The 55,011-nt window shown below is 68.6% G+C and carries 59 protein-coding genes and 4 pseudogenes (1 of these 63 only partly in view); 32 read left to right on the top strand and 31 right to left on the bottom strand.

The window, feature by feature from the left end:
- The 3 genes from ABT294_RS48300 to ABT294_RS48310 form a co-directional block, all read left to right on the top strand.
- Positions 1–668: cytochrome P450 (locus ABT294_RS48300; protein ID WP_350813286.1), on the top strand; the 668-nt coding region annotated here is incomplete at its 5' end.
- 10 nt (positions 669–678) lie between these two features.
- On the top strand, positions 679–873 hold the full coding sequence (locus ABT294_RS48305; protein WP_350813351.1) for a ferredoxin: 195 nt from the start codon (positions 679–681) through the stop codon (positions 871–873).
- 90 nt (positions 874–963) lie between these two features.
- Positions 964–1,158 (top strand): hypothetical protein, encoded by a 195-nt coding sequence (locus tag ABT294_RS48310; RefSeq protein ID WP_350813287.1) that lies wholly within the window; start codon positions 964–966, stop codon positions 1,156–1,158.
- A 72-nt stretch (positions 1,159–1,230) separates the two neighbouring features.
- Here the strand turns inward: ABT294_RS48310 and ABT294_RS48315 are convergent, their stop codons facing one another.
- Positions 1,231–1,476: a Tn3 family transposase gene (locus tag ABT294_RS48315; protein WP_350813288.1), complete on the bottom strand. Its 246-nt coding sequence runs from the start codon at positions 1,474–1,476 to the stop codon at positions 1,231–1,233.
- Between the two features lie 467 nt (positions 1,477–1,943).
- Here ABT294_RS48315 and ABT294_RS48320 point away from each other — a divergent pair, with 467 nt between their 5' ends.
- On the top strand, positions 1,944–2,909 hold the full coding sequence (locus tag ABT294_RS48320) for an alpha/beta fold hydrolase (RefSeq protein ID WP_350813289.1): 966 nt from the start codon (positions 1,944–1,946) through the stop codon (positions 2,907–2,909).
- Between the two features lie 142 nt (positions 2,910–3,051).
- Here ABT294_RS48320 and ABT294_RS48325 read toward each other — a convergent pair whose 3' ends face one another.
- On the bottom strand, positions 3,052–4,443 hold the full coding sequence (locus ABT294_RS48325) for an MFS transporter (protein ID WP_350813290.1): 1,392 nt from the start codon (positions 4,441–4,443) through the stop codon (positions 3,052–3,054).
- Positions 4,444–4,787: 344 nt separating this feature from the next.
- Between ABT294_RS48325 and ABT294_RS48330 the strand changes: the two are divergent.
- The 3 genes and pseudogenes from ABT294_RS48330 to ABT294_RS48340 form a co-directional block, all read left to right on the top strand.
- Positions 4,788–5,132 (top strand): annotated as a pseudogene (locus ABT294_RS48330) (transposase); the annotation flags it as partial.
- A 136-nt stretch (positions 5,133–5,268) separates the two neighbouring features.
- Positions 5,269–5,733, top strand: a pseudogene (locus ABT294_RS48335) (zinc-binding dehydrogenase); the annotation flags it as partial.
- Positions 5,734–5,965: 232 nt separating this feature from the next.
- Positions 5,966–6,496 carry a DUF302 domain-containing protein gene (locus tag ABT294_RS48340; protein WP_350813291.1) on the top strand — a complete coding sequence of 177 codons (531 nt, stop codon included), beginning with the start codon at positions 5,966–5,968 and terminating at the stop codon, positions 6,494–6,496.
- A 178-nt stretch (positions 6,497–6,674) separates the two neighbouring features.
- Here ABT294_RS48340 and ABT294_RS48345 read toward each other — a convergent pair whose 3' ends face one another.
- From ABT294_RS48345 to ABT294_RS48355, 3 genes are all read right to left on the bottom strand, one after another.
- A complete protein-coding gene (locus tag ABT294_RS48345) occupies positions 6,675–8,147 on the bottom strand; it encodes an amidohydrolase family protein (protein ID WP_350813292.1) in 1,473 nt (490 codons plus the stop codon).
- Complete coding sequence (locus ABT294_RS48350) at positions 8,144–9,397, bottom strand: MFS transporter (RefSeq protein WP_350813293.1); 1,254 nt, start codon at positions 9,395–9,397, stop codon at positions 8,144–8,146. Before ABT294_RS48350 ends, ABT294_RS48345 begins: the two co-directional genes overlap by 4 nt.
- A gap of 601 nt (positions 9,398–9,998) precedes the next feature.
- Complete coding sequence (locus ABT294_RS48355) at positions 9,999–10,496, bottom strand: winged helix-turn-helix transcriptional regulator (protein ID WP_350813294.1); 498 nt, start codon at positions 10,494–10,496, stop codon at positions 9,999–10,001.
- A 92-nt stretch (positions 10,497–10,588) separates the two neighbouring features.
- Here ABT294_RS48355 and ABT294_RS48360 point away from each other — a divergent pair, with 92 nt between their 5' ends.
- A complete protein-coding gene (locus ABT294_RS48360; protein WP_350813295.1) occupies positions 10,589–11,086 on the top strand; it encodes a hypothetical protein in 498 nt (165 codons plus the stop codon).
- A 128-nt stretch (positions 11,087–11,214) separates the two neighbouring features.
- Here the strand turns inward: ABT294_RS48360 and ABT294_RS48365 are convergent, their stop codons facing one another.
- The 3 genes from ABT294_RS48365 to ABT294_RS48375 all read right to left on the bottom strand — a co-directional run bounded on the left by ABT294_RS48365 (position 11,215) and on the right by ABT294_RS48375 (position 12,987).
- Positions 11,215–11,985, bottom strand: a complete 771-nt coding sequence (locus tag ABT294_RS48365) for a LysR substrate-binding domain-containing protein (protein WP_350813296.1) — start codon at positions 11,983–11,985, stop codon at positions 11,215–11,217.
- Between the two features lie 111 nt (positions 11,986–12,096).
- Complete coding sequence (locus ABT294_RS48370; protein ID WP_350813297.1) at positions 12,097–12,420, bottom strand: M15 family metallopeptidase; 324 nt, start codon at positions 12,418–12,420, stop codon at positions 12,097–12,099.
- 6 nt (positions 12,421–12,426) lie between these two features.
- Positions 12,427–12,987 (bottom strand): acyltransferase family protein, encoded by a 561-nt coding sequence (locus ABT294_RS48375; protein ID WP_350813298.1) that lies wholly within the window; start codon positions 12,985–12,987, stop codon positions 12,427–12,429.
- On the opposite strand from ABT294_RS48375, the gene ABT294_RS48380 reads away from it, so the two are divergent.
- Positions 12,986–13,828: a HAMP domain-containing sensor histidine kinase gene (locus ABT294_RS48380; protein WP_350813299.1), complete on the top strand. Its 843-nt coding sequence runs from the start codon at positions 12,986–12,988 to the stop codon at positions 13,826–13,828. The two genes, ABT294_RS48375 and ABT294_RS48380, sit on opposite strands and share 2 nt — an antisense overlap.
- 248 nt (positions 13,829–14,076) lie before the next feature.
- Here ABT294_RS48380 and ABT294_RS48385 read toward each other — a convergent pair whose 3' ends face one another.
- Positions 14,077–15,012, bottom strand: coding sequence for an NADP-dependent oxidoreductase (locus ABT294_RS48385; RefSeq protein ID WP_350813300.1), 936 nt, complete (start codon positions 15,010–15,012; stop codon positions 14,077–14,079).
- 216 nt (positions 15,013–15,228) lie between these two features.
- On the opposite strand from ABT294_RS48385, the gene ABT294_RS48390 reads away from it, so the two are divergent.
- The 4 genes from ABT294_RS48390 (at position 15,229) to ABT294_RS48405 (ending at position 18,574) form a co-directional block, all read left to right on the top strand.
- On the top strand, positions 15,229–15,702 hold the full coding sequence (locus tag ABT294_RS48390; RefSeq protein WP_350813301.1) for a MarR family winged helix-turn-helix transcriptional regulator: 474 nt from the start codon (positions 15,229–15,231) through the stop codon (positions 15,700–15,702).
- 506 nt (positions 15,703–16,208) lie between these two features.
- Entirely contained in the window at positions 16,209–16,571 is a 363-nt protein-coding gene (locus ABT294_RS48395; protein WP_350813302.1) for a nuclear transport factor 2 family protein, read from the top strand.
- 373 nt (positions 16,572–16,944) lie between these two features.
- Entirely contained in the window at positions 16,945–17,226 is a 282-nt protein-coding gene (locus ABT294_RS48400) for a hypothetical protein (protein WP_350813303.1), read from the top strand.
- A gap of 289 nt (positions 17,227–17,515) precedes the next feature.
- Positions 17,516–18,574, top strand: coding sequence for a serine hydrolase domain-containing protein (locus ABT294_RS48405; RefSeq protein WP_350813304.1), 1,059 nt, complete (start codon positions 17,516–17,518; stop codon positions 18,572–18,574).
- A gap of 115 nt (positions 18,575–18,689) precedes the next feature.
- Here the strand turns inward: ABT294_RS48405 and ABT294_RS48410 are convergent, their stop codons facing one another.
- Positions 18,690–19,235: a hypothetical protein gene (locus ABT294_RS48410; RefSeq protein WP_350813305.1), complete on the bottom strand. Its 546-nt coding sequence runs from the start codon at positions 19,233–19,235 to the stop codon at positions 18,690–18,692.
- 158 nt (positions 19,236–19,393) lie between these two features.
- Positions 19,394–19,621 carry a hypothetical protein gene (locus ABT294_RS48415; protein ID WP_350813306.1) on the bottom strand — a complete coding sequence of 76 codons (228 nt, stop codon included), beginning with the start codon at positions 19,619–19,621 and terminating at the stop codon, positions 19,394–19,396.
- A 239-nt stretch (positions 19,622–19,860) separates the two neighbouring features.
- On the opposite strand from ABT294_RS48415, the gene ABT294_RS48420 reads away from it, so the two are divergent.
- The gene (locus ABT294_RS48420; RefSeq protein ID WP_350813307.1) at positions 19,861–20,049 is read left to right on the top strand and encodes a hypothetical protein; all 189 of its coding nucleotides are present in this window, start codon (positions 19,861–19,863) and stop codon (positions 20,047–20,049) included.
- Between the two features lie 406 nt (positions 20,050–20,455).
- Here the strand turns inward: ABT294_RS48420 and ABT294_RS48425 are convergent, their stop codons facing one another.
- Complete coding sequence (locus ABT294_RS48425) at positions 20,456–21,304, bottom strand: NAD(P)H-binding protein (RefSeq protein WP_350813308.1); 849 nt, start codon at positions 21,302–21,304, stop codon at positions 20,456–20,458.
- 313 nt (positions 21,305–21,617) lie between these two features.
- Positions 21,618–22,499: an SDR family oxidoreductase gene (locus ABT294_RS48430; RefSeq protein ID WP_350813309.1), complete on the bottom strand. Its 882-nt coding sequence runs from the start codon at positions 22,497–22,499 to the stop codon at positions 21,618–21,620.
- An 88-nt stretch (positions 22,500–22,587) separates the two neighbouring features.
- Between ABT294_RS48430 and ABT294_RS48435 the strand changes: the two genes are divergently transcribed.
- Positions 22,588–23,166 (top strand): TetR/AcrR family transcriptional regulator, encoded by a 579-nt coding sequence (locus ABT294_RS48435; protein ID WP_350813310.1) that lies wholly within the window; start codon positions 22,588–22,590, stop codon positions 23,164–23,166.
- 145 nt (positions 23,167–23,311) lie between these two features.
- Here the strand turns inward: ABT294_RS48435 and ABT294_RS48440 are convergent, their stop codons facing one another.
- Complete coding sequence (locus ABT294_RS48440) at positions 23,312–23,461, bottom strand: hypothetical protein (RefSeq protein ID WP_350813311.1); 150 nt, start codon at positions 23,459–23,461, stop codon at positions 23,312–23,314.
- A 99-nt stretch (positions 23,462–23,560) separates the two neighbouring features.
- Positions 23,561–24,520 (bottom strand): ketopantoate reductase family protein, encoded by a 960-nt coding sequence (locus ABT294_RS48445; RefSeq protein ID WP_350813312.1) that lies wholly within the window; start codon positions 24,518–24,520, stop codon positions 23,561–23,563.
- Between the two features lie 90 nt (positions 24,521–24,610).
- Here ABT294_RS48445 and ABT294_RS48450 point away from each other — a divergent pair, with 90 nt between their 5' ends.
- The 4 genes and pseudogenes from ABT294_RS48450 to ABT294_RS48465 all read left to right on the top strand — a co-directional run bounded on the left by ABT294_RS48450 (position 24,611) and on the right by ABT294_RS48465 (position 26,916).
- Entirely contained in the window at positions 24,611–25,231 is a 621-nt protein-coding gene (locus ABT294_RS48450; RefSeq protein WP_350813313.1) for a TetR/AcrR family transcriptional regulator, read from the top strand.
- 73 nt (positions 25,232–25,304) lie between these two features.
- Positions 25,305–25,469: pseudogene (locus tag ABT294_RS48455) on the top strand (IS1380 family transposase); the annotation flags it as partial.
- Positions 25,470–25,485: 16 nt separating this feature from the next.
- Positions 25,486–25,878 (top strand): phosphotransferase, encoded by a 393-nt coding sequence (locus tag ABT294_RS48460; RefSeq protein WP_350813314.1) that lies wholly within the window; start codon positions 25,486–25,488, stop codon positions 25,876–25,878.
- A gap of 786 nt (positions 25,879–26,664) precedes the next feature.
- Positions 26,665–26,916 (top strand): hypothetical protein, encoded by a 252-nt coding sequence (locus tag ABT294_RS48465; RefSeq protein WP_350813315.1) that lies wholly within the window; start codon positions 26,665–26,667, stop codon positions 26,914–26,916.
- 154 nt (positions 26,917–27,070) lie between these two features.
- Here ABT294_RS48465 and ABT294_RS48470 read toward each other — a convergent pair whose 3' ends face one another.
- On the bottom strand, positions 27,071–27,547 hold the full coding sequence (locus tag ABT294_RS48470; RefSeq protein WP_350813316.1) for a DUF6194 family protein: 477 nt from the start codon (positions 27,545–27,547) through the stop codon (positions 27,071–27,073).
- Positions 27,548–27,574: 27 nt separating this feature from the next.
- Between ABT294_RS48470 and ABT294_RS48475 the strand changes: the two genes are divergently transcribed.
- The gene (locus ABT294_RS48475) at positions 27,575–28,354 is read left to right on the top strand and encodes a MerR family transcriptional regulator (protein ID WP_350813317.1); all 780 of its coding nucleotides are present in this window, start codon (positions 27,575–27,577) and stop codon (positions 28,352–28,354) included.
- A 17-nt stretch (positions 28,355–28,371) separates the two neighbouring features.
- Here the strand turns inward: ABT294_RS48475 and ABT294_RS50975 are convergent, their stop codons facing one another.
- Positions 28,372–28,566, bottom strand: a complete 195-nt coding sequence (locus ABT294_RS50975; RefSeq protein WP_502912239.1) for a hypothetical protein — start codon at positions 28,564–28,566, stop codon at positions 28,372–28,374.
- A gap of 85 nt (positions 28,567–28,651) precedes the next feature.
- Positions 28,652–29,581 carry an NADP-dependent oxidoreductase gene (locus tag ABT294_RS48485; protein ID WP_350813318.1) on the bottom strand — a complete coding sequence of 310 codons (930 nt, stop codon included), beginning with the start codon at positions 29,579–29,581 and terminating at the stop codon, positions 28,652–28,654.
- A gap of 457 nt (positions 29,582–30,038) precedes the next feature.
- On the opposite strand from ABT294_RS48485, the gene ABT294_RS48490 reads away from it, so the two are divergent.
- The 7 genes from ABT294_RS48490 (at position 30,039) to ABT294_RS48520 (ending at position 35,862) form a co-directional block, all read left to right on the top strand.
- A complete protein-coding gene (locus ABT294_RS48490; RefSeq protein ID WP_350813319.1) occupies positions 30,039–30,815 on the top strand; it encodes a helix-turn-helix domain-containing protein in 777 nt (258 codons plus the stop codon).
- A 79-nt stretch (positions 30,816–30,894) separates the two neighbouring features.
- Entirely contained in the window at positions 30,895–31,899 is a 1,005-nt protein-coding gene (locus ABT294_RS48495) for an AMP-binding protein (RefSeq protein WP_350813320.1), read from the top strand.
- Entirely contained in the window at positions 31,821–32,207 is a 387-nt protein-coding gene (locus tag ABT294_RS48500; protein ID WP_350813352.1) for an SDR family NAD(P)-dependent oxidoreductase, read from the top strand. The genes ABT294_RS48495 and ABT294_RS48500 overlap by 79 nt, the downstream gene beginning before the upstream one ends.
- Before the next feature lie 116 nt (positions 32,208–32,323).
- The gene (locus ABT294_RS48505; RefSeq protein ID WP_350813321.1) at positions 32,324–32,557 is read left to right on the top strand and encodes a Tn3 family transposase; all 234 of its coding nucleotides are present in this window, start codon (positions 32,324–32,326) and stop codon (positions 32,555–32,557) included.
- Positions 32,558–32,970: 413 nt separating this feature from the next.
- On the top strand, positions 32,971–34,329 hold the full coding sequence (locus ABT294_RS48510; RefSeq protein ID WP_350813322.1) for a serine hydrolase domain-containing protein: 1,359 nt from the start codon (positions 32,971–32,973) through the stop codon (positions 34,327–34,329).
- A gap of 74 nt (positions 34,330–34,403) precedes the next feature.
- Complete coding sequence (locus tag ABT294_RS48515) at positions 34,404–34,961, top strand: ABC transporter permease (RefSeq protein WP_350813323.1); 558 nt, start codon at positions 34,404–34,406, stop codon at positions 34,959–34,961.
- 136 nt (positions 34,962–35,097) lie between these two features.
- Positions 35,098–35,862: a MerR family transcriptional regulator gene (locus tag ABT294_RS48520; RefSeq protein WP_350813324.1), complete on the top strand. Its 765-nt coding sequence runs from the start codon at positions 35,098–35,100 to the stop codon at positions 35,860–35,862.
- Here the strand turns inward: ABT294_RS48520 and ABT294_RS48525 are convergent.
- Positions 35,859–36,197 (bottom strand): hypothetical protein, encoded by a 339-nt coding sequence (locus ABT294_RS48525; RefSeq protein WP_350813325.1) that lies wholly within the window; start codon positions 36,195–36,197, stop codon positions 35,859–35,861. The genes ABT294_RS48520 and ABT294_RS48525 overlap by 4 nt on opposite strands.
- A gap of 40 nt (positions 36,198–36,237) precedes the next feature.
- The gene (locus ABT294_RS48530; RefSeq protein WP_350813326.1) at positions 36,238–36,552 is read right to left on the bottom strand and encodes a tyrosine-type recombinase/integrase; all 315 of its coding nucleotides are present in this window, start codon (positions 36,550–36,552) and stop codon (positions 36,238–36,240) included.
- Between the two features lie 294 nt (positions 36,553–36,846).
- Here ABT294_RS48530 and ABT294_RS48535 point away from each other — a divergent pair, with 294 nt between their 5' ends.
- Complete coding sequence (locus tag ABT294_RS48535) at positions 36,847–38,823, top strand: PLL family lectin (RefSeq protein ID WP_350813327.1); 1,977 nt, start codon at positions 36,847–36,849, stop codon at positions 38,821–38,823.
- A gap of 207 nt (positions 38,824–39,030) precedes the next feature.
- Positions 39,031–39,972 carry a tyrosine-type recombinase/integrase gene (locus tag ABT294_RS48540; RefSeq protein ID WP_350813328.1) on the top strand — a complete coding sequence of 314 codons (942 nt, stop codon included), beginning with the start codon at positions 39,031–39,033 and terminating at the stop codon, positions 39,970–39,972.
- 5 nt (positions 39,973–39,977) lie between these two features.
- On the opposite strand, the gene ABT294_RS48545 is transcribed toward ABT294_RS48540, so the two are convergent.
- Together ABT294_RS48545 and ABT294_RS48550 are read right to left on the bottom strand one after the other, a co-directional pair.
- Positions 39,978–40,493, bottom strand: a complete 516-nt coding sequence (locus tag ABT294_RS48545; RefSeq protein ID WP_350813329.1) for a 3'-5' exonuclease family protein — start codon at positions 40,491–40,493, stop codon at positions 39,978–39,980.
- Between the two features lie 76 nt (positions 40,494–40,569).
- Positions 40,570–40,704 carry a hypothetical protein gene (locus ABT294_RS48550; protein WP_350813330.1) on the bottom strand — a complete coding sequence of 45 codons (135 nt, stop codon included), beginning with the start codon at positions 40,702–40,704 and terminating at the stop codon, positions 40,570–40,572.
- A 304-nt stretch (positions 40,705–41,008) separates the two neighbouring features.
- Here ABT294_RS48550 and ABT294_RS48555 point away from each other — a divergent pair, with 304 nt between their 5' ends.
- Entirely contained in the window at positions 41,009–42,487 is a 1,479-nt protein-coding gene (locus ABT294_RS48555; RefSeq protein ID WP_350813331.1) for an MFS transporter, read from the top strand.
- 287 nt (positions 42,488–42,774) lie between these two features.
- On the opposite strand, the gene ABT294_RS48560 is transcribed toward ABT294_RS48555, so the two are convergent.
- From ABT294_RS48560 to rfbB, 9 genes and pseudogenes are all read right to left on the bottom strand, one after another.
- Positions 42,775–44,211: an FAD-binding oxidoreductase gene (locus tag ABT294_RS48560; protein WP_350813332.1), complete on the bottom strand. Its 1,437-nt coding sequence runs from the start codon at positions 44,209–44,211 to the stop codon at positions 42,775–42,777.
- Between the two features lie 384 nt (positions 44,212–44,595).
- Positions 44,596–45,426: pseudogene (locus ABT294_RS48565) on the bottom strand (MFS transporter).
- A 65-nt stretch (positions 45,427–45,491) separates the two neighbouring features.
- Positions 45,492–45,818 carry a Tn3 family transposase gene (locus tag ABT294_RS48570; RefSeq protein ID WP_350813333.1) on the bottom strand — a complete coding sequence of 109 codons (327 nt, stop codon included), beginning with the start codon at positions 45,816–45,818 and terminating at the stop codon, positions 45,492–45,494.
- Between the two features lie 39 nt (positions 45,819–45,857).
- A complete protein-coding gene (locus ABT294_RS48575) occupies positions 45,858–46,544 on the bottom strand; it encodes a 4'-phosphopantetheinyl transferase family protein (RefSeq protein WP_350813334.1) in 687 nt (228 codons plus the stop codon).
- On the bottom strand, positions 46,541–47,368 hold the full coding sequence (locus ABT294_RS48580) for a metallophosphoesterase family protein (RefSeq protein WP_350813335.1): 828 nt from the start codon (positions 47,366–47,368) through the stop codon (positions 46,541–46,543). Before ABT294_RS48580 ends, ABT294_RS48575 begins: the two co-directional genes overlap by 4 nt.
- Positions 47,365–48,105: a thioesterase II family protein gene (locus ABT294_RS48585; RefSeq protein WP_350813336.1), complete on the bottom strand. Its 741-nt coding sequence runs from the start codon at positions 48,103–48,105 to the stop codon at positions 47,365–47,367. The genes ABT294_RS48580 and ABT294_RS48585 overlap by 4 nt, the downstream gene beginning before the upstream one ends.
- Before the next feature lie 57 nt (positions 48,106–48,162).
- On the bottom strand, positions 48,163–49,050 hold the full coding sequence (rfbA, locus tag ABT294_RS48590) for a glucose-1-phosphate thymidylyltransferase RfbA (protein WP_350813337.1): 888 nt from the start codon (positions 49,048–49,050) through the stop codon (positions 48,163–48,165).
- A gap of 206 nt (positions 49,051–49,256) precedes the next feature.
- Positions 49,257–51,599, bottom strand: coding sequence for a penicillin acylase family protein (locus ABT294_RS48595; protein WP_350813338.1), 2,343 nt, complete (start codon positions 51,597–51,599; stop codon positions 49,257–49,259).
- 56 nt (positions 51,600–51,655) lie between these two features.
- On the bottom strand, positions 51,656–52,639 hold the full coding sequence (gene rfbB / locus ABT294_RS48600; protein WP_350813339.1) for a dTDP-glucose 4,6-dehydratase: 984 nt from the start codon (positions 52,637–52,639) through the stop codon (positions 51,656–51,658).
- A gap of 433 nt (positions 52,640–53,072) precedes the next feature.
- Here rfbB and ABT294_RS48605 point away from each other — a divergent pair, with 433 nt between their 5' ends.
- Positions 53,073–54,494, top strand: a complete 1,422-nt coding sequence (locus ABT294_RS48605) for an acyl-CoA carboxylase subunit beta (RefSeq protein ID WP_350813353.1) — start codon at positions 53,073–53,075, stop codon at positions 54,492–54,494.
- A gap of 125 nt (positions 54,495–54,619) precedes the next feature.
- Positions 54,620–55,011, top strand: partial view of a 3-oxoacyl-ACP synthase III family protein gene (locus tag ABT294_RS48610; protein WP_350813340.1) — the 5' end (the start) only. Its footprint extends 628 nt past the window's final position; the window shows 392 of its 1,020 coding nt (coding positions 1–392); the start codon lies at positions 54,620–54,622; its stop codon lies beyond the right edge, outside the window.

A 55,011-nucleotide genomic window follows, 5' to 3' on the forward strand; every position in this document is an offset into this window, starting at 1 on the left:
CGCTGGAAGACCGCCAGCGAGCCTTCGCCGAACTGCGCGCCTACATCGACGACCTGGTCACCCGCAAGGAGTCCGAACCCGGCGACGACCTGTTCAGCCGGCAGATCGCCCGGCAACGTCAGGAGGGCGCCCTCGACCACGCGGGCCTGGTGAGCCTGGCCTTCCTGCTGCTGACGGCCGGACACGAGACCACGGCGAACATGATCTCGCTCGGCGTGGTCGGCCTGCTCAACCACCCGGAACAACTGGCCCTGATCACGGCCGACCCGGGCAGGACGCCCATGGCCGTGGAGGAACTGCTGCGCTACTTCACCATCGCCGACGGGGTCACCTCCCGGGTGGCCACCGAAGACGCTCAGATCGGCGGGGCGAGCATCAAGGCAGGCGAGGGCGTCATCGTCTCCGGCCTGTCGGTCAACTGGGACCCGGCGGCGTTCAAGAATCCGGCCGAACTGGATGTCGAGCGCGGGGCTCGCCACCACCTCGCCTTCGGATTCGGCCCGCACCAGTGCCTCGGCCAGAACCTGGCGCGCCTTGAACTACAGATCGTCTTCGACACGCTGTTCCGCCGCATCCCCACCCTGCGGCTCGCCGCACCCGTCGAAGACCTGCCGTTCAAGACCGACGCCGTCATCTACGGCGTTCACGAACTCCCGGTCACCTGGTGAGCAGGACATGATGCGGATCAAAGCCGACACCGACCTCTGCATCGGCTCCGGCCAATGCGTCCTGACCGAGCCGGCCGTATTCGACCAAGACGACGACGGCATCGTGGCCCTGCTGACCGACCACCCCGACAACAAAAGCGCCGTACAGGTACGCCACGCCGTCACCCTGTGCCCATCCCGAGCCCTCTCCATCCTGCAGGAGTAGGCACATCCCCGGCGGTGACGCGTCCGCGCCAGTGGAGGGCGACAAGTCCGGTGGGGTAGCTCAGACCTTGCCTCCAGCACATCCACGCTGGTGGCAAGGCGAGCAAGTCGGGATCTGGGCACAGCGACCACCCCGTCGCCCTTCCGCTTCAACGGAGGCGACGGAGTTGATCCGGTCCTCACCGCCTACCAGCGGGCGGCGCCCGACTCCCTGGGGGGACGCTTCACGATGAACTACACCACCCTGGCCGCGGCCGCCGTATGCGCCAGAGACCTGAACGCGTGACCGCCCCTTCATCCTCCCGCATGCCACCTCCGACGCTCTCGTGCCAGCTGGGCCATAAATCACTCAAACGTCCTACGCCGTGGAGGTGGCTGTCTGCTGCTCGGCCATGCCGAGGTCGAGATGGTTGGTCATGTCCAGTTCCAGACGTCCGTACAGGTTGAGGTGGGTCCAGAACAGGGCCGACAGGCCTCGGACGTCTTCCTCGGTGAGGCGTGCGCGCCACTTGGGGTCGTCGCGGAGCACGATTTGGATCAGGTGGGTATTCAGGTAGGCGATCGTGGCCTGGACCAGGTGGAGGGCGAGCGCGAACACCTCCACGACCCGGCCGCCCCGCGGGCTACTCGACGAACGGTGTTGGCGGCTGCCGGCCGACGCCTGCGCCGCTGGCGAGCACGGTCGGGCACCTTCCCGCTCACCGACCCCACTGACTGGACGGTGCTGGCCGACATTGCGGCGGGAGTCCAAGCCGCGCCGTGCCGCGCGTCCCCAAGAAGCCTGCCGTCGACGGCGAGGGCGCGACACCGACCCCATCCGTCGGCGCCGCCGGTACACCGACGACGAGCGCGACGCCATCCAGGTCGTCAAGGCCGACAGCTTGCGAGTCCCGCCGCGGGTTGGCGTCAGGCAGGGATGTGCTTGATCGTCACAGGCTCGCCCGTGCAGCACGCCCTCCGTTACACGGCCGTTCGTGGTTGACCTGCGCCATGAGCCATGTCACACACGGAAGCTGTCACGCCGGCCATGGCCCGCCCGTCTTGAAGGCAATCGGAACCACAGATGGAGGGATGATCATGGTTCACGCTGAGGGGCGACGCCGGGCAAGGCTGCGTTACTGGGTGCTGGGTGCCGTTGCTGTGCTGGTGGGCGCGTTGTTGTTCGGCGCGTACGGCTGGCAGCCCGCTAAGGCTGATTTCCGCTCGCCGTACCTGGCCGCGATGGTTTCCCGGTACGCCGACACACCGATGGCCCGCTTTCACTACATCGAGGCCGGTTCCGGCACCCCGTTGATCTTGATTTCGCCCGGCGGCAGCACCGTGATCGGCTGGAAGGACCAGGTCGGTGTGCTGGCCCGCGAGCACACTGTCTATGTGGTCGACCTGCCCGGCCAGGGCTACACCCAGGTCAAGGACCCGGACTTCGGCTATAACCTGAACGCGATGACCGCCGCCATCGGCTCCTTCATGGACGCCGTCGGCGTCCGACAGGCGGGATTGGCCGGCAACTCCTGGAGCGGCGGCTGGGCGCTGGCTTTTGCCCAACGTCACCCCGAGCGAGTCAGCAAGCTGGCCCTGCTCGATGCCACTGGGCTGGATCTGCCCGGCACGTTCATGTGGGAGGCGTTGAAGATTCCGATCCTCGGCGAGCTGGCCGTCAAGCTGTCCACCAGCCGATCGGCCGCCCGGGGCCTGGCCGAGGGCATGCTCGTCCATAAGGAACGCATCACCGACGAACTGCTGGGGGAGTGGTGGGCTCCGATGACCTTCCCTGCCAACATTCGAGCCACCTATCTGCTGGAACGCCGTCTGGACTGGAGCGCGACCGAGCGTGCCCTGCCCTCCACCAAGACGCCGACCCTGGTGCTGTGGGGCAAGCAGGACACCATCCAGCCGGTTGAGCGGGCGCAGCGCTTCGCCGACCTGCTGCCCCACGATCAGATCTACATCCTGGACGGCTGCGGCCACGCACCCCAACTCGATTGCCCTGACTCCGTCAACTACCACCTGCAGGCATTCTTTGCCCCTGCACCGTGACGACCTGTTCGGCGAGGCTCTGATCAGACGGGATCCCGTCAACACCCGCTCACGCACAGGAAGGAGGGCGGCGAGCTGGTGCCGGTGATGGTGGAGTCGATCCCGACACGGCTCCGGCGCCTACCGCACGCCTTACCCCTGATCACGCTGATCCCGAGGAGGTACAGCGAGTCACCCCGACGGCACACGCGGCCCCACCCACGAGCAGGACAGCGACCACGACGACGACCCGCACGAGCCCGTCGGCCGAAGAGGGCGCAGCGAAGTAGACGCTTCCGAGCCCGGCGACGGCGGTCACCCCGGCGAGCATGGGCCCGGTGGAGTTCAACGCCGAGATCGCTGACGCCAGCCGTGGCTCGACCAGCGCTGTGATCTGCGCGATCAGCGGGCTGTACCCGGCAGCGTGCCCGGCCCCCGCCAGGAGCAGCAGCGGTATCGCCACGACCGGCTGCCACTGATCGCGGCAGAAGAGCACCAGCAGGCTCGCCCCGCCCGCGAAGGCGATCGGACCCGCGATCGGCAGGGCGCGGTGCAACCGCTGCGGGAATCGGGTCCAGCTCAAGCCGAGCGCGCCGAACCCCAGGGCGTACGGGACGAACGCCAGCCCCGCTTGAAGCGGCGAAAAACCCAGTGCGGTCTGGAGGTGCAGGGTGAGGGTGAGCAGGAAGACGGTGTAGCACCCCATGGCGGTCCAGCAAGCCACCAGCCCCGGCTTCACCCCGCGCGGCCGTACCGATGCCAGGTCCAGCAGCGGATACCGCGCCTTGGTCTCATAGCGGACAAATCCCACCGTCAGCGCGGCACCGCACGCCAGCGCGATCCAGACCCAGCCGGGCCAGCCGAGCTCGCGGCCGAAGATCAGCGGGACCGTGATCGCGGCCATGGCGGCGGTCAGGACCGCCACTCCACCCGGATCGAGGCGTGCCTGCCCATCCACGCGGGAGACCGGCAGCAGGCGCGGGCCCACGGCCAGCGCGATCGCGCCGATCGGGATGTTGACCAGGAAGACGGGTCGCCAGGACAGGCCGAAGAGATCGGCGTTGACGACCAGCCCTCCGACGACCTGCCCCAGCGCGACTCCCAGGGCGAGCACCATGCTGTAAAGGCCGATCGCCCTGCGGCGAGCCGTACCCTCCCAATGCATCTGGATAAGCGAAAAGATCTGCGGAGTGAGCAGCGCCGCCCCCATGGCCTGCGCGATGCGCGCGAGCACCAGCACGCTCACGTCAGGAGCCAGCCCGCACAGCAGCGAAGCGCCGGTGAACCAGCCCAGCCCGAGCAGGAACGCACGCCGCTGCCCGACAACGTCACCGATCCGCGCGCAGGTGACGAGGAGCACGCCGACAGTCAGCAGGTAGCCCGACACGATCAGCTGGATCGCCGCACCACCGGTGTGAAGATCATCGCGAATGGTCTCCGCAGCCACTGACACGATCGAGCCGTCCATGGAGGCCATGACCTGACCGGTGAGCAGTACGGCGAGCATCCGGCCACGGCGCGCGCCCGCCACCGGCGAAGGAGCGAGAGGGATCACTCATCCAGCATCGGCTGCCTGCGCCTGCCCGGTCTTGAAGAAATTTGCACACCGGGCCTGTCGCCGTCTCGATCCTCGTAACCTCCGGCGGGTAACCCCGTCATCCCATGCCACTCTCCTTCAACGAGTGGCACAAGAATCCAGTAATCCACCTGCACATGACCCGGGGCACACCACGGTCTCCATCAAACCCGGCGCGGTTCACGATGACGAGTTGTGGGCAGTGATCGATCCGCTGTTGCCCATGGTCGAACGCCGGGCCCGTCACCCCGGGCGCAAGCGGCATCCGGACCGGCTGGTTCCAGGGCATCCTGTTCGTGCTGCACACCGGGATCGCCTGGGACACCCAGCTCATCCCACTGCTGCAGGCCGTGCCGCCGGTGCGGGGCAAGCGCGGCCGGCCACGGCGCCGCCCGGACGTGGTGCTGGGCGACCGCGGCTACGACCACGACAAGTACCGCCGCCTGGTCTGGGACCTCGGCGTGAAACCACTGATCGCCCGCCGCGGCACCGAGCACGGCTCCGGCCTGAGTGCCCAGCGCTGGGTGGTAGAGCGCGCCTTCGCCCACCTGCACTGGTTCCGTCGCCTGCGCATCCGCTGGGAGATACGCGACGACATCCACGAAGCCTTCCTCACTCTCGGATGCGCACTCATCTGCCGGCGACGTCTGAAGTCGTTGCGGCAGTAATCTTCACCGCACGTGAGAGCAGTCGGATTCAGGGTCCCGCGCGATGGCGATCACGTCGTCGAGCCGGTCGCGCACAGCGAGCAGGTCGGTGATCCGCTGGTCGATGCGGACACGCTCGGCCGTCAGCTGGTCCAGGAGTGCCGGAGGCGTGGGCAGTGCCGCGGTCGAGATCGCGGTGGCTCAGGGCGCCACCGTGATCGGGACGGCCAGCGAGCGCAACCACGAGTTCCTCACCTCCCTCGGAGCCGTTCCCACCACCTACGGCACCGGCCTCGCGGAGCGCCTTGCCACCCTGGCTCCGGACGGTGTCGACATCGCGCTCGACACCGCAGCGTCCGGCTCCCTGAGCGACCTCATCGCGATCGTGGGCGACCCTGCTCGTGTGTCGACGATCGCCGACTACACCAACGCGCAGCGCCTGGGTGTGCATCTGGCCAACGCGGAGAACGACTCCATGCTCCTCGCCGAAGCGGGCGAACTCGGCCGGCAAGGCCGCTACACACCGCGCATCGAGCGGACGTACCCCATCGAACGGATCGCCGAAGCGCACGCATACGCCGAGCGCGGACACACCCGGGGAAAGATCGTGGTCTGCATCTGAGCTTGTCCCACCGTTCAGGGCTTCCCGCGGCTTCGGCCGCGGGAAGCCCGCACCTGCGGATCACCGGCCCCGGAGTGCTCCGATGGCGGCCGCGGCTCGGATGCCGCTCGCTGGAGGCCGGGGATAGGGTTCAAGCCCGCAACGCTCATCGATCAGGCAAGGATCCGGTCAGCTTAAGCAGAGCGGACCCGGTTGACGAGCCGATCCGGAGAAGATCGTTGGGGAGGCAGTCATGACACACGCCAATCAGAGCACGATGCATACCGTCCGGAGGCTGGTCGTCCCGCTCGGGCAGCCATACGGCGACGCGGTCCGCCGCTTCGAGCAGCTCGTCCCGAACGTCGACACCGCGCGCTTCAGCGAGCTGGACAACTGGGACGCCGTGGTCGAACTCGCGGACAAGGAGGCCCCGTTCGGGTTCATGCGCTACGGGACGCTCCACGTGCGGGAGCTGATGACGGGGTCCCAGGCCGGTTGGGACTGCGTCCAGTACCTGATGGGCAACCACGTCATCGCCGAGCGGATGTTCCGCCACGATCCGGCGGTGATGCTGCACGCCCCACTCCGTGTCCTGATCCAAGCCGACCAGTCGGGTCAGGCGGTGTTCGTGATTGATCAGCCCAGCACCCTGTTCAGCAGCTATGGCAACGCAGATATCGCGGCGGTCGGCCGCGATCTGGACGACAAAGTGGCTGGTGTGCTCGTCGCCTTGGGCGCCGAGGCACCCAGGGTGCTCACCGAGCACGCTCCTGCGTCGGGCTAACAGGGCTCCGCCTCGGGATGGACGCCTGGAGGTACTCCGGGGTTGAGGAACTTGCGGACAGCCGTTGATGGTACCGGCGAGTGACTTAGAGGACGCTTCTGTGGGCACGTCCTGCGGTTGGCCGCGACGACGGCATGACGGCAGTCGGTTCCGTCAACCAGGCGGCCCTGAGCAGGCATCAGGCTCTGACGGCGCGCCCGGGCAGGGCGGTCGGCAGCAGAAACTCGTCGCGGACCACGAACTGGCCATCAACGAGGACGTGAACAAAACCGGAGGAATGCCTGACTGTCTCGGTGTAGGTGGCACGGTCGCTGACAGTCTCGGGGTCGAAAACGGTCAGGTCGGCGTCGCAGCCCACCTGAACGCGACCCTTGCGCCGCATCGCCGGGACGCCTGAGCCCACGATGTCGGCGGGGATGAGCGTGCACCGGCGCACAGCCTCAGGCAGCGACAGGACACCGTTCTCCCGGACGAGCCTACGTAGCGTCCGGCCGTAGGTGCCTGCAGTACGAGGGTGGGTGACGGCGTCGGGACCGAGCGGCCAAGACAGCGGGTCAGGCGCTCCCGAGCGCCAAAGGAGGGGGACGGCGTCGGTGGCGACGGCGGCGTCGGTGAAGGTGAGGGCTCGCTGGATGTAGTCGAACTGGGCGGGGTCATCCTCGTTGAGCAGGTGGACGAAAGCGGCCGAGCCGGGTTCGCTCTCGCGGACCCGGCGCAGGGTGTCGGCGTCGGGGATACGCCCATGGGCGCCGAGCAGGCCGATGGAGTGCGGGGTCAGCCCGCGCCGGTGGAGGAGTTCCGGGGCGAGGAAGGCCGCGCCGATGCCGGTCATGCCCGCGCCGTAGGGATAGGCCTCGGTGGTGACGCGCGAGCCTTCGGCGCGGACCTTCTCCACCAGTCCGAGCACGCGGTCGACATGGCGAATGGAGGTGCTGTTGACGTGGCAGTAGTGCATGTGCGCGCCGGTCTCGGCGGCGGCGCGGACGATCTCTTCAGCGCCGTCGACGGGAGTGGTGGGGTCCATCTCGACAAGTTCGCGGGCATGGGTGTAGGTGGGCAGCCCGGCGCGGCCGGCGAGGGCGGCCACGGCGAGGTACTCGGAGGGGTCGATGCGAGGCGCGTAGCCGACGAGGATGCCGATGCCGAGCGCGCCATCGCCGAGGTCACGCTCCAGCATGCCGACGATACGGTCGACGGTATGCCGCGGGGCGGCACGCTGCCATTCCTTGCGACCGATGTTGGCGAGGAAGTCGGTCTCCAGGTCGCCGTCGGTGTCAAGGCCGAGGAGGACGGCCATACGGGCCACGGCCCACGAGGTGGCGAAGCCGTAGTTGAGCGGCCTGCCCTCGGTCTCGGCTCTGCGGTAGGCGGCGGCGACCGGGTAGGCACCGGCTTCGAGTTCCAGGACGGTGGTGACGCCGTCGAGCGACTGCAGGCGGTGGCCGGCGACGTCCATGCTGTGGCTGTGCAGGTCGATGAAGCCTGGGCTGACGACCAGGCCGGTCGCGTCGACAGTGGTGACGCCGTCGAGCGACTGGTCGGAGACGGCCTGGATGACCCCGCCGTTGACGCCGACGTCGCGCACGGCATCCAGACCGGTCTCGGGGTCGATGACCCGGCCGCGGGCGAGGACCAGATCGTATGTCGTCACGCGAACTCCTTCGTTCCGAGGCTGAACTGCTCAGGGCGCTGGGGCACGATCAACGCGATCAGCGCGCCGAGGACAGTGGTGGCGATGAGCAGGCCGAAAGCGGCGTTGTAGGAGAACTTGTCGACCAGGAAGCCCATGAGGACGGGGGCGAGGACGCCGGCGATCTGACCGCCGACGTTGACGACGCTCATGCCGGATCCGATGACGGCGGGCGGCAGGGCGCGCACGGGCATGCCGAGGATGCCCATCGAGGAAAGGCCCGCCACACCCATGGCGAGGGTCTGGTAGATGGTGAACCCGACAGCGGAGTCGGCCATCAGCATGAGCACCAGGAGCACGGCGGTGACCAGGAGCAGGGGGATGACGTAGAGCCGGGCCCTGTCGTGGAAGAAGCGGTCGAACAGCCAGCCGCCGAGGAAGACGGTCGCGCACGTGACCAGGCCGGGGATGGCGGACATGACGCCGGTGTTGATGAGGGAGATGCCGCGCTCCTCCAGCAGGTAGCTGGGCACCCAAGTGATCAAGCCGTAGCCGAGCATGTTGGTGGCGCAGAAGAGGGCGGCGAACTTCCAGACCGACAGCGAGCGCATGACGGCGCCGAGGCCGAACCCCTTGTCCTGAACGATGTCGGAGCCGTTGAGGTGGGCGGGTAGCGCCTTGGGTAGCAGCTTCCAGAGGAGAACGCCGATTGCGACGCCGGCGGCGGCGGTGACCCAGAAGGTGTGGCGCCAGCCGAGGGCGAGGATGAGCGGCGCGACGATGAGCGGGGCGACGCCGGAACCGAGTTGGTTGGAGGCGAGCATGGCACCGGCGGCGGTGGCGCGGACGGCGGGGGTGGTGCGTTCCGCGATGGCCTTGAAGGACGCGCCGGGGAAGAGGCCCTGGCCGACGCCGAAGAAGGCACGGATGACGAGGAGGGATGCCAGGCCCCAGGCGATACCGGTGAGGGCGGTGAAGACCGACCAGAGCAGCAGGGAGACCATGAGTTGCCGTCGGGCGCCGAACCTGTCGGCGAGGATGCCGCCCGGTATCTGGCACAGCAGATAGACCAGGGAAAAGGCGGTGATCAGCCAGCCTTGCTCGGTCTTGGTGAGCGCGAAGTCCTCGCCGATGAACGGCAAGGCGACGGCCATCATCACCCGATCGACGTAGTCGATCGTCCAGACACCCATGAGTAGACCGACGGTGACGGTTGCCGTCCTGCGTATCTGCGCGGGCGCCAGGGCGGGGGTGTCTTCGGCGAGTCCCATTCACAGACCTCCGGGGCTTTCACAGCAATGTTCCAGCAACCCTCCATCACGTCACCCGGGAGTGCTTCGTGCAGGGACATGAAGTCGGGGCCGCCGACCGTGCAATTGCACCAAGCTCTGTCCGCCGCCGTTGAAACGCCTCGATGGCGCTCCACTTGGGTCAATGCGAGGAGCCCCGAAGACGCCCCGGGTTGGCGAGTTCAACCCGGGTGCGCCCGGCGCTGGCGAACGAGACGTTCGACCTGCATCCGCGACCAGAGGGCCTCGCCGCCCATCGAGGACGGCGGGCCGGAGTCTTTTGGCGCGCGGGGGATGCGCCCAGGAGGTGAACTGCACGCCTTGGATGCTCTCCTGTGTGCCACCCCTTCTGGGGTGTCGGCAAGACTCGTGCCACCAGGTTTAGGCGTTCAGGTTTTGCCTGGTCAGCGGGCGGCCGGAATACGCTGAATCTGCTCTTCGTCGGCGAGACACGCCGCCGCTGTCCCTTCATCTGTCCCGGTGAGTCACCTCGACAGGCTCCTCACGATTTCTCACCCACGATCGGCAGCCTCCGCGTGCGGTTGGCTGTGCGTGACCGGCCGCGAAGCCGCCATCGTGGTGCTCAAGCTCTAGTGGGGTCCAGGAAGCGGGCGCCTGGCCCGGGGGCGCGGTAGACGGCGTCCGGTGGTAGACGGGTGTGCCCCGCAGCGCATTCGAGAACGACCCTCACCGGCTCCTCGCAAGTGGTGTCATCGTCGGCGGGGCGGTGCCGGACGATGACCGACGGCCCCTGCGGGTCGGCGAGATACTTGTCGCCCCACTCCAGTAGGGCGACCAGCGTGGGCCGCAGGTCCTGGCCCTGTTCGGTGAGGTGGTATTCGAAGCGCTGCCGGTCGCCGGGTTCCTGGTAGGGGACGCGTCGCATCACTCCGGCCGCCACGAGGGTGTCGAGCCGGGTGGTCAGAAGGTTGCTCGCTATGCCGAGGCGGGCCCGGAACTCCCCGAACCGGCGTGCGCCGTCCAGTGCCTCGCGCACGATCAGCAGCGACCAGCGTTCACCCACCATCGCGAGGGCGCGGGCCACCGAACAGTTCACAGGGTCGATCCGCTGTATCTCCACGGACGGATCCTACCGATCTGAGTTGACAATCTCCACTCAGCCTCCTTAGGCTCCGGGCGCTGAGTTGAAGAAATAAACCGAGGAGGCGGGCCATGCCCATGCTCGACGTGTACATCCCCGACGGTGCGCTCCAGCCCGATGCCGAGGCAGCACTGCTGAACCACATCACCGAGATCCTGATCCGCTACGAGGGATTCGACCCCGCCGACCCGGTGACCCGGTCCGTCTCCTGGGTCTTCCTGCACCGGCCGGTCGCCGTCTACGTTGGCGGATCGCCCGCGAACGCGCCGCACTACAAGGTCGTCCCGTCTGTCCCTGAGGGGCAGCTCGACGAGAAGACGCGGGCGGGCGTCATCGCCGACGTCACCGAGGCGATCCTGGACGCCGAGAACGGTGCCTGGCCGCGCGATCCCGGCCGGATCTGGGTGTTCCCCACCGAGATCCCTGAGGGCCACTGGGGTGGGTACGGGAAGGTCAGGCCGCTCGCGACGATCCTCGCCCGGCTCACCAAGCACGACACCGAGCGGGCCCGCGGGCTCGCCGCCCAGCGCATCGCCGCCAGCCGAGCCGAACACACCCGCCTGCCGTAGTCAGTGCCTTCAGGGGCACTCAGAGATTGGCGCCGTTCTCGCACCTGCCGGCCCGCAGGCGGCTTCGTCAGCGATTCAGCGGACGTCGGGGCCAGTGGCTCATTTCGTGGGATCGGCCCAAGCCGACGTCAGTCCAGGCCGACTCGGCGGTCGCCCATTGCAGCAGGGCTTGTGAGGGCGTGCTCCATCGCCACCGCTCGCAAGCCGCTGACAATCTTGGAGATGCGTGCCTGTCGGGCCTCGCCGATCCGTGCCACGGCGGATACCGTCCGGATGATCGGGGAAGCCAGCGGGTGCAGGCTCAGGCCGGCTGTGCTGTCGGGCAGCGCCATCCGCGGTACTGCGGCGATTCCGGCTCCGGCGGCGGCGAGGGCTGTCAGTACGGTGAAGTCGGTGGCGACCGCGAGTGGCTCGGGGACGAGTCCGGCTGCCCCGCACGCCTGGCGGATCAATTCGTGGCAGGTGGCCGGCGGACTGGGCAGCAGCCACTGGGCGTCGTGCAGGTCGCGCAGGTCGACAGGCCGGTCCTGAGCCAGGCCACGGCGGGCGGCCTCGTCGAGGTGCAGGGCCAGCACCACGGGGTCGTCGGCGAGGCGTGTGATCGTGCAACCGTCCGGGACGTTGGGCGGCGCCAGGGTATAGGAATAGACGACCACGACATCGGCCTGGCCACTGCGGAGGACCTCCAGGGCTGCCTCCGGCTCGCCCTCCACGATGCGCAGCTGCTGCGGGAAGTCAGGATCGGCTTGCAGCCGGGCCCAGAGTCTCGGTAGGAGCACCCGCCCCGCAGACGGGAACACGGCCATGGTGACGGTCCCGGTATGACCAGACCGCCAGGCCGCCGCCACGTCGGCGTCGACGGCCGCGAGACTGCCCAAAATCACCTCGGCGTGCTCCACCAGCCGACGCCCGGCTGCGGTGGGCCGCAGGGTCCGGCCCTGCTTCTCCCAGCAGCGGCACCCCCGCCTCCCGCTCCAGCGCCGCCAATTGCTGCGACACGGCCGGGCCGGTCAGGTGCAGAGCCTGCGCGGATAGTGGCGGGCCTTGGTGGCCTGGTCGGTGGGGTCGGCGGCCCATCGGCGCATGTGGTCCACGGCCCGCTGCGGCCGGTAGCCGTCGAGAGCGGTCAGCGCGTATCCGTCCCGGGCCAGGACGCGCGCGGCCCAGCTGAGGGCGAGGGCGGCCGGGAGGGGCAGGACGCAGGTGGCGTTCCGGTAGCCGTCCAGGGGGCTGCCGACGAAGTTGTCGCTCCCGGTGTAGCGGAGGTCCTGCCGGATGGTCGGGGCGACGTCGGCCAGGGCGATGAAGCCGGCGGGCGCGCGGTCGGTGGGCATCGGGCCTCAGGCTCCTCGGGTGGAGTACGTCGGTGGGGTCCCGGCCGGTTGTCGGGCCGTGGGCATCGTCGGCACCGTGGGCGGGCCGGTCGTGGCCGGGGCCGCCGGTGGTGGCCATGGGCTGGGCCCGTCCACGCCCGAGGGCGTAGGCCGACTTGTGCCGGAGGCGCCCAGCCCCCCGTCCTTCCGGTCCTTCCGATGTGGTCGGCTCCGTCCCCAGCGCCGGGCGGCGGGGCGTTCGATCAGGAACCAGCTGAGCGTGGCGCAGACCACGGTGAGGACGACCGCCAGCACGGGCCCGGCGATCGGGTGCCAGGGTCGCAGCCACAGCGTGAGGGGGTAATTCCACAGGTAGGCGGCGTAGGAGATAGTGCCGAGGTGGGCGAGGAGAGTGAGGACGCGCCCGCTCGGGGTGCGGTCCCGGGTCCATCGGCCGAGGATCACGAGGGTCAGGACGGCGATGGCCAGGCCGGTCCACGGGTAGGTGACCGCGTGCGAACGCCAGGGCACCACCGAGGCCAGGACCAGCAGCCCGACGGCGATCGTCCGGCAACTCGACCTCACCATGGCCGCAGCCTCCGCCGTCTCCCTGACCCTGGCCCTCCCTCTCGCCTTGTACGGAGCCGACCTCCTCGGCCGCCGACTGCGCCGCACCTCGCGGACCGCAATCCTGATCAGCGCGGGCGACCTCGATGCCCGCACCGGACCCACCCGGGGCAACGACGAGGTCTCCGACCTCGCCCGCGCCGTCGACAGCATGGCCGACGACCTCGCCCGCCGACTCCGCGACGAACGCCGCTTCACCGCCGACGTCGCCCACGAACTGCGCACCCCCGTCACCGGCCTCCTCTCCGCCATGGACCTGCTGTCCGCCGGACGCACCGAGGACATCATCCGCGCCCGCGTCCGCACCCTTCGCGACCTCGTCGAGGACCTCCTGGAGATCTCCCGCCTCGACGCCGGCTCGGAAACAGCCATCCGTACCCCGGTGCCCCTCGGCACGGTGGTCGGAGACGCTATCGCCCGCACCGGCCACCAGGTCCGGCTTCGACTCCTGCCGGCGGAGCCCGCAACAGGCCCCGTAGTGGAGAGCGACCCGCGTCGCCTGGAACGGGTGATCACCAACCTCGTGGCCAATGCCCACCGGCACGGGGCCGCCCCCGTGGAGGTCACCATCGAGGCCACGGATGAGGGAGCGACGATCACGGTCCGCGACCACGGCCCCGGCTACCCCGAAGACCTCCTCGCCGAAGGCCCCAGCCGCTTCCGCACCGGCGCCGCCGAACGCGGCAGCCACGGCCTCGGCCTCACCATCGCCCTCGGCCACACCCAAGTCCTTGGCGGCACCCTCACCCTCACCAACGCCCCCGACGGCGGCGCCAACGCCACCCTGTACCTTCCCAGCTGATCCGAGCTGGCGAGAATCACCCCGTGTCCCGCACCAGCAAGACGGGCAAGGAATACCGCGCTCTCCGAACAGAGTGCGCTGTATGACGTCAACGACGCTAGAAACACCGGCACTTGGCTCTCAACGACGTTGCGCCTGATTGCGCGAATTCACCCCAGGGCGTCGATCGCAGTGCGCGCCACGATGGACGCCGCCCACGGCGGGAGAGCGAACGGCTGGCAGTCCGGTCGGGTGCGGTCAGGGTGTGATCAGGGAGCGAGCACGACCGTCTTGCCGGGCAGCCGCCCGGCGCCGGCGTCCTCGTGCACGGCGGCCAGCTCGGCCACCGGGCGGTGGGCGGCGACGTGGAGCCGGAGCTTGCCGGCATCCACCTTGGCGACCAGCTCGGTCAGCTGGGCTCCGTCGCTGCGGACCCACAGGCTCGCGCTGCGCACCCCCCGGGCGGGGTTCTCGGGAATCGGGCCGGCTGTGCTGGCGGCGACCCCGCCGTCGGCGACGTAGTTCGTCAGCTGCGCGAGCTGCTCCGGGGGGACGCGCACATGGTTCACCACGACCTGGAACGGACCGCCCACGGCGGCTGGACCCGCGGCGAGGTCGAGGGGGCCGACGATCCGGTCCGCGCCGTAGCCCCGAAGGCGGTCGGCGTGCTGCGGCGCGTCCACCGCGGTCACGTGCGCTCCCGCGTCGACGGCGAGCTGCACCACGAGGCTGCCCACCGCGCCCCCCGCCCCGTTGACCAGGACGGTCTGACCGGGCTTCAGCTCGGCGAGCTCGAACGCCGTCTGCCAGGCCGCCAGGCCGGTCAGCGGCAGCGCCGCGGCGTCGACCAGCTCGGTCGTCTGGGGCGCCGGGGCCAGGGACTCGGCCGGGGCGAGCACGTACTCGGCGGCCCCGCCGGCGGAGTCGAGGGGCAGCATCGCCACAACTCGGTCGCCGACCTCCAAGCCCGTCACGTCCGCGCCGAGTTCAGCGACGGTGCCCGCCAGGTCGATCCCCGGCACGTACGGGAGAGTGATCGGGATCATCTCGGCCAGGACACCGGCGCGGATATGGTCGTCGACCGGGTTGAACGACGTGGCCGCCACCCGCACCAGCACCTGCCCGGTGCCGGGGACCGGACGGTCGACGTCCTCGTAGCGCAGGACCTCGCTGCTGCCGAACTCGTGGAAACGCATTGCCTTCATGGCACTTTCCTCCAGTGTGCATTGATGCCATCGCCAAGGGATGAGGCGATCAGGCGGGCAGGTGAAGCGCGTCGAGGTGCCTCGTGGTGGTCACCGAAATCAGCTCCTTCACTTGCCTTGGCAAGTACTTTCACTTGCCAAGGCAAGTGAAAGGTAGTTCATCGAGGGTTGCCTAGGCAAGTGATGAGAGTTGCCCGGGCAAGTATGATGGGCCTCATGGACACCCAGTCACCCTGGCTCGACGACGACCAGCAGGACCTGTGGCAGGCGCTCCTCACAGTCGTCATCGCCCTCCCGGCGGCCCTCGACCGCCAGCTGCAGCGAGACGCAGGCATCTCCAACTTCGAGTACGGGGTTCTGGCCCGGCTGTCGATGGCCGACGAGGCCACGATGCGGCTCAGCGACCTGGCCCGGGTCTGCGACAGCACCCAGCCCCGCCTGTCGAAGGTGATGGACCGCTTCGAAGCCCGCGACTGGGTCGCCCGCCGACCCGACCCCAGCGACGGTCGATACACCCTCGCCACCCTGGCCGACGCCGGTCGGCAGAAGCTCGTCGAGAGCGCACCGGAACACGTCGCGCAGGTGAAGCGGCTCGTGTTCGATCCGCTCAGCGCCGCTCAGCGCCGCCACCTCGGGGCCGCACTCACCCGCATCGCCGCTACCGTGCGCCGGGAATTCGAAGGAGGCTGAGCGCCGTCCTCAGGCGGGGTCTTCCGTCAGCTCTGCGACGCCAGTGATGCGGTGCATTGGGGAAGGTGCGGACCTCGTCGGCGGTGTGGTCGTATGCCGCCAGGGGTCCCAGACTGGTGAGGTCGCAGGATCCAACGGATACGCCTTTCACCTGCGCTTATGGAGATGCTTGAGAAGGGATATCCGCAGGTGACTAACGTGCCTGACAGGCATGTTCCTTCGGAGCCCACTTGCCTCACATGCCTGACGCCTTCTCGGCACCCCAGATAGAGGACGCGCCCAGCGGCTGGATGCAGATCACCTCGACTTCGGAGTGGCGGTCTGCTCTCGCCCAGCCGATGAACGCCGTACCCCTGGCAAAGAGAGCGTTGACGACCGCTTCTCCGCCTGCTCCCTCTGGCCAGGCTCTTCTCGATCCGGTCAGTTGACTTCCTGAAGGGGTTGCATCCTGCCCGTCGCCACGTAACGTCCCCAGCAGCGACCCCCGCACGGGAGGAGAGATCGGCATGTCCGACGATGAGGCACGGCGCGTTTTCCAGGTGGTCGACTCGTTCGAGCCCGGCAAGTTCGCGCAGTTGCTGGCGGAGGACGCCAGGATGGTGTTCGGCAACGCCGAGCCCATGGTCGGACGCAACGCCATCGCCGAGGGGCTGCGGATATTCTTCGCCACCATCGCGGGCCTCGCGCACAGACTCGTCAGAACGTGGCAGGTCGACGCCGACACCATTGCCGAGACCGAGGTGACCTACCGGCGGCTCGACGGCAAGGACGTCAGCGTCGTGGCCGTGTCGATCTGGCATACCCGCGACGACGGTCTGATCTCGGACTACCGCATCTTCGTCGACCTGGCGCCCGTCTATTCGATGTAGAGCCACGTCTACTGCGGTGCCTGCGAACTTACGGCGGCGAGTGCGTCGCCGCCTTCACCACCACCATGTGGGGCAGCCTCCTCCTGCTCGCCGTCACCTTCCTGCTGCCGCGAAAGGGGGCCGTATCCACACCAGCACCTGCCTAGCGGCAACTCCGCCTGCTGCGTCCGTCTTTCCGTCGGCGTCCCCATGAGCCGGGCACTCGCGCACGGCGCCAGCACTTGAGGGGCCAGCACGCGCCAGTGCCTGGTGATGATAGGACGGGAGGATCGATCTATACAGACGCGACCGGCGCGTGGTGTCCTCAGTCTGCCGGCCGAGCCCCATCGGGCGGTGAGACAGTCGGGCCAGGGCTATCGGGCTGCGCAGCAGATTGCTGTTCGCGCAGCAGAGCCACGGCCACGGCCGCGGCGGTGACGGCCTCTTCGCGCTGCTGCTGGGCGACTTTCAGCGCGGCCGTGAGGTCGGCGAGTTCGCCGCGCAGCCGTTCGGCCTGGCCAACGGCTGCAGCTCTGACCTGGTCGGCGTCGGCGAAGGCCCGTTCGGCAACTGCAGCCGGCTACCTGACGGGCTGTGGGAACTCATCAAGACCACGCCACGCACCGAAGGCGCCACCTACACGCGCGACCAACTCCTCACCGCTCGCAACGCCTAATCCCCGGCGCTGCCCGCCGGATCAGCAGTGCCCCTGGCGCCAACCTGGCCGACGCCACAATCTCAACCATGACCTTCCGCGACCTGCAAGCGACCCGAAGATCCTGGACGATCTGCGTGCCGCTGGTCTGCGCAACACCGCCCGCCTTCCCCTCACCGCGACCGCGACCGCGCTGAAGGACCTCGGTCGGCAGATCGCCTGACGTGCCGCGTCAAACCGGCGGCCCCACCGCTTGCTCACTACCCTGGCATCCAGACCTGGCCCGCTCAGATCCGAGGGAAACGCCACCATGGCTGACACTCACGACGCCATCACTCTTCTCCTCAACCGAGGGGTGCGAGGGGGAGTGTTCCCCGCCGCTGTGTGGGCCACAGGCGGCGCCAACGCCACACTCGACTGCGGCGCCCACGGACAGGCCAACCCGACCGACCCCACCACGACGGTGCGATCCGACACCCTCTGGGACATCGCCAGCCTCACCAAGATTGTCGCGGTGTGGGCGGTCATCGGCACTCTGTGGCACGAACAGCAACTCCCGCTGGACGACCCACTGCACACCTTCTGGCCCGAGGTCGCCAGCCACCCGCTCGGCCAGGTCACCGCCCGGCACCTCCTCACCCACACCGCGGGCGTGCCACTCCGCGCCAACCTGAAGAACCTCTACGGCACCAACCCCCAAGCCATCCGCGATGGCGTCCTGCGCGAAGAACTGCACCGCAAACCGGGCACCGCCGTGGAATACACCGACCGCGCCCCACTCATCCTGGGCTTCCTCGCCGAGCACCTCACCACCCGCACGCTGGACCAACTCGCCACAGAACGAATCTGGCAGCCGCTGGGGATGACGGACACCCGGTTCGGCCCGCTGCCAGTCGGCGATCGGAGCCGGTGCGCACCCACCGAATTCGCCCCCGAAACCGGCACCCACCTCCAAGGCGTCGCCCACGACTACTCCGCCCGTCTCCTGGGAGGCGTGTGCGGCATCGCCGGCGTCTTCACTACCCTGCGGGACCTAGCCCGCTTCCTGGAACATCTCCTGGCCCCCGGCCCTGATCCCGACCGGGTCGGGTTCGGGCCCGCCTGGGTAGCCGAGTCTCTGCAGGTCCACACCAGTGATCTCGACCAACCCCGCGGCCTTCTCTGGCACCCCGCCCCCGGCGCCGGCCCCGAAGAGGACATCTACGTCCACTATGGCTTCACCGGCACTGCCATGTGGCTCTCACCGAAGCAGCAACGATGGGCTGTCCTACTCACGAACAAGCTCTACAACAGCCGCGACCGCGACCCGTTGATGAGCATCCGCAACGTCTTCCGCGCGTTCGTCTTCGACGGGTGCAGCTCCGGCTGAGTGAGCCTATGAGCTGGGCAGTTGAGGGCTGGGCTGTTTGAGCTTCTACCGTGGGTGCAGGCGGTATCTGGGGCTGATTGAGCTGGGGTCGTTCAGCTACCTGGCGACTGCACGGTCAGCGGCGGGGTATTTGCAAGAACTCAAGGTTTTCGATCATGACGTCGGCGGCCTCCTCCGATCCTACGCTCAGGAGCCAGTCGACGAACCTCCAGCCGTACTCCTCCATGGGGCTGCGTTCAAACTCGGGCGGCGTAGGGCCGAAGTTGCGTTCCAGCCAGGCGATATACGCCTGACGGGTCTCGATGTACTCCTGGCGTGTAGGGGCGGGGACATCGGGATCCTCGACGGCGAGGTCGTAGAACAGATCCTGCAGATTGTGCGCGGTGACGTAGAGGTCCCCTTCGTCGCCGAAGAAGATGACGGGGAGGGCGGCAAGGTCGGTCCGGTCGTCGCACCGCCACAGCGCATAGAAGGAGCCCGACGAGGTGGCCTGAGCGAACGGAATCACTCGGTCATGGAACTGCTGGCTGTCCGAGTCTGACCAGGATGAATCGTTGTTGTACTCGCGCAGTTCAAATCCCGGCGAGTAGAAGTCCGTGCACTGATCATTAAACTCCTTGAGGAGATTCAGCTCGGCTATCGGCGAGTACGTTTCACGCATGGGGCACCCTTGGGAACGGCTCAACCAGGCAGGACGACTACTATAGGGTGATCTTTCTGGCGACTCTGCGACAAAGCACACGACCAGCACGAACACCCACTCAGCGGTCTTCTGACGACGGGCTACACCCGTCTTCGACTGATGGCCTGTCGGCCTCGTCAGAACAGACCGGCCTGCACGTTCTTCTCGCGTGGTGGCTGTTTCGGCGCCAGGCCGCCGACGGCGTCGACATCGTGCAAGGACTGCCAGCGAGTGCGGCCGCCGTCGGCCAGCAGGCGCCGCAGGAGTCGCACGGTCACGTCGGCGTCCGGCAGGGCTCGGTGACGGCCTGCCGGACGGGGAATGCCCAGATGCGCGAGCAGCGTGTCCAGGCTGTGCGAGGACAACCACGGATATGGCCCGTACCTCCCAAAGCTACGGCGAGCCGCCACCCGATGATCCTTCAAGCCAATTTGTGTGATATGCGAAGTCCGGCACCCACGCGGCGACCGAGGACGATGAGGAGCGGCTGGCGCAGCGGCTGGCTGACGAGGTCTGCCCGATCGAGACGAGCCGGGATCGCCTGGCGCAGGCAGTGCGGGAGCGGTGCCGGAGTACGAGCATCGAGTCGCCGACCAGCGGCCAGGTGGAACGGGTCGTCGATTCGGCATGCCGCCGTTTCGAGGAGGACTTCGCCGAGCAGGTGATGGAGCGGCTGGGACCGTCGGTGTGCGCTCGTCTGGAGGACTTGCTGGGCCGGCCACACGTGCTGGCTGAGTTGAAGTCCGATCCTCAGGTGCCACCGGAATACGGCAGAAACGGGCCGCGCTCTTGATCATCGGTCGTAGATTCCGGCGTTCGGAAAACGTTCGATAGATGAACACCCGCGGCTCCCAGCCACATGGGGGCATGGGGCGGCTCACCCAAGCCATCCCATGCCCACCGCCCGCATCGGCCATACCGGGGCAACGCGGAGGACGGCACGTCGACGCCGATGCTGCTGGCCCGCTCCCAACACGCCTCGGTCCCTGGAGCGACACGCCCGTCCCGGCGTCGACGCGGTCGCCCAGCACGTCGCCGAGCGCGAGCCGCCGTTCGCTGGAACCGCTGACGGGCTACAAGGTCATTCCACGGCGGGCTTTACAGCCAACCTTGGTTGGAGCCCAAGAAGAATGATCAACCAAAGGCTGTTCCTCACGACCGGCCGGGGTCGCCACCGACACCGCAGGTCAACGACAAGCTCAGCGGAAGTCGTCCGAGTGGTCGACGGCCCACTGGGCGTAGGTGTGCGCCGGCGTCCCGGTGATCTTTTCGGCGATGACGGAGGTCAGGGCCGGGACGCCGCTGGCGGCGGCCCACTGACTCACGATTGCCTCGGCCACGACCGGAGGCCATGTTCTGCCCATTTCCGCGCGAGCCTGCTCGTCGGAGACGTGTTCGATCCGGATGCGGCGGCCGAGGACCTCGCCGATGTACTCGACCTGCCGTTGCAGGGTCAGGGACTCGGCTCCGTAAATGGTGTATGCCTGGTGCGAGTGGCCCGGTTCGGTCAGGGCGGTCACCGCAAGCGCCGCGATGTCCTTCTCGTGCACCGGTGCCGACTGTGCGAGCGGATAGGGAAGACGGACGACGTTGTCCGTCCGGATCGATTCGGCCCACCAGGTGCGGGTGTTGGTCGCGAATGTCCCCGGCCTGAGGAACGTCCAGTCCATGCCGGACCGTTGGATGGCCTGCTCGATCGTGCGGTTCAGGCGGGGGACCGGGTGGTCGGCGTCGGGGCTCAGGACTGATACCGACGAGAGCAGAACCACCTGCCGGATCCCCGCGGCTGTGGCCGCCGCAGCGACCTTCTCGATGTCGTAGGGCTTCCGGGGGTCGAGCATTCCGTAAAGGAACACCCTGTCGGCACCGTCGAGCGCTGCGGGCAACGTCTCGGGACGCTCCAGGTCGGCGGCGACTGCTTCCCACCCGGGTGTCAAGCCCGCGGCTGGGGTCCTGCTGACTGCTCTGACCTGCTCACCGGCGGCCAGGAGGCCATCAACCACGTGACGACCGACGTTACCGCGAGCGCCGAAGACAACTGCCACCATGACGGGGCCTCCTGTTGGTTGTGGACGTGAATGGCTGCACAGCCGGCGATGCCGTGGAGACCCACTTTCGCCACGGACATGTCGACAGTGCGGGACGTGTTGCTGCCACGCGGATGACGGTCCGGCGTCAGCGGGCTTGGCCGTCGGCGATGATGTGGGATCAAGTCGAGAGCCGGAGCTGCGTTGACCGGGCGTGGACGGGCGCGGGACATCGCTGCGCCGAACGGTCGACCGCGAGTGACGTAGGTGAGGGGTGAGGGGTGAGGGTCTGTCGTTGTCGGCGCGAGCGCCGTAAGCGGGCCTCCGTCGCCGGTCAGGGCTGGATGTTCTCCAGGTCCTCCAGGAGGCTGGGGTGCTTCGGCTCCCAGCCGAGGGTCTGCCGGGTGTGGGCGCTGGACGAGGGCTGGTCGTTCGCGAAGATCGGGCCGAGAGGGCCGTACGTCTGTGACGGCACTGACTCGACCGGCAGGCCCAGCCGTCGGCCGATGACCGCGGCGATGTCCCGCACCCGGTCCCCCTCGTCGGCCACGGCGTGCCAGACACTGCCGGCTTCCGCCTGTTCCAGGGCGAGCCGGAAGAGGACTGCCGCGTCGAGCGCGTGGACGGCCGGCCAGCGCTGTGTGCCGTCGCCCGGGTAGCCGGACACCCCGGTCCGGCGTGCAATGCCGGTCAGCAAGCCGGCGAACCCGCCCGTGCCTTGGTTGTGGACCGTGCGTGGCAGGCGTACGGCCGTGCTCCGGACCCCGCGCGAGGCAAGGCCCAGGACCGCCGTGACCGCGCGACCGCGACCACCGACCGGCCCGTCGGTCGGCAGCGGGTCGGCCTCGGTGGAGACGCGGCCAGGCATCTGGGGCGTACCCGAGACGGTCACGAAGGGGCGGTCGCTGCCGACGAGTTCCTCGCCGAGGGTCGCGAGGGCGGCACTCTCCTCGGCGACATTCTTCGCGAGGGCCTCGGGGCTGCTGAAGTCATTGCCGAATGCCAGGTGGATGACCCCGTCGGCCAGAGCGACGCCGGCACGAAGGACGTCCAGATCGGCGAGGGCTCCCCGGAGCGGCTCGGCGCCAGCCGCCTCGGCAGCGAGCGCGGACGCGTCGGAACGGGCGAGTGCGAGGACGGTGTAGCCGTTGCCGAGCAGTTCGGCGACAACAGTGGACCCGATCAGACCGGTGCCGCCGGTGACGAAGACGCGCATGGAAACCTTCCCGCAAGTGATGGGACTCTTGTCCCGTCACACGCTACCAGGGTTACGGGACAAGAGTCCCATCACATATGCTGGCCCCATGGGTAGGTGGGAACCAGGCGCACGCGAACGCCTCGTCGTGGCGGCAGTCGACCTGTTCACCGAGCAGGGGTACGACGCCACGACGGTCGCGCAGATCGCCGAGCGCGCCGGGGTCACCAAGAGCACCTTCTTCCGGCACTTCCCCGACAAGCGCGAGCTGCTGGCGGCCGGACAGGAGACGCTGAGTCGGCTGCTGACCGAGGGAATCGCTGAGGCGCCTGGTGACGCCAGCCCGCTCGAGGCGGTCGCTGTCGGTCTTGAACGCGCGTCGAGCGCGATGGGCCCCATGAATCGCGAGCTCGCCCCGCGCCTGAAGGCGGCCGTCGCCGCCAGCGTTGAGCTTCAAGAGCGTGACGCCCTCAAGACCGTCAGCCTCGCGGCCGCGATGACGAGCGCCCTGGTCGCCCGCGGCCTACCAGATCCGACCGCGGCCCTCGCGAGCGAGCTGGGCGTCCTCGCCTTCAAGCGCGGGTTCGCCGAATGGTCCGAGGGCGACCGTGACGGCAAGGACGAGCTCGCCGGGTACGTCCTGGCGGCCCTGGACGAGCTGCGTACGGTGAGCGCATCGCTGGGCTGATCGGACAGATCCGGGGTTGAGATGCCCAGGGACGGCCATTAGCGCTATCCAGCAGCAACAAGGCGTTCCGGAAGCTGTGGCCGTACGTCGCTCCAGGACGTCGGGTTGCGGAACGACTTTCGGAACGAGGGGTGTACAGCCAGGGTCAGGCGGCCAGGTCCACGGCGGTGAAGTCGACCTCTTTGAGCACCGGGTTGAAGGCTGCGGGGATGACCGCGAGTTCGTCGGTGGCGTAGGCGTCGAACCGGGTGATGTGGGAGCGCAGGTAGGGCGACAGGTGTGAGCGGTCACTCAAGATGTTGATGAAGGTGACATTGGAGGTCGTCGACGTTCCTACTCCTCGTCGCCGAGGATGATCACAGCGGAACTGCGGGGAAGTCTCGTAGCCGCTCACTCAGCCTGTCACCTCGCGGGCGAAGCTCGGTTCCGCCGCCTCCAGTCGCGGTACCGCGACGCCCAACCGGCGTGCTTCCGCCAGGGTGTCTCGGCAGATCTCACGCGGCTCCTCGGCCTCGGGGTCGGAGTGCGCCTCGAAATTCACGCGCGCCGGCGCGAAATGAGTGAGCAGCCAGGCGAGGACGGGGGCCGTCAGCCAGGTGGGCGCACGGAACGGAAGCACACGGCGCCGGTGACGTCGCAGGTCGACGCCGCGCGCCTCGAGGAGCGGCAGCAGCTCACGGCTGGCCAGCAGCGCCTCGCGCAGGTCGCCCGTCGCCCCTGCCAGCTTGGCCAACGAGCCCAGCCTCAGGCCCTGCGAGTGCAGGCCGGCGTCCGACACGAAATGGATCCACAGCCAGCCGCGGAAGTCGGGTTGTTCCTGGAGCCGGAACCCGGCCTCGCGAAACGCCTGGCGCACGGCCCGCTCACGTTCGGTCGGGGACCGGCCGAAGGTGCCGAAGACGACCGACGGCAGCAGTGTCCCGCGTAGCACGCCGTCCTCGCCGAAGCCGCCGCCGGCTTGGGGAAAGCCCCAGGCGACCTGGTCGCCGGGAAGAGCGCCGATCGCTTCCAGCGGCTCGGACCAGATGTTGCCGAAGACCAGCACCGTCGCTTTGCCGACGCGCGGTGCCAGGAAGGCCGCGGCCTCCGCGAAGCGGTGGTGCTGCACGCTCAGCACGATCAGGTCGAAGGTGTGGTCTGGCTCCAGCTCCTCGCGGTAGCGCACCGGCCACTTCTGGACGATGCGCTGCCCCCACACCCGCCGCCGCGCATCGAGTAGATCGAGGTCCATCGCTTCCCCGTACGCCGCCGTGCGGCCCGGCCGGACGTAGAACTCGACGTCGTGTCCGGCTCGTTCCAGGGCCCAGCCGTACATGGTGGCGATCACGCCTCGGCCGAACATCAGGATCTTCATGCGTCACCTTGTGGGATACAATCAAACCGGAGATCATCTCCACTTTCGACAATATGGAGGTAGTTTCCGTTTGTCAACGCGAGGTAGCGCATGAACTCCGCCAAGCCGCTGCGTGCCGACGCCCAGCGCAACCGCGAGGCATTGCTCGCCAAGGCCCGGGAGGTCTTCGACGCCGGAAGCTTCTTCGACCTGCGCTTCGATGATTTCGCCCGCCTGGCCGGTGTGGGCACCGGCACGCTGTACCGCCACTTCCCCACCCGGGAGGCGCTAGCCGAGGCGGTCTACCACGAGGAGGTCGCCACGCTGTGCGACCGCGCCCGCCAGTTGCAGGCCACGCTGCCCGCGGAGGAGGCCTTGGCGACCTTCCTGCGTGGCATGGTCGGCTACATGGATGCCCACCAGGGCCTCGCCCGGACGCTGGCCACGCTCATGGCCACCGGCTCAGGTGCGCTCGCCGAGGGTAGTCGGGCGCTGGAGCAGGCTGTCACCGACCTGGTGGCCGCCGCCGTGAAGGACGGCGCCGTCCGCGACGACGTGGGTGCCGGTGCCGTCATGATGGCACTGCATGGCATCGGTGCGGCCCATGACCGCCCCGGTTGGCGGGCCGAGGCCGACGGTGTCATCACCCTCGTGCTGGACGGGCTGCGCCGGTCGTACTCAGGCGACAGTCAGCGCGAGCACGAGCAGGAGAGTGTCGGTGAGTTGAAGTGAGAATACCTTTCTGACCAGGGAAAATGGGACTTGTCTAGGGTTCCGTTTTCACTGTCAGGAAGGCATCCCGTAGATGCAGTTCAAGCACGCTCCCCAGGCGGTGTCGGCCGCGGGCCTGGTGCCGGTGATGCGGCTCGCTCACACCGCTGGGCTTGCGGGCCTGTCACGGGACAGTCTCACGGTGCCGGGCGACAGCGGCGCGAACGCGGGCGCGAAAGTTCGCGGCCCCGTTGCAGGAGGCAATCGAGCGGCACGTGGCCGGCCCGCAGGATGACGCCGCTGTCAGCGTTGAGCTGGAGGAGCTGCTGAAGCGCTATCCCGACAGCGGACGGCTGGTCCGCGATCGGGCCCTGCGCAGGAGCCGCCTGGCTGGCCTCCACCGCTCCGACAGCCTCATCGTGAACCCGCTGCCGCCCGTCCTCGGACTGGCGGACGGAAGCCGCGCCAACTACCTGTGGGACGAGCACGAGCGCCGGGTACGGCTGATCGACTGGGAAGACTTCGGCCGCAGCGACCGGGCGTTCGAGCTCGGCGAGGTCTGCGAGCATATCTCCCGCCTCGACGGCGTCCTGGACGCCGAGCAACTCCTGAGGCACCTCGATCTGACCCGGCAGAAGCCCAGCGGGTGCGCGATTTCCGCCGCCTGATCGCGTTGGGCTGGTTCCTCCAACTCGGCCCCGACGGGCCGGCGACACCGCACAACCCAGCCGGCACCCTGGACGGCAAGCCGAGAAAATTCTGCACTTGCTCGGTTGACCAGCAGCACAACTGCCCGCCGCACTCCTCGAAATCGCCGCCGGTCCCCGAGAGGAGGATCTAGGCGGCGGCTCAGACGCCATCCTCATCCACAGGGGTGGCGGGCCGGCCCTCGGAGAGAGGCAGCGGCACAAGCGGCCGCAGGCCCTTGTCCGGGGCCGAGGAGGCGATCGCATAACGGCCCAGGCAGTTGAGGTGGGCGTGGCCCAGCGGAGTCGCGCCGCGCGGACGGTCCAACGGCGGGGAGATCCCCGCCCCCTAGCCACGCACCGCCCCACACGGCCGAGCGGTCACGGTGCCGCCGGGTGCCGCGAACCTGGATGCCCCATCGCGCCATCCAGTGATCTTGTACGTGGGCGGCGCTCCATAAGGCGCGGGACGGCAGGATCCGGTCGGTTAGCCGTCACGGCTGGCGAGCGGCCAGCGGCGCGACGTTGCCGCCAGGCGCGGGTTTTGCAGGCCGGTGAGCAGTACCGGGCGTCGGCGCGCGCCTCCAAGGGCAAGAACTCGCAGCAAACCCGGCAGAACCGGGCCGCGTCCGGGTAGGCGCTGGCCATGGCCGCCCACCAGTCACCGGTCACCGAGGACCAGCAACCGCGAGACGCACCTGTGGGACTTGGCTCGGCAGGCATCGCAACAGAACCGCGCGTCGGCGCGGGTACCCGGAGCGAGCAGCGGTGAACGTCGTGGTGGTGCCGGCCGCCGCGGTGGCGGTGGTGCACGTCCTGGCTCTGGACGGGCCGGTCGCCTACGGGATCGTGCTGGCCGCAGCCGCGCCCGGCGGGGGCACCGGCACGCTGCTGACCTACCACGCCCGCGGCGATCTGGCCCTGGGGGGTGAGCCTGCAGGGCGGCCGCGACTACCAGGCCACGCTCGCCGACGACCTCATCCGGTGGCGGGGACGCCCTCACCGGCCGTCCCGGCGTGACGATCCGGGTCTACGACGCCGACAACCACCTCTTCTTCCCCCGGCATCGGCCCATCCACGCCGTCCGAGTACGAGTCGGCGCAGCACATGGACCCGGCGGTCGTCGCGGACGTCGCCGCCTGGCTGACCGCCGGGAGATCCTGACGCGGCGGGCTCAGGGAGCCGTGGACTCAGCGCGTCGCTCGTAGCGCGAGCGGGCCAGCTGGTAGGCCGCGGACAGCAGCTCGCGGGTCGCCGCCTCCGTACGCGGGCCCGGGTTCACCACCGCCAGCCAGCCGACGGTGCCGTAGACGGGGTGCGCGATCACGGTGTCGGTGGCGCTGGGGTCGACCTCGGTGGTGGCCGGTTCGCGTGGTGCGTGACCGGTCCACCGGGTGAACGTCTCCTTTCCCGCGGAGACGTTCACCCGGAAGGTGTCCGGCCGGTCCAGACGTGACGTCTCGTCGCCGGGGTAGTTCTTGGTCACGACCGTCGCGAAGGGCTGCGTCCTCGTCGGGGTGACGCCGTCAGGTGCGTAGTAGAAGAACGTGTCGCCCCAGCTGATCTCCGGCGAGCCGTCGCCGGGTCCCGGCCTGAGGCTCAGCACGCCGTCGAGGCTCTCCACGAAGCCGATGAGCTCATCCATGGTCATGTGCTCAAGCGTTACATTGAAGTCCTTGTGGAGACTTCAGGGCTGGAACCGCTGGGCGCGAGGGTGTCAGGTCTCAACTCGCCGCACCTGCGCACGGCCGACGTCGCGCGGCGGGCCGGCTACTCCGTCCAGCAGGTACGCAACCTCGAACGCGACGGCGTGCTGCCGCCGGCGGCGCGCACGGCCGCCGCCTACCGGATGTACGGCGAGATACATCTGCAGTCGGCGCTGGCCTACCGGGCCCTCGCAGCAGGCGTGGGCCCGGTCGAGGCCAAGAGGATCGTCCGGGCCGTCCACCGGTCGCCCGCCTCCCGGGTGCTCGCCCTCCTCGACGCGGCGCACGCCCGGCTCGACACGGAGCGCGCGGAACTGAGGCAGGCCGAGGAGGCCGCCCGGGCGATCTCCAGCGAGCCGATCGAGGACGTACGCGCGTTCGACTCCATGAGCGTCTCCGAACTCGCCACCGCCCTCGGCGTGCGCCCTTCGACATTGCGGCACTGGGACGCGGAGGACCTCGTCGTCCCCGACCGCGACCCCGCGCGCGGAACGCGGCGATACACGCCGGCCCAGGTACGGGACGCCCGGATCGTGCACCAGCTGCGCAAGGCCGGCTACCGCATCGCCCCTCTCCGGGCCCTCATGCCGGAGCTGCGGCGCGCCCGCCGGTCGGACGACGTCGCCGCCGCGCTGGCTGCCCGGGACGCCGGCATCGCGGCCCGCTCCAGAGCGCTCCTCGACGGCGCCGCCGCGCTCAGCGCCGTCCTCTCGCTCGCCGCCTCGGCGCCGGCGGCCTTCGAGGAGCAGTAGGGGGCGCGCCTCCGCGGTTATCTTGGGTTCTTGGCCTCTTCCCGCAGGTCAGAGCCGGATGATCTTGTCAGGCATGGCGCCCATCCTGCCCTGCAGCCAGGTCTGCGTTGGGTGCGTATCAGGAAGCCGGTCGGCGCCGCGTGCCAGAACACTTGATCTTCGCTGTCGCCGATGTCCAGGCCGAGAATCCCCCGGCGTCCGTCCGCGGTCACGCCGGTTGCGACCGCGCATCAACACTGCGGGTGGAGACCCCGTGTACGTAGGCCTCCATCACCACCGCATACAACGCCTGATCGATCAGACGGTGAGGACGAGCTTGCCCTGGAGGTGACCGCTCTCGATCAGCCGGTGTGCGTCGGCGATGCGCTCGAACGGGAAGGTCTCCTGCACATGGACCCGGAGCTTGCCCTGTTCGACGAGTTCGACGAGGTGTCGCAGGGCGACCGGATCGGGGTCGACCGCGATGCCGCTGAAGTGCATGCCGGCCGCCTCGAACCTGGCGGCGAGCTCCGTATCCTCCTCGGCGACCGCCGTCACGAGGTGACCCCCCGGGCGGAGCACCTTGAGCGAGCGCTCGGCGGTGTCGCCGCCGAGCGTGTCGAGCACCACATCGATGTCGCTGACAACTTCGGTGAAGTCGACCGCCGTGTAATCAACGACCTCGTCGGCGCCGAGCCCCTCGACGAACTCCCGCTTGCTCCCGCTGGCGGTTGCGATCACGTGCGCGCCGAGCGATTTGGCGATCTGGATCGCGACGTGGCCCACCCCGCCGCCACCGCCATGGACCAGGACGCGGTCGCCCTCGGTCACGCCGCCGAGGTCGACGAGGCCCTGCCACGCTGTCAGCCCGACGACCGGCAACGCCGACGCCTCGACGTGTGAGAGCGACGCCGGCTTGCGCACCAGGTGCAAGGCCGGCGCTGCCACGATCTCGGCGTACGCGTTGGCCGCCCGCGGGAACAGCGGCATCCCGAACACCTCATCGCCGGGCCTGAACCGCCACGTCTGCGGCGCCGCATCGACCACGCCGCTGATGTCCCAGCCGAGGATGAACGGCGGCTGGCCGAGCAGCGGGAATTCGCCGGCGCGCAGGCGCGGTTCCAGTGGGTTCAGCCCGATCGCCTTGACCCGGACGAGGACCTCGGTCGGAAGGGGCCGGGGCTCGGGCGCGTCCACGATGGTGAGGACCTCTGGGCCCCCGAATGTGTGCTGGGTGATGGCTCGCATGACTCTCCTGGTTTTGGGTGTGAGAACGAGACGAGGGTTCCGACAGGAACCAGGTCCCGGTGATTTCTTTCTCGCCGACTGCCCGGCGCGTCCGGCGGTCCAACTGATCGCCGACAAGTGGACGGTGGTCGTGCTCTACGGCCTTGGCAAGGGCCCAGTACGCGAGCCGAGAACCAGCCAGGTGTTGACTTCCGCGGCTGGGCAGGGCGAGGGTGCGAGTGCCCCCTCGAGATTCATCTGATGCGACACACCTCAACGATGAACGCCACAACACAGGCGTACCACCGGTGTCGCGCCAGAATATTCCGATAACCCGCCAGCATTGGGTCTGCTGCCGAACCCACGAGCAGACGGGCCTGAGACCCCGCATCGCCGGCGACGCTCGTGGAATCGAACCCCGGCCAACCCCCGATCGGCCATGCCCAGAGACGTGCGGACGGGACTAGGGTGAGTGCCCATGACCGGACTTGTCCACGAGCCGGTGTTCTGGACCGACGATTCGGCGGTCTGCGAGCCCCTGGCCCACGGCGAGGACATCGCCGCGCACTTCCATGACTTCGGCCAGCTCAGGTACGCCGCCTCCGGAGCACTGGTCACTGCGACCAAGGTCGGCACATGGGTGGCGCCGGCGAACCGCATTACCTGGGTGCCACCTTTCTATGTCCACAGCAGTCGCTCGTACGGCGAGACCGATGTCCGACTGCTCCGGGTTCCGGCGGCACTGGTCGAGCAACTGCCAACGGAGCCCTCAGTGTTCGTGGCCAGTGCGCTGATGCGCGAGGCGTACCTGGCGATGATCGGCGACCACGACCCGGCCGACAGCCCCCGCGCCCGTCTGCTGCTCGAGGTCGTCATCGCGGAGCTCGCTCGCGCCCCGCAGGAACCACTGCGCCTCCCGGAGCCGAGCGACACTCGCCTCAAGGCCGTTACCGACCTGCTGCACGCCGACCCGGCCAGCCCGGCGACACTGGCGGAGCTGGGGCACAGAACCGGCTCGAGCGAACGAACCCTCAGCCGTCTGTTCAGCAGCGAACTGTCGATGAGCTTTCACCAGTGGCGCACGCTGCTGCGCATTCAGCGGGCACTGCTCGAACTCTGCGAAGGCACCTCGGTCACCGACACGGCGATACGCCTGGGCTGGGCCAACCCGAGCAGTTTCATCGAAGCCTTCACCGAGCTCGTCGGCCAGACACCCGGTCGCTACCGCTCTGCGGCACGCGCAGCTCACCACTAGCGTCAGCCTGGCGGGTCACCCGTAATTGTTGGCGGAACATCGGTGGCACGTCCCATCGTGCCATACCCATCGTTGAGGCATGCCTCATCCCGTCAACGTGCAGAGCGCTTCCGCTTCGGCAACTGCCACAACGGCCTCCTCCGGGGTGACGCTGGGCGACCTGATCGTGCAGGCCCTCACTCGGCACAGCTCGTCCGAGGCCTTCGTCGCCGGTGATCGGCGACTGACCTACGCTCAGGTCAGAGATCTCCTCTCGCAGTACATGACCGCGCTGGCCCGTCGCGGGGCGGGGCTCGGAGCGGGTGTCACGATGCTCAGTCCGAACATGCCTGAGTCATGGATCGTCCAGGCTGCGACGTACCTCTTGGGAGAGCGCTTCACCGGCCTTCAGGCCCTGGCCTCGGTCGAGGACCACATCGTCGTCTGCGAGGACGCGGAGGCCACGGTGTTGGTGGCGCCCGCGCCCCTGGAGGAGCACGGGCGCCACGTCCTCACCGAGGCCGGCTCGCTGAGACACCTGATGGTGATTTCGGCCGCAGGTGGCCTGCCTGAGGGCGAGTCTCACGGAGCTCGGCCTCTTGATGCCGGTCCGGCCACCGAGACGGACGTCGCATGGCTGCAGTACACCGGGGGGACGACCGGGAGACCCAAGGGCGTGATGCAGCCTCATCGGTCGATGGTGCAGATGGTCTATGCGCACATGGCCGACTTCGAACAGCCGCACTTGCCGCGGTACTTGGCCTCGGCTCCGCTCACCCATGCCACCGGGCTCGGCGTCATCCCCACGCTGCTTCGCGGGGGCACCGTCGTGATCGAGCAGGGCTTCGACCCCGGCCGATTCGGTCCGGCTGTCCACGTCCTGGTCACCAACGACGGTGGACCGCCGATCCGCCGAATCTCGGAGCTCACCGACGATGTGTGGCTCCAAGCCTTCGCACGCCACTTCTTCTACGTGGTCAGGTCCGTGCGCGCGACGCTGCCGCACATGACGGCCGAGGGCGGCGCATCCTCAACGTCGTCTCGGGTGTCGTTCGGCGTCAGGCCGTCGGCATGGCAGCGCCCGCGACAGTGTGGTCGGCCGTGATCGGCTACGCCCAGACCCTCGCCCTGGAGGTCGGGCCGCACAACATCAACGTCAACACCCTGATGTCCGGGTACTTCGACACCCCGCTCATCGAGAGAACGCTTGAGAGGCAGCCGGAGCTCTCCAAGGCTCGTCTGGGGAGCGGGCTGCCGATGGGACGCATCGGCGAGCCCCGCGAGTTCGCCGACCTGGTCGGTGCGCTCGTGTCACCGCATCTGAGATTTGTGACCGGCGCGGTGGTTCCGGTCGACGGCGGGGCCAGTATCGGGATGGGCGCAAGCTTCGATTCGCCGCCCGCCCCGGAGTGAAAGATCCGGCAGAAGCCGACGAAGTCCTCACTGACCGGGCTCAACACACTCGCGCGTGTACTTGGTGACAGCTTCCTAACGCGACTGGCCGTAGCGGCGATTACAGAGAGCTACTTTTGGGCTGGTCGCGTGGACCCGAGTGGGGGGCCGTATACATCAACACCCTGATGCTGCAGGACGTCCTGGCCGACCGCGAGTGGGCTGAGCTGCTCAAACCCGCCGACCGGCGCGGGCTGACCCCGCTGTTCTGGCAACACGTCCAGCCCTACGGCGAGGTACGGCTGGATGTGGCCAAGCGCCTTTCGCTCGGCGGCGCTGCGCAAGCTCCGGAGGCGGGCAACCCGGACTAGCTTCATGATCGTGGTAGGGGCGGTGCGCGCCCCTGGCAGGACGGCCGCCGGGTTCCGGACAATTGGCGTACGCAGACGAATCGAATCTGCCCTGTGGGCTTGACCTTGACGCTGCGTCAGCCCTCCATGCTGGCTGCCATGAGCAGCCCTCCCACAAGCAATCGGCGCAGGGGCCGGTGATCCACGTGCAGGTCTGGAGAAGTCGTACAAGGAGCTGCGTGTGTTGCGCGGCATGGACTTCGAGATGGCCGCTTGCGTGTCTTCTGCGAGTAGGCGCCGTCCGATTGGACGGGCCCAGGAAGGGCGCTGCCGCTACAGCAGAGCGCGGTGAACGGAACCCGATCCGCGAAGTCGTCCGGGCAGGCCCCTGTGGAGCTCGCCGAGGAGTCTCTTCGGAACCCCCCGGAGGGTCAGTGGATCAGTCCGAGCGGGAACGGCTGACCAACGCCATCGATGGCGGTACCCGGGCGACAAACCGTAACGAGAGAATGGATATCCGAATGACAGCCAATGAGAGCCGCGACAACGCCTCCGTGAGCGGCGGTGGTGACGATCTTGAGCACGGTGTGGCGGAAGGCTGGGGAAAGCTCGCTGACGCGTTCCGCGCGAACTTCGAGGCGCCTGGCGAGGTCGGCGCGGCGTGCAGCGTCTACGTGGGCGGCCGCCCCGTCGCCAACTTGTGGGGCGGGCTCGCCGATCGCGAGGCGAACCGGCCGTGGCGCAAAAACACCATCGTCCACGTCGCATCCACGACGAAGGGCGCTACCGCGATCTGTGCCCATCTGCTGGCACAGCGCGGTGAGCTGGATCTGGACGCCCCGGTGGCCCAGTACTGGCCGGAGTTCGGCGCCAACGGCAAGGAACAGATCAAAGTGCGCTGGCTGCTGTCCCACCAGGCCGGTCTCCCGCTCGTCGACGGACCGCTGACGTTCGAGCAGGCGTGCGCGTGGCACCCGGTCATCCGTGCACTCGAGGCGCAGAAGCCGCTGTGGCAGCCGGGCACCGAGCACGTCTACCACGCCGTCACCTACGGGTTTCTGGTCGGGGAGGTCGTGCGCCGGATCACCGGCAGGTCACTCGGCACGTTCTTCGCCGAGGAGGTGGCCGCCCCTCTCGGGCTGAGCGCCTGGATCGGGCTGCCCGAGGAACACGAGGAACGGGTGGCCCGGCTCCACTACGCCGCTCCGTTCAGCGTGGAGGAGCTGCTCGCCGGGATGATCGCGACGACCGGGCTCGATGCGGACACGGTCACCGCATGGGTCGAATCCATGTGGAGCCCGGGCTCGATCCAGATGCGCGCCGGCGAGCTCGGCGGCGCCTTGGACAACACGTCCGGGGAGTACATGTTGACGCGTGCCTGGCGCGCGGCGGAGTTCCCGGCCGCGAACATGCTCGCGGACGCGCACTCGCTGGCGCGGATGTACGCCGCCACGGTCAGCGACGTCGACGGAGTGCGGCTGCTCGATCCGTCAACGGTCGAGAGGATGACAGCCGTCCAGACCGACAAGACGCGGATGTACGGACTGCCGCCGGGCCTGGACATCCCGGCCGACCGCTCCTTCTACATGTCGTTGGGGTTCTGGCGAGCATGCTCTCCGGCGCCGATGGTCGGGCCGGGTTCGTTCGGCCACCCGGGCTCCGGCGGATCAATCGCCCTCGGCGACCCCGATGCCGGTGTCGGCTTCGGCTACGTCACGAACCTCTGGAACTTCCGGCCCGACGACCCGCGGGCGTCGAACCTGGCCAAGGCCGTCCGGTCCTGCCTTGGTTGAGACAGCCCGCGTGGGACGGACTCCAGGCGACGCTGCAGGAGCTGGCAGACCGGCATGACATCCCCTGCGCCGTGGTGGGCGTGGCCGAGAACCGACAGATCGAGGCCGCCGCCATCGCCGATCGCCTGATGCTGCTGTTCGTCTACGTGTTCGGCGGCGCTATCGACACAGGGTCGGTCTCGTATGTGAACCACCTGTTGCCCGGCATCCTGCTCATCACGATCGCGTCGGGCATCGCCTACACCGCCTTACGGCTCTTGATGAACATACAGGGCGGGATCTTCGAGCGCTTCCACTCGATGCCGATCGCACGCTCGTCCGTGCTGTGGGCGCACGTGCTGACCTCGCTGGTCACCAGTATGATCTCGCTCGCGGACGTCGTCGGCGCCCTCCTCATGGGCTTCCGCGCGGGCGCTGGAGTGCTGGCTTGGCTCGCGGTCGCCGTCATCCCCGGCCTGTCCGCGAAGACCGTGGATGGGGCGAGCGAATTCTCCTACCCGCTCATCTTCCTGCCGTTCCTCAGTTGGCCCTTCGTGCCCACCGACACCATGCCCGGCCCGCTGCGCGTCTTCGCCGAAAACCAGCCGGTGGCCTCCATCGTCAACACGATCCGCGACCTGCTCACGCAGTGACCGGTTGGCACCGACATCTGGACCGCCCTCGCTTGGTGCGTCGGCATCCGCATCGTTGCCTACATCTCCTACCGTTGCAGGATCTCCTGAGCTGGCGTCGACCGGGTCAGGGCGAGTTTGAGGGCAGGATCAGAGCATGCTGACAATCGGGCAACTGGCGGCTTATGCCGGCGTCACGGTGCGGGCGGTGCGGCACTATCACCAGATCGGACTCCTGCCCGAGCCGGAGCGGGATGCCTCGGGTTACCGGCGGTATGGCGCAACGGCAGTCGTGTCCCTCATCAAGATCCGCACCCTCGCCAACGCCGGCGTGCCGCTGTCTCAGATCGGTCAGATGCTCGAAGCCGAAGCATCGACCTTTACCGAAGCGGTCCAAAGGATCGACAGCAACCTGCGCGAGGAGATCGAACGGCTTGAGGCCAGCCGCAAGCAGATCGCGCAGCTCGCTTCCGGGGACAGTCTGGCGCTCCCGCCGGAGGTGGTCGCCTTTCTCGATCGGCTTCGGGAGATCGGGGTGTCAGAGCGGGTGGTGGAGGGTGAGCGGGACGGGTGGATCCTGGTTGCGGCTCGCTGGCCCGATCACATCCGCGAGGTTATGCCCGGGAAGTTCGCGCAGCTCGATGACCCGCGAATCGTTCGCCTCTATCGGATCCTGTCGGAGCTCTTGGAAAGCGGCGCAGGCGACGACCCGCGTCTGGAGGAAGCCGCCGACATCCTGGCCGGCCTGGCCGAGCAGGCATACACCTCCGGCAAGATGACGCGCCACGATCTAGCGTTTGACCTTATCGACGCACTTGCCGCCGAGTCCAACCCGCTGTCGGAGCGGATGCTGGACTTGATGCACGAGCGTGGCTGGTCCGGTTGGACCCGGCCGGAGCGGCTGGCGGAGCAGCCCGGCTAAACCGGGCGTCGACCTTCGGTAGTGATCGGTGACCGGCCCGATATCTTCACGGTGTCTTGGGCCAGCAACGCGGCCAGGTGGCTCTTCCATGCTTCGGCGAACGCGGTGGGCCTGCGCTGCTCGTCCTCCTGCTCGCCCACTGTCTGGTGGTACGCCTCCCGCACGATCGCCTGCGTGGCTGCCCGCCGCATGCGCCCTTCGAGGTCGTCGAGCTGCCGCACGGCGTCGGCCACCTCCTGCAGCCGGGCGAGCAGGCCACGCAGTCCCCGCGGTCGCGGGGGCGCCGGTGCCAGGCACGACGCGGGCAGGGGCTCCAGCAGCAACCCCATCACCATGCCTGCACCGTAGTGCGCGCCCCTGCGCGAAGGCGCTGGGTCAGAGATCCTCGATATAGCCGGCGGCGATGTCGTCGGGCGGGTTGGTGTACAGGCGCAGGTAGCGGTCATTGGCGTGGCCGAGGCGGCGTTCGAGTTCGGCGCGGTTGTGGCCGGAGGCTTGGGAGAGCTGGAAGGCGAAGGTGTGGCGGGCGTCGTGCGGGCGCAGGGTGCCGAGTTTGCGGTCGGGGTCGGTGGTCTGGGCATCGTGCAGGCGGCCGATCTCGCCGACGATGGTGTTGATCGAGCGGGGTGACAGGCGGCCGTCGGGGCGGCGTCGCGAATCAAGGCCCAAGCTGCGTGCATGGTCATGCATGGGGACTGCGTAACCAGGCGTCAAATCACAACAAATCGGACGCACCTCGGGAGGCGCCGAGACCGCAAGCGCGTTTGCCCTGGTCAGCGCGTCGGAGTGCCGAAGAAACACACCGCGCCGCCGACGCAGGGGTGTGAGCCGCACTCGGGTGCGGCCCCGAGCCCTTCGTCATGGTTGGGCTGGTCTTTTCATCTTTGTCACCTTCAGTGGATATTCATGCGCCGCCAGTGAACATAGCGTCGTGTGGGGCACGGCCCATTGGGGGCATAGCCCGGCAACACGAAGGCGGTGCGCATGACCACCAGTGAGGAAGCGACTTCGAAGCAGCGGCTGGAGCAGCTACGGGGCCTGCTATCGGGGACGCGGGGCGATTCGCGGGCGGGGCGGAATCTGGCGCGCACGCAGAAGGCCAACGTGGTGTTCGGGGCGATGCTGCATGCCGCGGATCGGTTGCGGCAGGGCGAGCAGCTGACCGAGCTGGAGGACAGGCTGCTGCAAGCGCTGCGGGTGGTGGTGTCGGAGGAGGAGATCAAGGACTGGGGGCGCATCTACCGGGAGACGGTGAGCGCGCGAGGGACGCTGGTGGGGGTGCCCGAGGTCATCACCAGCCGTCCGGTGTCGGAGGGCTACGACTTCGCTGATCTGGTGAAGGACCTGCCGGCCGTGGCAGAGGAGTGGATGGCGCAGTCAAACGCGGCACTGATCACCCCAGAGGCGCTGGCATCGGGAGAGGACTTCGACAGCCCGGAGTTCATCGAGGGCATGCGCGAATGGGGCTTCGGTGTCACCGTGCCCGCCGTGCTCACCACACCCGGGAACGGGCAGACGACGCAGGAGCCGGCGCAGGACGGTGAGCGGGCGGAGCCGGTGTATCGCGTCAAGCTGGAGTTCGAGAACTTCCATGTCCATCGCGTGGTGGGTGACGGGTGGCCGGGCACCAGGGACGAGATCCGCTGGATCTCGTGCGGCAGCAGTGACCGAAGCCGGGCCGTGCCGTTCCTGTCAGAGGAGTTCGGTGGGGACACGGCCACGGCGGGCAAGACCCCGGCCTTCCACCAGTGGAAGCGGACGGTCTTCGACGGCGTGACAAGCGTCGGGCTGGTCCTGAACGTCGCGTGCTGGGAATGGGACACCGGCGACGGTAACAACAACAGCATCGGCGAAAAGCTGCGAGGGATGAACGAAAACATCTTCACCAACACCGCATGGTCAGTCCTCAGCGCGATATCGCCATCGGCGCTCCTTGGATTCCTGATGGATATCACGTCGATGGTGCTCACCGCGATCAGCCTGATCGCCAGGAACGACCTCTCCAGCACGCGCACCCTGTTCCTCAACCAGGAGACCCTGGCCGTGCTCTCCAGGCGCGGAAGCTCGCAATGGCACTTCAACGGCGATGGCCACCACGAACTGAAGGTGAAGTACACCGGCAGCACGGTGCCTTTCCCTGCCTCCACCCTGGAGTACGTCGTGCGCACCAGCCAGGGATGGGGCACGCCGGTCCCTCTGCCCTGGCAGAGCATCACGCCTCCCGCTCTGGCTTCATACAAGGGCAAGCTCTACGCCGCGTTCGTCGACAGCAATCGTCAGGAGGTGATGTGGACACGCCTGGAGAACGGGGAGTGGAGGACACCCGAACAGATCGGCGGGGACCACAGCTACTCCGCCCCCGCTCTCTGCGTGGCCTTTGACAAGCTGTACTACGCCGTCACCGGCACGAACCACGCCCTGTACTGGCGCAGCTTCACCGAATCCGAGGGCTGGAGCGGGATCACGGCCTTCAGCGGTTACAGGTCGGGTTACGCCCCGTCCATGGCAGCAGGCTGGGGCGGGCTGTGGCTGACGCACGTTGGCACCGACGGCAGGCTCTACCACAATTTGTACGACGGCAACGGGTGGAGCACCGCCTCCAAGAACAACCTCGACTGGTTGGTGGACAGCCCCGCCGCGATGGCCTATTACAACGACCAACTGTGGCGCATCGTCCGGGGAATGAGCAACAAGCTGTCCACCAGCATCTTTGCCAGCAACAGGTGGACCTCCCGAGGTGCCCCCAACAGCACCTGGCTCACCACCCACGGCCCGGCCCTCACCACGCACGATGACGGCAAAATGTGGATCTTCCTTCGCGGGACGGACCGCCACCTGTACGCGGCGACCTACTCCTCCGGAGCCTGGGGCGGCCTACACACCGTCGGCAACCAAACCATCAGCGACGAGCCCTCCGCCGCCTCTCATGACGGCAAGCTGTACGTGATGTACCGCCGCTGAGGAACACCCGGACTCGATCCCACGGCTTCAAGCGGGGGCGGCCGGTAGGCCACCGTAGGCCGGGGCGATGTGCCGGATAATCATCTATTTGAGCGATCATGGCGGCGCGGCGCCCAGGAGAAGCCCTCGCCGGAGCGGTGCGCGACTCCGGCACGTTATCCGGTACATCACCCGGGCCGGCTCAGTGAGCATCGCCTGGCGGCTGGCATGAGCGCCGCGCCGAAAGTCTCCGCTCTGCGCGGAGGGCACGTCACGCTCGCCGCGGCCGCCGACGCCTTCCTGGCCACCCCGCGCACGGCCAACCCCAACACCCACCGCGCCTACGCCTCGGCCATCGACCGCGTCACCACGCTGCTCGGCCGCGACCGGTCGCTCGCCGAAGTCACCGACACCGAGATCGGCACCGCGCTCGCCGAGCTGTGGGGGGCGAGCTCGCCGGCGACCTGGAACCGCAACCGCGCCGCCGTCGCCTCGTGGCTGAGCTGGTGCCAGGCCAAGAAGCATTGGGCGGCGCCATCGGTCGCGGCCGACGCTGAACGCCGCAAGGAAACCGCCGACGAGACCCGCGCGGTCGCCAAGACCACCATCCACCGGCTGCTGTCACGCCGCGACATCCCGCTGCGCGAGAAGACGCTGTGGCGGATGCTCTACGAAACCGCCGCCCGCGCCGCCGAGGTCCTCGCCCTGAACGTCGAGGACCTCGACCTGGAGCACCGGCGCGCCCCCGTCCGCTCCAAGGGCGGTGCCATCGAGTGGGTGTACTGGGACAGCGGCACCGCTCACCTGCTGCCCCGGCTACTGCGCTTGCCTGACGGCAGCACGCGCACGCACGGTCCGCTGTTCCTGTCTGAACGCCGCCCCGTCCCCGCCCGTCGGCCAGCCGCCGCCGATATCTGTCCGCACACCGGCCGCGCCCGCCTGGGCTACGACCGCGCCCGTGTCCTGCTCGAAAAGTACGCCGGGCTTGACCTGCACCAGCTGCGTCACAGCGCTGCCACCCATCTCGGCGAGGCCGAAGTACCGCTGCAGCTCATCATGGGCAAGACCCGGCACAAGAACCCCCGCACCGCCATGCGCTACGTCAAACCCGGCGCTGAAGCCATCGCCAAGGTCACCGAGGTCCTGGCACCCCGCCGCCGTACCCACTGATCAACTTAGTGGCGGCTCGTCGGAGCTATAGGAGTTCCGGGCCGATACAGGTGGCGGGCCAGCCGGACCGTGTCAAGGAGCGGGATGGCGGCCAGCCGTGGGCACCAAGCCCGCAGCCCGCCGATCAGGGTCGCCTCGGTGGCGGCATGATGGGCGACGAGCCGATACGGCGGCGCTGTCAGGCGCCCATCCAGGTCGGCGATGACTTGCTCGGCCGACGGTGCGCCGGCCAGCATCGCCGTGGTGATGCCGGTCTGCCGCACATCCCATGGGGTGACGGGCACACCCGCGGGCGCGGCCATCAGCGACTCGAACCGCCACACCTCGACCAGGCCTCTGCCGTTGGCCTGCACGGCGCACACGTCCACCTCGATCGGCACCGGTGGCCGCCCTCGCGGCGTCAGCCCCTCGAAGTCGATGACGAGGTAGGTATGGCGGGCGAAAGCGGGGTCGCCGAACAGCGTCCACCGGGCGTCAATGAGGACTTCGCACGCTGTGTGCACGTCCTCCGTTGAGAGCATCAGGCGCACCTCGGGCGGTTGTGGTACAGCCGGCGCACCCGCCGAGCCAGGTAGCCGAGACGGTGAAAACCGCTGATCAGGTAGGCCGTTTCGCCAAGCAATCGCCGCGCCTGACCGTCATCAGCGTCTCGGCGTCATGTGCGCCGTCGGTGGCGTACGGGACATCACGGACGAGCGTGAACAGCTTGATCCGCTCCGCGCGTGCGTCCACGCGCCGAACATACCCCGCTGGACAGGTTTCCGGCGCGATCGCACGCCGGGACGTCCGCCCAGCCACACGCCGATTGGGCGGGACTGGCGGCTCTTTGCTCACCTTCTTGCGATACACAAAACGTCGCGGAGCAACCGACGAGTTGGCTTATCTTGACAACTTCATTTGTCGGTAGCTAGCGTTCCGGCATGTTCGAAGTTGGAGCCATTGAGGAAGCTGGGGCGGCTGAGGTGGCGCGCGCCATCAGCCGCACATTCGCAGCCGAGGCCGAGCGCCTCGAGAACGTCAAGATCGGAGTGGACCGGTGAAGACCAATCCCTGGGTCGGCCTGGCCGTCCTCGCCCTGCCCACGCTCCTGATCTCCCTTGACGTCTCCGTCCTGTACCTCGCCCTGCCGCAGCTCAGCGCCGGCCTGCACGCCGACGCCACCGAGCAGTTGTGGATCCTCGACATCTACTCGTTCATGCTCGCCGGGTTCCTTGTCACGATGGGCGCCCTCGGTGACCGCATCGGCCGCCGCCGGTTGCTGCTGACCGGCGCCGCCGCGTTCGGCGTCGCGTCGGTCGTGGCCGCGTACGCGAGCAGCCCGGCCCTGCTGATCGCGGCGCGGGCGCTGCTCGGCGTCGCCGGCGCCACCCTGATGCCGTCCACGATGGCCCTGATCCGCAACATGTTCCCCGATCCGAAGCGGATGGGGCTCGCTATCGGCGTCTGGTTCAGTTGCTTCATGGGCGGCATGACGCTGGGCCCGCTCGTCGGCGGCCTCCTGCTGGAGCACTTCTGGTGGGGGTCGGCGTTCCTGCTTGGTGTGCCGTTCATGGTGCTGCTGCTTGTCACCGGCCCGGTCCTGCTGCCCGAGTACAAGCCGGCCAGGCCGGAGCACCCGATCGACCTCGCCAGCGTGGCCCTGTCGCTCGCCGCGATCCTGCCGGTCATCTACGGTCTGAAGGCCCTGGCCCGTGACGGCTGGCACGCCCTGCCGCTCGCCGCGGTCGCCGTCGGCATCGCGTTCGGCGTGGCGTTCGTCCGCCGCCAGCGCACTCTGCCCGACCCGTTGCTGGACCTGCGGCTGTTCGCCAACCGTATCTTCAGCACTGCCCTGGGCATCATGCTCCTCGGCGGGGTCGTGATGGCCGGTCTGTCGCTGCTGTCCAGCCTCTACCTGCAGGACGTCGCCGGGCTGTCCCCCCTCGCGACCGGCGTCCGGCTGATCCCGCAGAACATCGCGATGGTCCTCGGCTCGTTGGTGGCCCCGGCGCTCGCCCGCAAGCTGCCGGCAGCCACGATCACCGCCCTCGGGCTCACCCTCTCCGGCGTCGGGCTGCTCGTCGTCACCCAGGTCGACACCGGCGACGCCCCGCTGCTGGTAGTGGGACTGGTGCTCGCCTCGGCAGGGATCTCGTTCCCGATGGCGCTCACCATGAACTTGATCCTCGCCGCCGCGCCGCCGGAGAAGGCCGGCTCGGCCGCGTCGATCTCGGAGACCAGCGGCGAGTTCGGCATCGCAGTGGGCATCGCGACGCTCGGCAGCCTCGGCACCCTGGTGTACCGGTTGGTGCTCGACCTGCCGGACGGGGCGCCGGTGGCGGCGAAAAGCAGCCTGACCGCCGCAGTCGCGGTCGCCGACGATGTGCCTGGGCTGCTCGACGCGGCGCGGACCGCGTTCACCAGCGGGCTCAACGTGGTCGGCGCCGTTGGGGCGGTCATCTTCCTCGGCCTGGCCCTCGCCGCCGCGGTCACCCTCCGGGCCGGGCGGACTCCGCGGATGGAACCGGCGCCGTAGCCGGAGCCGGCGCCGACCACGCCGCCTCCCCGTCCCAGGGGCGGCGTCAGCGTGACGTTCACCTGGAGTGACGGACTCGATTCGCCTCACGCGTCGTCGGAGGTAACCGTTGCCGAAAACCGCGGCACGAACCGGTTGATGACCCGTGGGCTTCCCCTCGTAACGTGGAGACCAATCTGGTTGATCCGCCGTCGGCGCCCGTTCATGTACGCGAACCGCATCCCACTGTTGCGCTGCACGGCCGACGCGGTCGTCTCGTCGGCCGTGCAACCCGCTCCGTAAACAGCTCAGCTGGGACGGACGGACAAGGCGTGACGGAAGACGTTGTGCGGGTCCCAACGGCGCTTGACCTGTTGGAGCCGCGCATAGGTGTCCTTGTAGTACAGCGTGTGCCATGCGGTGTCCGAGGCGTTCCACCGGGGATCGGCCAGGTCCGTGTCCGCGTAGTTGATGAAGCTGCCGTCGTCTGCTTCACCGGCCGGAACCCCGCCGCTGTCGGCGTAGATGTCTCGGTACAGGTCTCTGATCCAGTTCAGGTGCCGGGTGTCTTCGGTCGTTCCCTGCCAGCCGACGAGGTATCCGACGAGGAAGACCGAGTCGCGATGGGGCACGGCGGTCGCAGTCGGCGAAACGGCGTTGACCCGTCCTCCGTAGGTGTTGATGAAGAGGTTCGCGAACGGATAGTTGTAGTCGGACCGGGTCAGATGCCGATAGGCGGTGGCGATCTGCTGGTCGGTCAGGCGCCGCCGCCGATATCCCGATTTGATCTTGAAGCGGAGGTCGGAGGCGCCCGACTCGTATCCGAAGGCCTGCGTGGCGGCGAGCCAGGGAAGAGTGGACGACTGGCGCGCGGGCTGTATGGGGACGCCCTGTCGGAGCGCGTTCACCAGGTCGTCCAGCAGGGCCTGCGCGCCGGTGTCGGTGGCCACCTGCCCGGACAAAGTAATGGTCTCGCTGGGCCGGCTGGGCAGGGCCAATTCGCCGTACAGGGCGGCCGCGGGTGAGCCGGGCGCCGAGTTCCGCTCGCCCCATTCTCCGAAGTTGCGGATCAGCCGGACGAACGAGTCTTGGTCGAGCTGCGACCAGGGCCACTCCACGGAGTAGTGCAACACCGTGGACGGAGGCCGGGGCAGCAAGGTGGCGGGGTCGCCGCCGTAGGCGTCCGGGGACCGGAACCAGTACCGGGTGACGATTCCGAAGTTGCCGCCGCCGCCTCCCGTGTGAGCCCACCAGAGCTCCCGGTTGGGATCCGACGGTTCTCGGGTCGCCACCACCCTCGTGGCCTTTCCCGAGGGTCCCACCACGACCACTTCCACCGCGTACAGGTGGTCGACGATCAGGCCGTGCAGCCGGCACAGGGCTCCGTATCCGCCGCCACAGACATGTCCGCCTATCCCCACGTCGGGGCAGGTTCCGCCGGGAATGGTGACACCCCAGCCCAGGAACAGCTTCCGATACGCCTCGCCCAGCGTGGTACCCGCCTCGACCATGAAGGCGCCGCGGCGCCAGTCGTACTGGACCGCGTTCATCGTTGACAGGTCGATGAGGGTTTGCACGGACGGATCGTCCACCAAGTTCTCGAAGCCGTGACCGCCGCTGCGGACCGCGATCCGACGACCTGTCCGTACCGCTTGCTCGACCGCCTCTAGGACGTCCTCGGTGGAGACGGCCGGGCGCACGTGTTCGGGCGCGCACCGGAATCGCTGGTTGTAGCCTCTTGACACCAGCCAGCGATAGCGAGGATCGCCCGGGCCCACCGTGTCCGGCGCGCGCGGGGCGGGGTCTGGATCAGTGGCACCAGGGCGAACGGTCCTTTCGGCGGCTTGGCTCACAGTCGGCCTCCTCACGCCCAGCCGCGGTCGGACGAAGTCGCACGGACTTGCTATTCGACCGCGATTCGAAATATGGCACGTCCAAGCTATGGGGCGGCCGGATGCAAGCCGATCACGTCTACCCCCTAGTAAAGGTAGGGTTAGCGGGATTGTCAGTGAGGGGATGAGCCCTGTCGGGTCTCATGATCTGCGTAGCACTTCGCTGTGTGTTGGTGGAGTTGAGCGTCGTGGAGCAGCGCTATCACGCGGTGATCGAAGTGTTGTCGGGGGCGAAGGTCACCGACGTGGCCGGCTGCTGCTGATTGCCTCCTTCGAGGCCGCCAGATCGCCGTCGTCACCACGGCGGGCGAGGTCGCGCTGCCCGCAGCGGCCAGGGTGGTCAAGCGCGGCCAGGCCGAGTGAGCCGCCGACCTGGCGGGAGGAGTTAAGGATGCCGGAGACCAGCCCCACTTCGCCGGGGCCGACTCCGGCCATGGCGATCGGCGCGGAGGTGAGGCCCATTCCGTCGGTGATGAGCACGCCCGGCAGGACGATTCCGGTGAACAGGCCGCTTTCTGGTGTGATGGTGGCCTGCCAGGCGAAACCCGCAGCCGAGATCAGCGCGCCTGCGGCCAGCAGCGGACGCAGGCCGACCCAGCTGACCAGCCGCGGCGTGGCCTTGGAGGCGACGATGATGGCGAGGGTGTGTGGCAGGAACGCCAGGCCCGCCTGGAGCGCGCTGTAGTGCAGTACCTGCTGCATGTAGAGAGACAGGAAGTACCAGACCGCGAAGCCCGCGGCGCCCAGCAGGAACTGCACGAGGAGCGTGCCGGACACCGAGCGGGCCCGGAAGATCCGCAGCGGCAGGTCGCGGCGCAGCGCGTGCAGGCTCTCGCCCTTGTTCAGCTGCCGGGAGATCTTCCTTTTGAAGGCTGGGTCCGACAGGTATGTGGCCAGGTGGACGGTCCTGCGCAGGATGCTTCATTCCTTCGGCACGGCGGCCAGGGTGTTCTGTCGGGAGGCGGCCGACCACTTGCCGACGATCAGCGAGGCGGTGGCCTGGCCGTACTTCAGCGACCCGGCCATCCGCAGCAGGTTTGGCCAGCAGTCGGCGACCAGGTCCTGCATTCCAGCGCGCGCCCAGCAGCGGCCCGGCGTGTGGGGAGCGCTTGGCGATCTCGGTCGGGGTGTCGTCACGGACCAGGGTGACCCGGGTCAGGTCCCCGCATCCGTGGCGTGAGCGCCTTGCCGACCAGGTCGAACAACGCAAAGTTAATGAGGGTGGCTCCGCGACTGTCGGTCGCGGTGCCCAGGATGACCGTGTTGGCCTCGCGCAGCGTCTCCTCCCGCACGTACCACTCCATCGTCCAGGCCAGCACGTCGTAGGACACCCCGCAGGCCTTCGACATGCGGGCCAGGCCCAGGTTGGTGGACATCGCGATGAGCACGGCGAGGATGTTGCGCTTGGTCTCGCTCGAGGTGGTCAGCTTGCGCCCGCCGGCGTGGGTGAAGCAGTCCAAAGAATTTCTTCACTACTACCGGGACCCCGGTTGCGGGCCTCAGTCAGGCCTCGCGCCGTACGCATGCGTCCTGACCCGCGACAGGTCGGCCGGACGCAGCGTGATGGCCGTCATGAGCAGGCCGCCGGAGGCGAGCCAGCGTCCGGCGAAGCCGGTCAGTTCCCGGCCGAGCACCCAGGGCCCTGGGACGAGGAAGCGGGCCGTGAACGTCCCCGTGGGGGAGAGGGTGATGTGGGCCTCGTCGAAGCCCAGCCACCGCCGGGTCAGCGGGAACCACGCCTTGTAGACCGTCTCCTTGGCGCAGAACAGCAGGCGGTCCCAGTGCACGCCGCCGCCGAGACGGGCCAGGGCGGCGCGCTCCCGGTCGAGAGCGATGTCCGCCAGGATGCCGTGGGGGAGCGGTTCGTCAGGCTCGGCGTCGATGCCGACGGTCAGGGCGTCCAGGGAGACCGCGGCCGCCCGATATCCGGCGCAGTGCGTGATCGCCCCGGCCACCCCCGGCGGCCAGCGTGGCGCGCCGCGTTCGCCGGGCAGGATCGGGGCCGGCGGCAGTCCGAGCCGGGCCAGGGCGCGGCGGGCGCAGTGGCGGGCCGTGGTGAACTCGCGGCGCCGCTTGTCCACCGCGGGGGCGATCAAGGCCTCCTCCTCGGGGAAGAGGGTCGCGTCAGGCGGGTCGTCCAACGCCTCCTCGGCGGCGACCCAGGACGGCAGGATCTTCTCGATCATGGCACGGGCAGGATCTGGCGGAGCCGGCCGGGCGGGGTGGAGCGCGGCCGCCACTCGCGTGGGTACCCCAGGGAGACCTCCTCGAAGCGAACCCCGTCGTGCCAGGTGGTGCGGGGGATGTGCAGATGGCCGTAGACGGCCGCGCGGGCGTTGAAGCGCAGGTGCCAGTCGGCGGTGCGCTCGGTGCCGCACCAGATCGCGAACTCGGGATGGCGCAGGACCCGGGTCGGCTCCCGGACCAGCGGATAGTGGTTGACCAGCACCGTCGGGACGCCGGGCGGCAGGGCGGCCAGGCGGCGCTCTGTCTCCGCGACCCTGACGGCGCACCAGGCGTCGACGGAGGCGTAGGGCTCTGGGTGGAGGAGGATCTCGTCCGTGCAGACCACGTCCCTGGCGTACGCGAGGGCAAGGGCCTCGTCTTTGGTGGCGGCCTGGGGAGTGCGAAAGGTGTAGTCGTACAGGACGAACAGCGGGACGATCACGACCGGGCCGCCGGGGCCGGTCCAGGTGGGGTACGGGTCCTCCGGCGTGACGACGCCCAGGGCGCGGCAGACCTTCACCAGGTGGTGGTAGCGCTCCTCGCCGCGCAACTGGACCGCGTCGGCGGGATGCGTCCACATCTCGTGGTTGCCCGGCGCCCACACCACCTTCGCGAAGCGACGGCTGAGCAGGGACAGGGCCCATTCGAGGTCGGCGACCTGCTCCGACACGTCCCCGGCCACCAGCAGCCAGTCGGAGGGGTCGCCGGGTCGGAGATCCTCGACGATACGCCTGTTCTCCTCGTATCCGATGTGCAGGTCGCTGATGGCGAGGAGCGCGGTCATGCGTCGATCGTCTCCAGACACTTCAGGATCGCCTTGGCCACGGCGGCGTTGTGGTCGCGGATGAAGAAGTGACCGCCGGAGAAGACGTGCAGCTCGAAGCCGGAGTTGGTGTGCGTGCTCCACGCCTGCGCCTCGGCCAGGGTCGTCAGGGGGTCGGCGTCGCCGGTCAGCGCGCTGATCGGGCAGTCGAGTCGTGCGCCTGCCTCGGGCCTGTAGGTCTCGATGGCCCGGTAGTCGGCGCGGACGGTGGTGAGGACCAGCTTCCGCAGCTCCTCGTCGGCCAGCACCGCGGCCTCGCTTCCGTTCAACGCCTTCAGATGCGCCACCAGGTCGTGGTCGTCGAGCAGGTGCAGCATCTCGTGGCGGACCCGGCTGGGCGCGCGCCGTCCCGACACGAAGAGCGCCGACGGGCCGTGGCCACCGAGCGTCAAGACGGTCTCGTACGCGACGAGCGCGCCCATGCTGTGCCCGAAGAACACCCGCGGCCGGTCGCCACCGGGGCCCAGGACCTCGGCGATGCGGCCGGCCAGGAGCCGGAGGTCGGTGATCGGCGGCTCGTGGCGGCGCTCCTGCCTGCCGGGATACTGGACGGCGAGCAGTTCGGCGGAGGGGGACAGGGCCGCCGACAGGGCGTGGTAGAAACTGGCCGACCCTCCGGCGTGCGGAAAACAGATCACCTGGACGTCGCTTCGCGGCGACGGATGGAAGCGCTGGAGCCAGGGATTGGCTCTCGTCACGACGGCTCTCCTTCGTTGAGACGGCGGCGCCCGTGGCGCCACGACGGATCCGGCCAGTCAGTTCGGGGACGCACCGCTGAATTCCGCGGCGACGGAGCGCACGTACCGGCCGTAGCTGGACGCGGAGAGCTCCCTGCCCAGCCGGTCGCAGGCTTCGGCGTCGATGTAGCCCATCCGGAGCGCGATCTCCTCGACGCAGGCGATGCGCACACCCTGCCGCTGCTCCAGCACCTGGACGTACTGGCTGGCCTGGAGCATGGATTCAGGGGTGCCGGCGTCGAGCCAGGCGAACCCTCGGCCGAGGTCGACGAGCCGTGCCTTCCCGCGTTCCAGATAGGTGCGGTTGACGTCGGTTATCTCGAGCTCGCCCCGGGCGGACGGCTGCAGATTCTTGGCGATGTCCACCACGTCGTTGTCGTAGAGATACAGGCCGATGATCGCCCGGTTGGACCGGGGGTTGACGGGTTTCTCCTCGATGGAGACGAGCCTGCCTTCCGCGTCGGTGACGCCGACTCCGTAGCGCTCGGGATCGCTCACCGGATAGCCGAACAGCACGCATCCGTCCACGTCGGACGTGTTCTGCTGAAGAATGTCGTAGAACGAATGGCCGTGGAAGATGTTGTCGCCGAGGACGAGGGCCGCGGAATCGCCGCCTATGTGGTCGGCCCCGATGATGAAGGCGTCGGCGAGGCCGGCCGGTTCGTTCTGCTGCGCGTAGCTGATGTCGAGCCCCAGATGTGACCCGTCGCGGAGCAGGCGGGTCAGTTGTGGCAGGTCCGCGGGGGTCGAGATGACCAGGATCTCCGTGATGTTCGCGAGCATGAGCGCCGACAGCGGATAATAGATCATCGGCTTGTCGTTCACGGGGAGAAGCTGTTTCGAGACGGCCAGGGTCAGCGGATAGAGCCGGGTTCCGTGGCCGCCCGCCAGAATGATGCCCTTCATTTCCGGTTCCTTCGACGCAATCTCGTAAATGGCAATGGATCAGTAGGCCTTCCACGGCAGGCTTGCATGGCCGATAAATGGCGCACAACCCCTAGGTCCGGCAGATTTGAGGGGTTGGCTAGGGGGTGTCCTGGCCACGTCGCGAAAGTCGTGACAGCGCATTGCTCTTTCTCGTCGGCATGTCATTTCCCGGGGGAAACGCGCGTCTATTGCTGTGGAAGAAGTGTGATTCTGCTCGCGGCGTGCCGGTCCACCTGGTCGCGGCTGTACAGGAGCGGGAAGTACTCACCCGACCTCCAGCGCTCCGCCAGATCCCGGTAGTGCGGGCTGCGCGGATCGCCTGACTGGCCGGGGGCGTTGACCGCGCGGGAGTTGTCCCACCGGCCGACGTCGAGCACCATCTTGAACGACGCCCCCGACGACTGCTGGAAAGTGGCCGGGCTGTAGGAGGACGCGTCCACTGTGTACGCCGAGCCGCCCCGAGGGAAGGGGCCCACGTCCGCGCCGACGGGGCTCGTGAACTCGGTGTACTGCAGCGCGCCCCACCTCCAGAGCCGCGAATCGGCACCGAGCCGCCCGGCGACCTCGCGGTAGGCGGAGCCCAGCGTCGTGTCCAGCAGGTCGTCGCGCACGGCCTTCCCTCCTGGGCCGAACCAGCGTTCCGGCGATTCCAGCGCGTCGGCCAGCAGGCGGACGTCGGTGAAGGGTATGGAGTCCGCCACCTCCGGCGGCAGCGTCGCGCGGCGGAAGGCCGGCGCGAGATGACGCGAGAACCACGTCTCGAACAGCGCCGCTTCCGGAGAGTCCGCGTCCGCCACCCCGTCGTAGGACCGGAGCAGGTTCAGTGCCCGCTTGGTGTCGGGATCCGCGCTCGCCAGGCCGCCGAGCACACGCACGATGTGCTGGGCGGGCTTGGACACCTGGTCGGCCTGCAGGCGGATCGAGTCCTCGACCGAGCTCCGCGGGCTCGACGCGAGCACCTCGTCTATACGCTGCTTGCGGTAGGGCGGATCCCATTCGAAACCCACCTGCACGGGGTGGTCCGCGGGGAGGTTGAACTCGTTCGCCGAGGCGACGAATCCCTGCCGCGGATTGTAGGAGCGGGGCAGCCGGGCGCCGTCGTGGAAGCCGTCCCATTCGTATCGGCCGTCGCCCGGGACGGGCAGCAGACCGTCCCAGCCGCCGCGCCTGGGGGTGAGGGCGCCGGGCACCCATCCGATGTTGCCTGAGGTGTCGGCGTACACCTGGTTCTCGGGTGGCCCGCCCCACGTGCTCATGGCCGCCGAGAACTCCGCGAAGTCGCGGGCGCCCATGTACGTCATGCTGCCGAAGTAGGGCGACGTGCCGGGCTCCAGCCAGGTCGTACGTACGGCGTACGCGAGGTTGCGCTGCCGGTCGATCTTGATCACCGGGCCGTGCCTGCTGAAGAGCAGCTCCGCGTCGACCGGTGCGCCGCCCGCGACCGGCACCCGCTCGGTCGTCGTCCTGAAACGCTCCCAGCCGTCACGGTAGCGGTATCTGCCCGGGTCGCCGGGATCGAGCTCGTAGACGTAGAGGTCTTCCTGGTCGGCGCCGAAGATGGTCAGGCCGAACGCGACGGTGCCGTTGTGTCCCATCGAGATCCCGGGAAGCGCGGGCTCACCGGCCCCGATGACGTCGAGCCCGGGGGCCGACAGATGGGCCACGTAGCGTAGAGAGGGCGCCGTCAGCGCCCGGTGCGGGTCGCCGGCCAGGATGGGGCGGCCCGTGGCCGTGCGGCCCGGCGAGATCGCCCAGCTGTTGCTGCCCTCGCTACCCGTGATGTCGGCGGGGGCCGGGCGTAACGCGCCGTTCTCGAAGACCACGCCCCGCGTGGCCAGCTCGTAGGTGCGCAGCACGTCCATGGGTACGGCGCAGGGGTCGAGTCCCTCCGGTACGACGGTGCGCCGTTCGGGTTCGAGACGCCACAGAGCTTCGGAGGCTTTGACTCCCCCCGCGCAGACGACGAGCGAACGCAGCACCTCGCTGTAGACGTTCTTGGAGATGCCGTGGCTTCTGATCCGCACCACGTCCTCCGGCCGCCAGAGCGCGGGTTCGTATCCGAGCCGACGGAACTCAGGCGGTGTTCGCTCCGGATTCCGCGCGAGCCGGCGCACGTAGGCGTTGATGCCCTCGGTGAAACGGGTCGCGGCCTGTTTCGCCACGGGGCCGTAGCTCGCCCATTCCCGGTCCATGTCCCCGCGATACAGGAACATCCTCGTCGCCTTGTCCTGCTCCACGTAGGCGGGGCCGAATACCGCGGACAGTTCTCCCAGGCCGCGTCGCCGCCAGAGGTCGATCTGGAACAGCCGGTCCCTGGCGGCGTTGAATCCCTGGGCGAGGAACAGGTCGTCGGTGTTCTGCGCGTAGATGTGCGGAACACCCCATCGGTCCACCACCAGCTCGACCGGCTGTCTGAGACCCGGAACGAACTGGGCCGTGGTAGGCCGTGACTGCGCCGCGACAGACGGCGCCGTCAGGCACAGCACGAGTCCGGCTGCGAGCGCCGTTCCGGCGCGCAGGCTCCGCATGGCACAGCACCTCTCGTTCCACCTGTTCGGGTGTGGGGATCCAGGCGAGCGCCGCGTCAACGCGGTTCGTACCCTTTGAGCGGCTTCCACCAGTCGCGGTGCTCCAGGTACCAGCGCACCGTTCGCGCCAGCCCTTCGGCGAACGAGACACGCGGCGCGTACCCCAGTTCTTTCCGGATCTTGCTGATATCCACGGAGTAGCGGAAGTCGTGGCCTTTCCGATCCGGCACCGGCCGGACCATGGACCAGTCCATGCCCATGATCTCCAGTACGCGCGTGGTCAGCGTCCGGTTGCTCATCTCGGTTCCGCCGCCGATGTTGTAGATCTCGCCGGCGCTCCCCTGCTCCGCGACCAGCGCGATTCCGTCGCAGTGGTCGTCGACGTGCAGCCAGTCCCGTACGTTCGCGCCGTCGCCGTAGAGGGGCACCCGCAGCCCCTCCGCCAGGTTGGTGACGAACAGCGGGATGATCTTCTCTGGGAACTGGTAGGGGCCGTAGTTGTTGGAACACCGGGTCACGCACACGTCCAGCCCGTGCGTCCGGTGGTACGCCAGGGCGAGCAGGTCCGAGGACGCCTTCGACGCCGAATAGGGGGAGTTGGGCCAGAGGGGATCGCGCTCCGAGAAGGAGCCCTCCGGGATGGACCCGTAGACCTCGTCCGTGGAGATGTGCACGAACCTGCCGACCTCGGCCTCCAGCGCGCACTGCAGCAGCACCTGGGTGCCGAGCACGTTCGTCCGGACGAACTCCGCGGACTCCTCGATGGAGCGGTCGACATGCGACTCGGCGGCGAAATGGAAGACCAGGTCCACCCGGTCCATGGCTTCCCGCACGAGTGGCACGCCGGCGACGTCCGCGTGGACGAACCGGAGTCGGCGGTCATCGAGCACCTCCGCCAGATTCTCCAGGTTTCCCGCGTAGGTCAGCTTGTCGAACACCACGACTTCGGCTTCGGCCAGCGCCGGATAGTGCCCCTGGAACACCCTGTTGACGAAGTTCGAACCTATGAAACCGGCGCCACCCGTCACAAGAATGCGCATTCCCAGCCTCTCGTCGTAGGCCCGATCCGGTCATGCCCGGTGGCCCTGCCCCTCGGCGACTTCCATGACAGGACGCCTGCGGTGGCGTCGGCCAGCCAATTCGGAATATTTAGGGGGACTGGCGGCGGAATAAGCCTGTGACACCCGTCCGCAACTCACATTTAGGGGCTGTGTAGGGGCCTGCGGGACGACCTCCGGCAGCGTGCGGCAAATCCCGGTAGGGGTGGCGATAAGGGTTGGTGCTGGAGTTGAGCCCATGTAGCGTTTCGTGCTGATGAGCCCGGCGGAAATCGGGGACATCCCGAACGGCGAGATCGAAAAACCCTTAACGGTCGGTCGCAACCGTGCCCAGGCTTGTGGAGGTAGTGAGCGTGCGCGAAGAGAAATCCTTTTCGAAATCCAATCCTTTTGAGGACGGGCGACGTTGCTGACTATCAGCTCCACCGGCTCTCCTGCCGTTCAGGAGGACCGCGAGCGAAGTTATCGTGAACCGGCCGTCCGCCTGGCCCGCCTGTTGGACGTCGGCTCCGTTGTGCCGTTGCACGACGAGGACGCCAGCGGAGTGTCCGCCGTGCGGGGGCGCGTCGCGGGAAAGGACGTGGTCGCCTTCTGCACCGACGCCCTCAACATGGGCGGTGCGATGGGAGCGGAGGGCTGCCGGTGGATCGTGGCCGCCATCGACACGGCCGTGCGCGAGGGCGTTCCCGTGATCGGCCTGTGGCATTCCGGCGGGGCCAGACTGGCCGACGGCGTCGAGTCGATGGACGGCGTCGGGAGGGTGTTCCGCGCGATGACCCGGGCGTCCGGCCGGGTGCCCCAGATATCGGTCGTGCTCGGACCGGCCGCGGGAGCCGCCGCCTACGGGCCCGCGCTGACCGATGTCGTGATCATGTCGTCCTCCGGCCGGATGTTCGTCACCGGCCCCGACGTCGTGCGCGCCGTCACCGGCGAGCAGGTCGACATGAAATCCCTCGGCGGCCCCGCCGCACACGGCCGCAAATCGGGAGTGGCCCACGTGGTGGTCGAATCCGAGGCGGACGCGTACCAGAAGGCACGGCGGTTCACCGAGCTCTTCACCGGCCCGGACTCCTTCGACCTGGAGTCGGTGCACGACGGCGGCGACCTGGGGGCGCTGCTGCCGGAGAACCCGCGCCGCGCCTACGACGTGCGGCCCTTGGTACGCGAGCTCCTCGACGGCCGCGCGTTCGAGGAGATGCAGCCGCACTGGGCGGCCAACATCGTCACCGGCCTCGGCCGGCTCGCCGGACGGACTGTCGGCGTCGTCGCCAGCAACCCCCTGCGCAAGGGCGGCTGCCTGGACGCGCTCAGCGCCGAGAAGGCCTCGCGGTTCGTCCGTATGTGCGACGCGCTCGGCATCCCGCTGGTCGTGATCGTCGACGTTCCCGGTTACCTGCCCGGCGTCGATCAGGAGTGGGACGGCGTGATCCGGCGCGGCGCCAAGCTTCTGCACGCGTTCGCCGAAGCCGTCGTCCCCCGGGTCACCCTCGTCACACGCAAGTCCTACGGCGGTGCGTACATCGCGATGAACTCCCGCTCTCTCGGGGCGACGGCGGTGTTCGCCTGGCCCCAGGCGGAGGTCGCGGTGATGAGCGCGGACGCGGCAGTGGGGATCCTGCACCGCAAGAGGCTCGCCGCCGCCCCCGACGAGGACCGCGAGGCGTTGCGGCTGGGCCTCGTCCGCGATCACATCCAGACGGTGGGCGGAGTAGGCCGGGCACTCGCACTGGGCGTCGTCGACGAGGTGGTCGAGCCCGCGCACACCCGCCAGCGGATCGCCGAGGCCCTGGCAGCGTCGCCTGCGCGCCGCGGCGGCCACGGGAACATCCCACTCTGACCGCACGCGGTGACCTGGTCACCGGCCGAATCCCCTACGTCACCTGACATCCGGCGCGGTGCTACGGACGCGGCGCGAGCGGCTCGCGAAGAGTGGCGAGTCGGTGCGATTGGAGCGTACTGGCAGTGGCCAAGCAATCCACGGGAATCCTGGGAACCGGTTCCTATCTGCCCAAGGAAGAGGTCGCCAACGAGGAGGTGGCGGCGAAGGCCGGCGTCACCGCGGAGTGGATCCAGCGGAAGACCCAGATCTCTTCCCGCCGCTATGCCGCGCCCGACGAGGCCACCTCCGACCTCGCCGTCCGGGCCGCCAGAAACGCGCTGAGCCAGGCCCGCGTCGACGTCAGCCAGATCGGCTACATCATCGTGGCCACGTCGACCGGTGACTCCCCCCAGCCGCCCACCTCCTATCTGGTCCAGGACTCGCTCGGGGGGCACGGCGCCGCCTGCTTCGACATCAACGTCGTGTGCAGCGGGTTCGTGTACGGGCTGGCGCTGGCGCACAGCCTCGTCATGCT

It is taken from the genome of Nonomuraea sp. NPDC000554, assembly GCF_040300065.1.
GTDB lineage: Bacteria > Actinomycetota > Actinomycetes > Streptosporangiales > Streptosporangiaceae > Nonomuraea.

What these genes read in the sequence shown, in the direction of transcription:
- ABT294_RS48535 (WP_350813327.1), top strand. Translation starts at nt 36,847, where the DNA reads ATGACCACCAGTGAGGAAGCGACTTCGAAGCAGCGGCTGGAGCAGCTA.
- ABT294_RS48545 (WP_350813329.1), bottom strand. Translation starts at nt 40,493, where the DNA reads ATGCTCTCAACGGAGGACGTGCACACAGCGTGCGAAGTCCTCATTGAC.
- ABT294_RS48380 (WP_350813299.1), top strand. Translation starts at nt 12,986, where the DNA reads ATGGCCGCAGCCTCCGCCGTCTCCCTGACCCTGGCCCTCCCTCTCGCC.
- rfbA (WP_350813337.1), bottom strand. Translation starts at nt 49,050, where the DNA reads ATGAAGGGCATCATTCTGGCGGGCGGCCACGGAACCCGGCTCTATCCG.
- ABT294_RS48390 (WP_350813301.1), top strand. Translation starts at nt 15,229, where the DNA reads ATGGACACCCAGTCACCCTGGCTCGACGACGACCAGCAGGACCTGTGG.
- ABT294_RS48530 (WP_350813326.1), bottom strand. Translation starts at nt 36,552, where the DNA reads ATGCATGACCATGCACGCAGCTTGGGCCTTGATTCGCGACGCCGCCCC.
- ABT294_RS48370 (WP_350813297.1), bottom strand. Translation starts at nt 12,420, where the DNA reads ATGCCCACCGACCGCGCGCCCGCCGGCTTCATCGCCCTGGCCGACGTC.
- ABT294_RS48395 (WP_350813302.1), top strand. Translation starts at nt 16,209, where the DNA reads ATGTCCGACGATGAGGCACGGCGCGTTTTCCAGGTGGTCGACTCGTTC.
- ABT294_RS48450 (WP_350813313.1), top strand. Translation starts at nt 24,611, where the DNA reads ATGAACTCCGCCAAGCCGCTGCGTGCCGACGCCCAGCGCAACCGCGAG.
- ABT294_RS48360 (WP_350813295.1), top strand. Translation starts at nt 10,589, where the DNA reads ATGCCCATGCTCGACGTGTACATCCCCGACGGTGCGCTCCAGCCCGAT.
- ABT294_RS48425 (WP_350813308.1), bottom strand. Translation starts at nt 21,304, where the DNA reads ATGGTGGCAGTTGTCTTCGGCGCTCGCGGTAACGTCGGTCGTCACGTG.
- ABT294_RS48445 (WP_350813312.1), bottom strand. Translation starts at nt 24,520, where the DNA reads ATGAAGATCCTGATGTTCGGCCGAGGCGTGATCGCCACCATGTACGGC.
- ABT294_RS48595 (WP_350813338.1), bottom strand. Translation starts at nt 51,599, where the DNA reads ATGCGGAGCCTGCGCGCCGGAACGGCGCTCGCAGCCGGACTCGTGCTG.
- ABT294_RS48385 (WP_350813300.1), bottom strand. Translation starts at nt 15,012, where the DNA reads ATGAAGGCAATGCGTTTCCACGAGTTCGGCAGCAGCGAGGTCCTGCGC.
- ABT294_RS48305 (WP_350813351.1), top strand. Translation starts at nt 679, where the DNA reads ATGCGGATCAAAGCCGACACCGACCTCTGCATCGGCTCCGGCCAATGC.
- ABT294_RS48350 (WP_350813293.1), bottom strand. Translation starts at nt 9,397, where the DNA reads ATGGGACTCGCCGAAGACACCCCCGCCCTGGCGCCCGCGCAGATACGC.
- ABT294_RS48520 (WP_350813324.1), top strand. Translation starts at nt 35,098, where the DNA reads ATGCTGACAATCGGGCAACTGGCGGCTTATGCCGGCGTCACGGTGCGG.
- ABT294_RS48430 (WP_350813309.1), bottom strand. Translation starts at nt 22,499, where the DNA reads ATGCGCGTCTTCGTCACCGGCGGCACCGGTCTGATCGGGTCCACTGTT.
- ABT294_RS48525 (WP_350813325.1), bottom strand. Translation starts at nt 36,197, where the DNA reads ATGGTGATGGGGTTGCTGCTGGAGCCCCTGCCCGCGTCGTGCCTGGCA.
- ABT294_RS48495 (WP_350813320.1), top strand. Translation starts at nt 30,895, where the DNA reads ATGCCTCATCCCGTCAACGTGCAGAGCGCTTCCGCTTCGGCAACTGCC.
- rfbB (WP_350813339.1), bottom strand. Translation starts at nt 52,639, where the DNA reads ATGCGCATTCTTGTGACGGGTGGCGCCGGTTTCATAGGTTCGAACTTC.
- ABT294_RS48410 (WP_350813305.1), bottom strand. Translation starts at nt 19,235, where the DNA reads ATGCGTGAAACGTACTCGCCGATAGCCGAGCTGAATCTCCTCAAGGAG.
- ABT294_RS48490 (WP_350813319.1), top strand. Translation starts at nt 30,039, where the DNA reads ATGACCGGACTTGTCCACGAGCCGGTGTTCTGGACCGACGATTCGGCG.
- ABT294_RS48580 (WP_350813335.1), bottom strand. Translation starts at nt 47,368, where the DNA reads ATGACCGCGCTCCTCGCCATCAGCGACCTGCACATCGGATACGAGGAG.
- ABT294_RS48320 (WP_350813289.1), top strand. Translation starts at nt 1,944, where the DNA reads ATGATCATGGTTCACGCTGAGGGGCGACGCCGGGCAAGGCTGCGTTAC.
- ABT294_RS48575 (WP_350813334.1), bottom strand. Translation starts at nt 46,544, where the DNA reads ATGATCGAGAAGATCCTGCCGTCCTGGGTCGCCGCCGAGGAGGCGTTG.
- ABT294_RS48435 (WP_350813310.1), top strand. Translation starts at nt 22,588, where the DNA reads ATGGGTAGGTGGGAACCAGGCGCACGCGAACGCCTCGTCGTGGCGGCA.
- ABT294_RS48375 (WP_350813298.1), bottom strand. Translation starts at nt 12,987, where the DNA reads ATGGTGAGGTCGAGTTGCCGGACGATCGCCGTCGGGCTGCTGGTCCTG.
- ABT294_RS48340 (WP_350813291.1), top strand. Translation starts at nt 5,966, where the DNA reads ATGACACACGCCAATCAGAGCACGATGCATACCGTCCGGAGGCTGGTC.
- ABT294_RS48405 (WP_350813304.1), top strand. Translation starts at nt 17,516, where the DNA reads ATGGCTGACACTCACGACGCCATCACTCTTCTCCTCAACCGAGGGGTG.
- ABT294_RS48540 (WP_350813328.1), top strand. Translation starts at nt 39,031, where the DNA reads ATGAGCGCCGCGCCGAAAGTCTCCGCTCTGCGCGGAGGGCACGTCACG.
- ABT294_RS48470 (WP_350813316.1), bottom strand. Translation starts at nt 27,547, where the DNA reads ATGACCATGGATGAGCTCATCGGCTTCGTGGAGAGCCTCGACGGCGTG.
- ABT294_RS48485 (WP_350813318.1), bottom strand. Translation starts at nt 29,581, where the DNA reads ATGCGAGCCATCACCCAGCACACATTCGGGGGCCCAGAGGTCCTCACC.